Genomic DNA, 57,671 nt, shown 5'->3' with positions numbered 1-57,671 from the left:
AAGATGAGGCTGTTCCGGAACAGGGATGTTCCGGGGCAGCTTTTTTTTTATCTCCCGGAAAAAATATTTCATAAGTAAACAAACATTTACTTACTTTGCAGTAATAGATTACCACATGAGACCTAAAAACCTGGAGAAAGAGGAAGCCATCCGCACCATTGCATTGCAGATCATTGCCGAAGAGGGACTGGAAAACCTCACCATGCAGAAGCTGGCGAAGGCAGCCAACATATCGCCCAGAACGATTTATATAAAGTACAAAGACAAAGAAGATCTCCTGATAAAATTATTTATTGAAGAAGTACTGGGCCCCTATGAAACAGCCGTGCTGGAAAACTTTCATGCCAACATGGACTTTGCAACAGGCGTTAAAAAGCTGTGGCAAAACAGCTTCCGTTACCTCACCCGTAACAGGACGCATTTTGCATTGCTTCAGAACGGGAAAACTTCTCCCCTGCTTAACAAAGCATATCAACAGGCAAACATTGAACAGGGGCAATATTTTAAACCCATCCACCAGTTCTTTAAACAACAGGTAAAACAAGGCGTAGTCCGCAACTTCCACCAGGATGTATACCGGGCCTTATTATTCGCTCCCCTGCTGGAACTGGTCAATGAATATTTTGATTATACAGAAAGACCTAAACAAATCATCACAGAGAAAGTGATACTCGACTGCTGCGAAGCAGTGATCAAAGGAATGCTGAAATAAAACAAACATCAACATGAGCATCATTCAACACAAAAAAATAGCCATCGTAGGCGGAGGCCCCGGTGGATTAACACTGGCCAGGATCCTGCAGATGAACAACGCAGCCGTAACAGTATACGAAAGGGACATTAACCGGGAAGCACGCGTACAGGGCGCCACACTGGACCTTCACGAAGAATCAGGATTAAAAGCACTGGAGGAAGCCGGACTGATGGACGCATTCAGGGCCAGCTACCGCCCGGGCGCCGACCGGCTGCGCATCGTTGATAAACACGCGGCCATTATTCTCGATGACCATGAAAACGGCGGAGAAGACAGGTCGCGCCCGGAAATAGACCGCGGCCCCCTCAAAGAAATACTGCTGGATTCACTGGAGCCCGACACCGTTGTATGGGACAGCCAGTTTGTATCTATGTTGCCACACCAGCACGGCTGGCAACTTACCTTTAAAAACGGCAGCACTGCCATTGCGGACATCGTGATTGCAGCAGATGGCGCCAATTCAAAGATCCGTCCGTATATCACGCCTATCCGGCCTTTTTATGCAGGCGTTACCGTTGTGGAAGGCGCGGTGTATGATGCATCAACGATGTGCCCAAACATAAACGCACTCGTGAAAGGTGGGAAAGTATTTGCACTCGGTGATGCGCAATCATTAATCGTAAGTTCCAAAGGAGACGGCAGCCTGGCGTTTTATACCGGCGTAAATACTGATGAAAACTGGTATAAAACCAGTAACATCAACTTCTCAGATAAAACACAGGTATTAGCCTGGTTTAAAGCAACCTTTACCGGTTGGGATAACATCTGGCTGGAACTGTTTGAAAATGCCAACGCCAGTTTCATACCACGCCCGCAATACTGCATGCCTTTTGATCAAACATGGAATGCACTGCCCAATCTTACTATGCTCGGCGACGCCGCCCACCTGATGCCTCCTTACGCCGGCGAAGGCGTGAATATGGCCATGCTGGATGCCCTTGAATTAGGACGCTGCCTTACCGGGGAAAATTTCCCGGATGTTCATTCTGCTATTGCTGCGTATGAAAAACAAATGCGCGCAAGAGCTGGTGAAACAGCGAGAATAACGATGGAGTCGACGGCAGCATTGCATTCGGAGGATGCGGTTGATTTTATGATGAGGATAGTGGGGTAGGCTAAGCGATTGAACCTATCGTTGAACTGCTTGATAACTTACCCGAACAATCGTTATCAGCATACAAGCAACGCAAACCGGTAAACCTGACTAACAAAATTTTTGACAGACAAAACGCTCAAAGACTTTACCAACTGACCAAAAAACTAATTAAAAGAACATAAAATTACCTGCCTTTAACAACGGCTTTGCATTAGGCGGGGACCTGGCTTCGTATGACAGTTTTTTTGTAAATTTGAAGTTTACGGCTTCGTAAGGAAGTTTCGTGGTAAAAGCCCGCCCGAACGCAAAGCTGCCAACCGTTACCGGTTATTATAACGAGCCACATCGTAACGACAAACAGACAACAGAAAATAATTAACAAATAATGATAGATAAAACAGAAAATTTAAAACAAAAAAACTTTCCTGAAGTAGCGTTAAATCATTTAATAATATTAGCCAAAGAGAAACAGAAAACAGCTGATTTTATTACCAATCTTTTAGATTTACCAGATGCGATTCCCGCTGATGGGCCAATCCCAAATTTCTTTCTTTGTATTCAATTTTCAAATGATGTTATGATGCTTATTGTCGAAGCTAAAGAACACCCTATCGGACACTACGCTTTTAAAGTTACAAACGACCATTTTGAAAGAATTAAGAATAAACTAAAAAATGAGAAAAAGGATTTTTGGGCTGACCCAAGAATGCAAAGACCATTTGAATGTTATGAAGAAAAAAGCAACAAAGGACTTTATGTAATTGCCCCCTCTGGACACGGGTTGGAAGTCTTAACCCAACTTTAAGAAACAAGTTTTGCTAACAGAATCCCTGCTTTGCGCCAGCTTGTTCAGGCTGTCTTTTTCGTGGTACTCCTTCACCCGCCTGTTCCATGTTTCTTTTTGTTTTCGTAGTCGCCACTCTTTAGAAAAGCAGGATGCAAATAACAAGGTAACTATAAAAAACCCTCCTGTTTTTATAAGTATCTTTATCATGTCTTTAATATACATTAATGCTATGAAAAACTACCTGTTACTCCTCCTCGCCCTCTTCCCGCTGGCTGCCTTTCAGCCAACTCCTCCTGTTAAAGCCATCCTGTTAAAGGATGTAACCCTCATCGATGGCAACGGCGGCGCCCCTGCGGAGCATACAGATATTCTCATCAAAGATGGCAAAATTGCCGCAACCGGCAGGAATATACCAGCCGGCGGCGCTACGGTGATTGATGGCAAAGGCAAAACCGTTATGCCCGCTATCACCAGCAGCCACGTGCATATTGGCATGATGAAAGGCAACGATAACAACAGCGATCCATACACACGCGAAAACATATTATCACAACTGAAAAAATACGCGGACTATGGCATCACTAACATACTGGTGATGGGATCGGATCAGCCGATGCTTTTCACTTCCGGATTACGCGACTCTTCTGTAAATGGTTTATTACCGGGCGCACGGCTGTTTTCCGCCGGTTATGGATTTGCGGCAGCGCAGGGTGGTCCGCCAATGAAGTACGTGTATCATCCTGCTACGGTGACACAGGCTACTGCACAACTGGATAGCGTATCGCTGGTAAAGCCAACGGTAATAAAAATGTGGGTAGATGATTTTGGCGGATCAACTCCCAAAATGGACCCTGCTATTTACAAGGCGCTTATCACCCGGGCGCATTCACATCATATCCCGGTGGCGTCACATCTTTACTACCTCGCAGATGCGAAGAATCTCGTTGCCAGCGGACTGGACATCATTGCACACAGCATCCGCGACCAGGAAATTGACGCGGCGCTACTACAACAGATGAAAGCCAAAGGCATCATTTACATCCCCACCCTTTCACTGGATGAATATGCGTATATCTATGCCCGTAAGCCAGAGTGGATCAATGATCCTTTCTTCAAAGCATCGCTGGAACCCGGCGTGTATGAAATGATTACTTCGCCCGCCTACCAGGATAAGTTGAAGAACTCGCCCGCCTACCAACGGAACCTGCATGCGTTTGAAACAGCGATGAAAAATGTAAAGAGAATAGCAGATGCCGGCATCATTGTAGCACTGGGCACCGACTCCGGCGCGCAACCGGTACGTACACAGGGATTCTCCGAACATCTTGAAATGGAGCTGCTCGTACAGGCCGGACTCACTCCCTTACAGGCTATTACCATTGCCACTAAAAATGCAGCTGCTGCCCTGAAAATAGATCGCCACTATGGCACCATCGAAAAAGGTAAAACCGCAGACCTGATTATCCTGGATGCCAACCCCGCACAGGATATTAAGAACACGCGGAAAATAGCAGCAGTATACAAAGCAGGCGAAGAAGTAAGTAAAGGTCCGCTGCAACCATAGTGTAGTACGCCTGCGTACACCGGGTGTTCATTTTTGATACAAGTATTTTTATTTTTGAATACATAAGAAGATAACAATGAATGCTGTGCCAAATGGCACTCTCTTAGGATAGGATGTTTTCAAAAAACAACCATGAAACAATTTATCCCGGCATTCCTTTTATGCTTATCAACACTTCTTACGCAGGCGCAGGTAACAACTGATAATCTTCATAAAACAAAAGTGGACAGCCTGGTACAATCTGCGCTCTCCGTGTTTATGCAGAACAATGCCCGCGTGAGTGCGGAAGTAGGAGTATATACCGGCGGACAAACCTATATCTACCGTTACAGTAAAACAACACTCCCCGCTCCTAACACACCGTATGAAATTGGTTCTGTTTCCAAAACATTTACCGGCTATTTACTGGCAAAAGCGGTAACAGCTAAAAAAGTAAAACTGGATGATGACATCCGTTTTTACCTGAACGGAGACTATCCCAACCTGCAATACAAAGGACGTGCAATCCAGCTGAAACACCTGATCGCACATGTTTCCGGCCTGCCCTTCATGCTGCCCGACCGTCGTGATCTTTTCCAGCGCCCCGATGATTCCATTCCGGGCGTTATCGATAGTTTGCAGCACGATTATTCTATGGGGGCATTTCTTAATGATCTTCACCAGGTACAACTGGACACTGTTCCCGGTTATCATTTCAAATATTCCAACGCAGGCGCGCAGCTACTTGGATTCATACTGGAACGCATATACGGCATGTCGTACGCAGAACTGGTGAGAAAATATATTACCCGCCCGCAGCACATGAAATACACTACGGCGTCGCTTCCGGATGATGCCGCAAAAGGCTATAATCAACAGGGCCGTATCATGCCCTACAATCCGCCGATGTTGCTGGCTGCCGGTGGTATTTATTCTTCCGTGGCCGACATGCTGCAATACATCCGTTTACAAACTGATGAAAGTAACCCGGTAGTGAAATTAACACATCAACCCGCCTGGGGCGACATCAACAGCTATGCCATGGGTTTAAGCTGGCAGATGAACAAAACCGGCAACGGTATAAGAAGGATCTGGCAAAGCGGTGGTACGTTTGGATTTTCCAGTTACTGCGTGGTATATCCTGAAAAGAATACCGGTATTGTGATATTAACGAACGAAGCGGACCGCACTGCACAAGATGCGTTGAGCGTAGCCGCAGGAAAGATATTTGAAGGATTGGAGTAAAAGTAAAAGATCCTTATAAAGAAGTAAACGGTCTTCTTTATAGGGATCTCTATTTTGTCCGTACCCCTGTTACCGTTATTTTTCCCGATTGCATAAACCAAATTCCGGATTCGATTCCTGTGCCCCGCCCCTGCCTGCTACCTTTGCTACACTATGTTCGTCTATTGTAGCATTTCCCCTATCTCCTAAATATTAAAAACTGACCATGAGAGTTATTGCATTGGCAATGGCATGCCTGTTCTCAGCCCTGTTGAACACGGCTGTTAAGGCGCAGAATCCGGCGCACGGCGCCATCAAAGGCCGCGTTACGGTGGAAGACGGCACACCGGTTCCCGGTGTGGGCCTTCGCCTGAAAGATTCCCGTAAACAAACTACCAGCAACGAAAGCGGAACGTATACACTCCGCAATATTACTCCCGGAACTTATGTTGTGGAAGCCTTTATAACCGGTCGTGATGTGATCAGCCGGCCGGTGACCGTAACAGCAGGACAAACGGCGGAAGTGGATTTCCAGCTCAGTACTTCCAGGCAAAACCTGCAGGAAGTAATCGTGGCTAGCGGGCGTAATAAATTTGCAAAGAAAGAAACGGATTACGTAGCGCGCATGCCATTGAAGAACCTGGAAAATCCGCAGGTATACAGCATCATAGGATCCGAACTAATGCAGGAGCAGGTGATCGTGGATTATAAAGATGCCATCAAAAACGTTGCCGGTGTGAATTCTACTGAAACAGTGGGCAACGGCCGTACCTCCACTATTATCCGCGGTTTCCGTACGCAGAACTTCATACGCAATGGCATGACGGCCAACCAGCTGGTAACGGTAGACGTATCCAACCTGGAAAGGATTGAAGTGATCAAAGGCCCTTCCGGCACTCTGTTTGGCACCGGCGCGGTATCATACGGCGGACTGGTGAACCGCGTGACCAAGAAACCTTTCGACACCTTTAAAACAGACGTTAGCCTGACCGCGGGAAGTTATAACCTGAATCGCATCACTGTCGACCTGAACGCCCCGCTGAACAAGGAAAAAACAGCCCTGCTGCGGGTGAACTTCGGCAGGCATGCCCAGGAAAGCTTCCAGGAAGCAGGCTTCAAAAGAAATTACTTCCTGTCGGCCGCCTTCTCTTACCAGGCCAATGACCGGTTGAGCTTCCTGGTAGACCTTGAAACGTTTCGCAACCGCGGAACCCCATCGATCGCTTACCTCAATCCCGCTGCCGGCGTTACCGATTACAAGGAAGCGATGGGCAAGTATTACAAACGCACCTATTACACGAACGACCTTATATCTACTTTCCCCGGCTATAACGTGTTCGCACAAATGAATTATAAAATCAACAACAACTGGAACACTACCACTGTATTCTCCACCGGTGGCGTGAATGCCCGCGAACAATACCAGTTCACCGGCAACTGGCGGCCCGGCACAGACAGCATTACCCGTCAGCTTCAGAAGTATAGCCACAACTACAATACCATCCAGCTCCAGCAAAACCTGAATGGTACTTTCCATACCGGTTCAATCAAACACCGCGTACTGGTAGGACTGGATTACCTGGCCGATATCACCCAGCCAACCTATACTTCCCGCTTCATCCTTGATACCGTGAGTGCTGCTGCACCCACCAGCTTCCTGATGATGGAAAAAATTTATCCGCTGTTCCCTGCTCCCACTGCACAGGCGAATAACTTCTATAAAAGTCATCTTGACCGCTACGGTGTATACGCTTCAGATGTGATCAATTTTACGGATCGGCTGCTGCTTATGCTAAGTCTTCGCTGGGATAAAGTGGATAACCAGGGTACCACCAACCTGCTGAACGGCAATGTAACCGGCCGTTACAGCAAATCATCTTTCTCTCCCAAGTTCGGTGCGGTATACCAATTGATCAAAGACCAGCTCTCTGTTTTCGCCAACTACCAGAACGGCTTTACTTACAGCGCCCAAACGGATAAACAAGGCAACCTCTTCAAACCGGAGCAGGCCAATCAATGGGAAGGCGGTGTGAAAGCAGAACTGTTGCAGAGCAAATTAAACGTTACCCTCAGCGCTTACGACATCAGCGTAACCGATAAGCTGCGCTCAAATCCTGAAGACCCTGCCTTCTCTATTCAGGATGGAACGCAGAAAAGCAAGGGCTTTGAAGCCGAAGTGATCGCCAATCCATTCCCTGGCCTGAACATTACAGCCGGTTACGGCTTCAATGAAAGCGAGATCACCAAAGCCAGTGCCAACGTAGGCAAACGGCCTGCACGCTCCGGCGGTAAACACATGGCCAACACCTGGATCAGCTACCGCCTGGTGAAAGGGAAACTACAGGGCCTGGGCATCGGCGGCGGCGTGTTTTACAACAGCGAAACTCCTTTTGATGACGCCAATACATTATTCTTCCCTGCCTATGCGCTGGTAAACAGCACCGTGTTCTACGACCGGCCCGGTTACCGCATCGGCATAAAGCTGGATAACGTTTCAAATACCCTGTATTGGGGCCCGTGGGGCGAGCCGCAACCGCCACGCAATTACGCGGTAAACCTCGTGATCAAATTATAGGACTTCCAACCATTCATACATCCATGAAAGCACGGTTCGCTGTGCTTTCATTTTATATTTTAATACATGCGCATCAAAAAAATATTCGGTTGGCTGCATCTTTGGCTGGGACTCATTTCCGGGATCATTGTATTCATCATTTCCATTACCGGCGCCATCTACTCCTGGGAACCGGAATTGTCTGCATACACAGCGCCCTATCACCATGTAACCCCGCAGAACCGCCCGTTCCAGCCAGTAACCGCCATCCGCGCAGCGGGAGAAGCCAGTATGGGCGGAGAAAAGGCGTTCCGCATCCTGTACCAGGGGAAAGACAAAGCCGCCGTAGTCCAGTTCTTCCAAAAGAAACCGTATCACTACTACAACGTATACGTAAACCCCTATACGGCCCAGGTGCAGAAAGTACTCAACCGCGACGATGAATTCTTTCATTTTATCCTGAACGGCCACATGTACCTGTGGCTGCCTCACGACATCGGCGGTGCGATAGTCGGATACAGTACACTGGTTTTCTTTCTGATGCTCGTAACCGGCATTGTGCTGTGGTGGCCGCGCAACAAAGGACGCCGGAAAGTCAGCTTCCGCATCAAGCTGGATGCTTCGCCAAAACGGCTGAACTATGACCTCCATAATGTGCTGGGTTTTTACGCCAGCTGGATCATTGTTTTCGCCGCATTAACGGGATTGGTATGGAGCTTCACCTGGATGGCGCAGGCAGAGTTCTGGGTATTCAGCGGTGGGCAGAAAAGACCAGGCGCAGTACCCGCGAAGTCCGATAATCATGCGCCGGTGAAAGACAGCACCGCCATCAACCAGGTGTTTGCCACCTTCATGGCCCGTTACCCGCAGGCCGCAGGCTACAGTATTTCCATGCCCGCCAACGATTCTGCAGTTATCATTACCAGGGCCTATCCCAGCCGCCACCAGTTTTATAACGCAGACTACCTCTATTTCGATCAGCATACCGGCCGGGAAATCACCCCTCCTTATCTTGGTAAGTACAAAGACGCAACCGTGGCAGAAAAAGCTGTGCGCATGAACTACGACATCCATGTGGGCAGCATCGCCGGGCTCCCCGGGCGGCTCCTGATGTTCTTCGCCGCCCTGATAGCCGCTTCTTTGCCCGTTACCGGCTTCCTCATCTGGTGGGGAAGAAAGAAGAAATCAACACCCAGGCGTCCCATAAAAAAAGAAGGCGTCAAAAATTTCCATACTGCACCACGTTGATCCGGGTCGCTCATTTTTCCAGTTTAAAAAGACCAGTAACCCACGTCTTTTTAAACTGGAAAAATGTCCGTTATTGGTGAATCTTTTTAGTCTTATCAAACAGGAAGTTGTAACTTCATTAACGAATAATAAGACGCCTCAGCACTTGTCTGAATAAGACATTGTGATACAAGAAAAGTAGCAACCGTGTAAATTCCCACTTAACTGATACCGTTATGAAAACACTGCTCTTTCTGTTCCTGCTGCTTCCCCTGATCTCATCAGGCTTTGCCGCAGATACCGTTCCCTACTTCTACCTCACTCCCACAGATGCCGCAAAAATACTGGGCCAGAGCGCACTGCTCACCCTGAAGTCGGAAAAACAGGAGCGCGACGCCCTGAAGTACCGCTGTGCTTTTACCGCTGTGGAATCGGACCCTGTTTCCGGGGAAACCGGTCATGTATACTACAACTACGAACAGTACAGGTCTGTAGCTGCCGCGCAAAAAACTTACACCGGTATCCTCGATGATAACCGCCGCAACGGCAACATCCAGCTGCTCAACAACACCGGCGACGAAGGCTTCTTTCAAAGCGACAGCAACAACTTCCAGCTGATCATGGTAAGAAAGAAAGATAAAATTATCAGGATGAAAGTAAATAAGGTGACCAGTACCACTTCTTTAACAGCATTGAAAGAAACCGTTAACAGGATAGCGGCTACTTTGTAACTACCCGGACAAATTATCCATTCGAAATTACGCATCGGTGGAAGTGCATAAAAATAAACATGCCGCTTTTGCCGCTTTTTGCCGGATTATGTCGTAATCCGTACCGGTCGGAACCGGTCATAGTGTATGGGGAGTGTATTGGAAGTGTATCATGAGTGTATGGTGAGTGTATGGGAACAGTATGGGAACAGTATGGGGAGTGTATAGGGACTGTATGGGAACTATATGGGAACTATATAGGGAATACGACACATAGACGAGTCCTAAGTATCCGATAAGTATCGGAGAAGTATACGAGAAGTAAGTAAGCAGTAGTAAACATCCAAAAAAAGGTCAACTACCCCAAACGGAGTAGTTGACCAGAAAAAAATAATGTTGCGTTACAATCCCTTTCCAAACTCCGGCGCTTGTTTATCATACCAGATCCTTTGCGAACTCAGTGTAGGCAAATCCTGCGCATTGGGCGTAAAGCCCTGTTGCTGCATAGCGGTATTCCAGTTGGCCCTGTTTACTTCACCGGGATCTGTAAGCCAGAACCGGCGTGGTATCAGCTCATTAAACGTTTCCCTGCCATAGTAAGCAGAACCCGTTTTTGGATAACCGGTGCGCCTGCAAAATACATAGGCTTCATTAGCTTGCCGGTACATGCTCAGGTAAGCCTGTATGTAAATCCGTTCAAGGTTATTCACCCCGTTGAATTTCACCTGCGCATTATTCAGATAAGCATTGATTTCAGTTAACCCGGTGCCGGTGTAAGCCGTAGTAGAACCGGCTGCAACAGCGATCGCATTCATAGTTTGAATGGAAGAAGTAATGCCTTTCTTATACCAGTCTTCCGCCGTTCCTTTGGTATCCACGCCCCCGGCATATCCCTTCTGTATAAACTCTGCTAAATAAAAACAGGTTTCTGCATAGGTAACCGGTACATCCAGGAAGTTGCCGGTAGCCGAGTTGAGCTTGGGAGAAAAGAACCGGCGGTTAATAGGCGATATCAGGTTGTATTTGGTATACTGACTTACAATAAATCCATTTCCGATATACGCTGCCACAGTGGGATTGGTGGTCCAGTCGGCCGGACCGCCCTGGTACATGATCAGCGGATCATTTGGATTAATGAAAGCCGGCAAGGTAACGTTGTATTTGGCCAGCGAATCTTTATAGCTGCCCACCAGGTCATTCTTTTCAAAATACACCGGTAAACGCGGGTCCTCGCTCTTTTTCAGGAACGCCATAATGGAAGTGGTGGCATAACGGCGGCTGCGGTAGTCGATATCTCCACCGTTGCCAAAGGGCGTATACGTGCTGTTAAGATACTTCACCTGTGAATCGTCGCCATCAATAGGCCCGATAGGATCTTTTAATACCTGCTGGAATACGGCCTGGCATTTTGCTTTATCGGCATTCTCTAACCTGGCGGCTATACGAAGTTTGAGCGTGTTGGCCAGCTTCACCCATTTGATCCAGTCGCTCTGATAAAAAATATCCGACTGACCGTAGCTTACCTGTGTGGGAAGCGCACTGTTCGACAGCACTGCAATGGCAGCATCCAGTTGTGAAAGCCAGTTGTTGAACAGGGCCGGCTGCTCATCATATACAGGCCCGTATTGCGATTGGTAGCGGCCTTCAATTGCCTGTGAATAAGGAATGGAACCGTTCATGTCTGTTACTTTCAGCCCGTGAAGCACCTGTAATACGTAGGTTACCATAGCAATCTTCTGGTACTCGTCTTTATTCGGCATGGCATCTACCTGCTTTCTTATTTCAAAGAGATTAGGTAAAATCTGCAGGTAATAGTTATTATACCGGGTGTTTACATTGTTGGTGATTTCGTACGGACTGGAGGTAACATGCTGCGTAAAACGCATCAGTTGTTCCATGCTTTCCCATACCCATTCTGTACCCTGGTAGGTAATGATTTTATCCTGCGAGTAACTCAACAGGAATTTTACATCCGGCTTGGCAACAAGACTTGGATTGGTATTGATATCCCCGAAATTTTTAGAACACGAACTAACGCCCAGCAGTGCCAGTAACAAACCGGTTTTTATATATTGAAATGTATTTTTCATGATCTTGATTTTTTGTTTGTACAATTTATTTTTCCTTAGAACCCAACCCTGATGGTACCTGCAATGGAACGTACCATCGGCAGAAATCCTTCTTCACCGGAGAAGGCCGTGTTATTGGAATTGTTGGAAGCAGGATTGTAATTAAAAGGCAATGAATTGTACAGGTATAACAGGTCGCGGCCTACAATCGCCACGCTAAGATTATTCAGCATCAGCTTCTTACAGAGTGCCGGTGAAAACTGGTATGCTAAAGACACCTGTCTCAAAGAAATCCAGGAATTCTTTTTGATCCAGTAATCGGAAACACCGGTAGAGGAAGAACCATAGCGATAATAAAACTGCGGCGCGTGGGTAGGTTCTACAAATCCTTTTTCGTAAGCCTGCTGATAGGTCAGGCCGCCTACGTTTACCTGTGAGCCATCGGGCATGGTTACCATCTGGCCTTTGGCAAATACGCCATCGGGAATAAGACCGTCGTCGTAGGTTTGCTGATCATATTTGCTGGTCCAGGTAATGCCGCCATGTTCGGCATCCCTGCCCTGGAGGGTGTTGGGCAAAACGCCGGTATGTGTGCCATAGCGATAGGTAAGCAATACGAAGTCGCCGCCAAATTTGCCATCCAGTAATACATTCAGCGAAATGTTTTTAAACCGGAAAGTATTGCTCCATCCGGCACGGAACTTTGCATTGATATCACCTACATCCTGTAAGGTGTTGCTGCGGGCGGGGAATCCGGCGCGCGCATCGGAGCGCCAGGCCAGTTCCGGTTTCCCGTTATTGGGATCGTCTATCGGGTTGCCGTTGGCATCTGTAGCCTGGTATGTTCTTGAATGAATGGTGGTACGGAGGGTACCGTAAGATTTACCTACAATAGCCCAGGTACTGATTTCTCCTACATTGGCTTTCAGGTCGTACTCTGTTCTGCCGGGATACAGGGATTTAATGAGGTTCCTGTTAAGGGAGTAGTTTACGCTGGTGTTCCATTCAAAGCTGTTGGATTTCACCGGTGTTCCGTCTATCATAATTTCCAATCCCCTGTTCTGGATATTTCCGGCGTTGATGATAATGCCTTCCAGTCCGGATTCCGGCGGAGTACCAATATCGAGGATCTGGTTTTTGGTATTATCCTGGTAAACAGATACATCAAAGCCAACCCTGTTTTTGAGGAAACGCATTTCCATACCCAGCTCTTTGGCCACTTTTCTTTCGGGTTTCAGATCAGGTACCAGTGCAATAAACTTACCGGTAAGCGGATCGGGATAGCGGCTGTAGGTAGAGATGGGCAGATCCAGTCCACCGGAAGAGGTGTAACCGTTAAACGCAAATCCGGGATTGACCGTAAAAGGATCGGTATCATTACCCAGTCCGGCGATGTTACCTCTTAACTTACCATAGGAGATCCATGCAGGCAGTTTAAAGGTTTCAGAGAACAGCCAGGAAACGCTGACAGCCGGATACTGATAAAAATAATTACCGCTGCCATTGGTATAAGTAAGCGCGGAAGACCAGTCGCCGCGGAAAGTACCCTGCACAAACAACTGGTTCTTCCAGGCCAGGTCCACACTGGCATAAATAGAGTTAAAGGCTTTCTTACTTTTTAGTCCGCCTTCTGCTTTTGGTTTCTCTACGGAGTTTGCCAGGAAGTAGTTGCCGGGATAACTGAGCCCGCCTACTGTTTCGCTGTAGTTATAGGTAGTTTGGAAACGTTGGGTTTCACCGCCTATGTAACCGCTGAGGTCAAGATCTTTGGTGAGGGTTTTATTAATGGTACCCATCCATTTAAAGAAATAGCTTTCTTTACTTGTATGACCAAGACCGTATAAGCCGCCGGTGAAATTCTGTCCCTGTCCCAGTTCCTTGTTTTCGTTTTTGGTGTACAGGTTATTCACGTTGCCTTCCAGCACGAGGTTGGCCCAGGGGGTGAGCTTAGCGGTAATGGCTACACGACCGCGGATGGTTTGCTCATTCTGGAAATAATCGTTTTCAAATAAATTAAACCAGAAGCGGGACTCCGGCGACTTGTTGGTTTCGTTGGGATCTGCCGGGTTTGGTGCGCCGCCAAGTGTGCTGGTGTAATGTTCTTTTTGCATCCAGTACTTTGTATCATAGTTACGTGGTAAGATCCAGGTAAACAACTTACCAAAGTTATAGGATGCAAAGGCATCGAGACCACCCAACCGTGGCGGGTTTCTTCCGGTGAAGTAGGTGTAGTTGGCACTCACATCAGCACTGAGGAATTTATTGATGATGTGGGTAACACGCGCTTCCACGCTGTTTTTAAGCAGGGTGTTTTTGGCAACGATACCTTCGCTCTGATCACGGGTATAGGACACGCGGAAAGTGGATCGGTCGTTACCGCCATCGAGCGATACGTTGGTAGCCGATCCATGACCGGTTTGGAACGCGTCGAGGAAATTATTGGGCTGTGCCACATATTTGGTGGGGGTGCCGTCGTAGTTGATCACATCCTGGCCGGCGAAGCGGGGACCCCAGTTTTCCAGCTCCCGTCCAATTTGCCGGTCGATATACGGTTTACCTGAACTGGGATCGGTGGGAAACACTTTTGTTCTCCATTGTTCGTTTGGTTTATAATTGGGATCGCGGTTATCGGTGAAGAATCCGCCTACGGTGCCACCGCCAAACTCGTTCTGGAAGTCGGGCCCGGAATAAGGTTTGAATACATTAAACGTCTGACTAACGTTAATGCCTAAACCTTTTCTTTCATGTCCTTTTTTAGTGGTGATGAGAATTACCCCGTTGATAGCGCGGGAGCCATACAACGCGGCAGCGGATGATCCTTTGAGTACGGTAACGGATTCAAAGTCTTCCATGTTCAGGTTTTTCAGATCATTACCAAAGTCGCGCCCGGTGCCGTTGAACGTACCATTATCTACGATCACGCCATCGATCACAAAAATGGGTTGGTTGTTATTGCGGAGGGTGGAGTTACCGCGGATCACTATTTTGGTACTTCCAAAAAGTCCGCCTGCGCCCTGGTCTATCTGCACGCCGGCTACTTTTCCCTGCAGGGCATTTACCGGGTTCACTTCATTGGTGATGGCGAGGTCGGCGCCTTTAATTTCGGTGGCCGAAAAGCCGAGGCTCTTCTTGGCTTTGGTAATACCCAAAGCCGTAACCACTACTTCTCCCAGCTGTTTGTTGTCTTCCACTACGGTAACGTTGATAGTGGTTTGGTTGTTAATGGGAATTTCCTGCCGCAGGTAGCCGATAGCATTAAAGATCAGTACGCCATTAGCCGGTGCGTTGATAGAATAGTTGCCGGCTGCATCGGAAACGCTGCCTGTTTTAGTACCTTTCAGTAATACAGAAACACCGGGTATTACTTCTTTTTTTGTGGAAGTAATTGTTCCGGTGACTTTAATGTTTTGGGCAAAGGCTGCAGCAGTACAGCAGAGGATCAGGTATAAAGAAAATGCTCCGCGTTTGCAGGAACGTAAACATGTCCACATACATGTGAGTTTTAAGGTTGATAATACTTATGCTATTGACTGATTTGAATTGCGCGATTTGTTCACTTGCTTATGATGGTTGATTACAGTAACTGTTAATGACTTGCTTATAACTATAACGGCTGAACTAGTCAATTGTTTAATGCCGTAAATGTGTTTCTGCTATTTTTTCGGAGGTCGTCCGGTACATTGATATTTTTGTAAAATAATCTAAAACCAGCTATCAGCCAACAAGTTTTATCTATTCACTTTTAAATACAATATGTCATGTTTACAACCATTTCCCGTCCGGAACTTTATTGTCCTTATCCTCAGCGTTTGCACCCGCAGGTATATGAAGCGGATGCGCATACGACCGACTGGGTTCATGCTTTTCATCTTGCCACAGACGAAAGCTCCTGGAATGCTTATCACGATCAGAAGTTCACCTGGATGGTGGCCAGGATGTTCCCGGATGCGCCGTTCTTTTCTTTATGTATTGCGAGCGATTTTAACACGCTTCTTTTTTTGTGGGATGATCATCTCGATGCGCTGGCGCCCAATGAATTTAATACCGGCTTTGAGCGTATGGCCCACCACATGATGCAGATCCTGCAAGCCGGCCGTACATTCACACTGGAAAGCGGCGGTCCCCTGCTGGCAGCCATGAGCGATATCTGGCAGCGGATGTGCCGGATCAGCAACCGGGCCTGGCAGGCACGTTTTGCCCGCAGCCTGAAGGATGCCTTTACTGCCAACCTTTGGCGTATGCAACATGTAGATCATGCCCGCAACATTTCCCTGAAAGATTACATGCGCTTCCGCCCCCAGATCGGTGGCGCTAACTTTTTCCTGGAATTGGCCACCCTCATGGGCGCCATCCATTTGCCCGCCGACCTGCGCGCAAACACGCAGGTGAAAAACATGGGACTGTATTGCAGTCGTACCATTTGCTGGGCCAACGACCTCTACTCCTTCTCCAAGGAATCAGAACTCGGCGATGAACTGAACCTGGTAATGCTGTTAAAGCATCACCAACAGCTTACTCTGGACCAGGCTGTAGAACAGGCCGTGAAGATCCACAACTCTGAAGTTGCATTGTTCAACAATACCGCCGATGTGCTCACCGCTGTGTGCGCAGCTGGCGTACGACCGGTACTGGAACGGTATATTTTAACATTGGGACAAATGATGAAAGGCAACATCGACTGGAGTGGTAAGGATACTACCCGCTATCAGTATGTATATGCGTAACTATTGGAACAATACTTTATTTACCGTATTGTTCAACAGTTTAAGATCAATAGGTTTGGAAATATATTCCCTGGCGCCCGCGCCCAGCATATCATCGATCGACTCCTGGAATGCATCGCCTGATACGGCGATCACCGGAATATTTTTTAAAGCAGGTATATCACCGAGCTTCTGAAGGGTATCTTTCCCGCTAAGTCCCGGCATATAACTATCTATGAAAATAAGATCCGGTTTTTCATCCATTGCTTTGTTAATACCTTCTGCCCCGCTGCCGGCCACCATGGTGGTGAAGCCAAGCCTGCGCAGAAAGTTGGACAATACCACCTGGCTCATTTCATTATCATCAATTACCAGGCTTTTCAGCCCTTTGTGCAAGGTTAATTCCATCCAGCCACCCTGGGCAGGCGACGGCGCCTCGCTCACTGTCAGCGGTAACCGCACAATAAATGTAGCCCCTTCTTCAGGGATACTGGTAACCGTGATCTTGCCACCCATCATCTCCACATATTTCTTTGTAATCGGCAACCCAAGACCGGTACCTTCAAAATCGCTTTTACCCGATTTAAACGGCGTAAACAGCGTAACCAGGTCGGCGTCAGGAATACCTTGTCCCTGGTCCTTTACCAGGAACTGCCATTGGCTTCCCTCGTGCGACACGCCTACTGAAATAAGGCTGTTGGTACGGGTAAATTTGATAGCGTTAAACAGCAGGTTATTCAGTACCTGCGCCAGTTTGTTTTTATCTGCCAGTATATAGCAGGGCATCTCTTCTGCAATATCTGCCCTGATCTTTATTCCCCGCAGATCAGCGATGTATTGGTATACGATGATTTTATCGGAAATCAGTTCGCGGATATTAAATGATTCGGGATGAATGGCATGCGCCGCGCCGTCTTCTATTTTAGAAATGGCCAGCACATTATTGATGATCTGTAAAACGTTGTGGGTAGCGGAATACAGGTGTTCTATTTCCGGGCGTATATCATTGTAGCGTTCTTCTTTATGCACTTTCATCATCAGGTCCTGGCTGATACCGTAAATGGCATTCAGCGGGTTCCGGATTTCGTGACTGGTTTCCCTCACAAAAATCGTTTTCTCATCGGTGGCTTTTGTCAGCTTTGTATTGAGCGTTTTTAGTTTTCTTACATACAGGAAGATAGTAGCTACATCCAGCAGGAGGATAGCGGGTAGCGTTATCCAGCGGATGAGAAATTGCTGGTCATGCCCCATTTCCATAGGGGTGATCAGTGCATAATAATAATTGATTTCGCAGGCCGTTACCGATACCACGGCTACCACAATACTGGCTGCCACCAGCGCACGGGTCCTGAAAATCATGAGCGACGCTCCGAGCAGGAACAGGAATAACAGGTGTACTTCCGTTAACATGCCCATTACGGCACTGAAATAAACAATGGCTACATTGTTGATAGCAACGAAAGCGATACTGGCTAAAACAGGTTTATTTGCGGCATTGAGGAGCAATACGCCCAGGAAAAGTCCGGCTTCGATATAGGCGGGGATCAGCAAATCCAGCTTGCCGGTACCCAGGTAAATAAAGGCGCCGAATAAGAGGCAAAGAGCGGTGGTAATAACAGAAAAAGTATTGACCATCCTGGTCACCTTTGCCAGTGATTCCTCCTGGCGGGAGGTTCCGGTATTCACAACACGGTGAAAAAGTTGACCGATGTTCATATGGCTATATTTTGAGAGGGCATCCGCGGGATAGCTGACAAAGTAAAACAGTTGTAAAAATCAGTTATATCACATGCATAAATCTACTGCAATTTAATGATTAATGAGATTATTTATTTCCCGGAACCCTTTACTTTTAACAGGCTGGCATTAATAGCCACCACCACCGTGCTTACCGTCATCAAAACCGCGCCGGCAGCGGGGCTCAGCAAAACCCCCTGCTTATAAAGCACACCGGCGGCCAGTGGAAGCGCCACAATATTATAACCCGTTGCCCAGGCGAGGTTCTGGATCATTTTCCGGTAGGTAGCCTTCCCAAATAAGATCAGGTTTACCACGTCCTGCGGGTTGCTGTTCACCAGTACGATGCCGGCTGTTTCCGCCGCCACATCGCTCCCGCTGCCGATGGCAATACCCACATTAGCCTGCGCCAGCGCGGGTGCGTCGTTAATGCCGTCGCCTGTCATAGCCACAAATTCGCCCTGTTGCTGCAGTTCTTTTATCTTATCCAGTTTCTGGTGGGGCAACACTTCCGCGATGTAGCTGTCCATATCAAGCGTTTTACTTACACTTTCTGCCACCACTTTATTATCGCCCGTAAGCAGCACTGTTTTGATCCGGTTTTCCTTCAGCGTGGCAATAGCGCCTGCCGATTCCGGCCGGATCTGGTCCGCCAGCGCAATAAAGCCCGCCACCGTGTTGTCCGTTACAACATATACCAGCGTTTCCCCCGGCTGAATGGTAGCGGTAGCAGCATCCTTGAAATGCTCCCCGACATAACCCGGGCTCACCACCTGTACCGTTTTCCCGGCAATATTACCGGTGACGCCTTTCCCGGTGATAGCGGTTACATTTTCCGCCGCCGGCAGGGTGAGCTGCATTTCTTTCGCCTTACCGGTAATACCCGTGGCAATGGGATGCTCGGAACTACCCTCCAGCGCGGCCGCCATTTTCAGGATCTCTTCTTTGGAAATACCCTGCTGCAATGATTCAAACCGCACCACCTCGAAACGGCCTACCGTGAGGGTACCTGTCTTATCAAAAACAATGGTGGTGATCTTCCTCGAATTCTCAAAATCAGTCCGGTTCTTGATCAGCAGTCCATGCCGTGCTGATAAAGCGGTGGATTTTGCAATCACCAGCGGCACCGCCAGTCCCAGCGCATGCGGGCAACAGATCACGATCACCGTTACCATGCGTTCTATGGCAAACGACAACTCCCGGCCACTCAGCCACCAGTATAAAAAAGTAGCGATACCGGCCAAAATGGCGATCACTGTGAGCCAACGCGCAGCTTTGTCGGCCAGCAACTGCGTTTTCGACCTGGACTGCTGCGCATCCTGCACCAGCTTTACTACCTGCGACAAATAGGAATCCGCGGCGCCATGCGTAACGGTTATTTTGATGGCGCCGTTGCCATTGATGGACCCGGCAATTACTTTATCATTCGCCTGCTTTTCTACCGGCCTGGATTCACCGGTGAGCATACTTTCATTCAGCGACGTGCTGCCTTCCAGGATAACGCCATCCGCGGCAACTTTCTCCCCGGGCTTTACCAGGATGATATCCCCGGCTTTCAGCTCCGCTGTTTTTACCTCCATCACATGATCGCCATGCACCAGGTGCGCTTCATCGGGCATCAGCTGCACTAATAATTCCAGTTCCCGCGAGGCGCCCGCCACCGATTTCATTTCAATCCAGTGTCCCAGCAGCATGATGAGGATCAGGGTGGTAAGCTCCCAGAAAAAGTCCATGCCCTGCAATCCGAATACAGTAGCTACACTGTACACGTAGGCTACCGTAATGGCAAAGCCTATCAGCGTCATCATGCCCGGCTCCCGGCTTTTCATTTCGTCCCACCATCCTTTCAGGAAAGGCCATCCGCCGTATATAAACACTACAGAAGATAATATCAGCAAAACATAGGCATCTCCGGAAAATGTAAAAGAAATACCCAGCCAGTGCTGGATCATCTTTGACAACAACATTACTGGTACCGTCAGCACCAGCACTACATAAAAACGTTTCCTGAAATCGGCGATCATCATGGCATGATGATCGTGATGCGCCCCGTGGTTCATGTTGGCATGTTCATGCTCCATTTTCATGGTGTTGTGCTGATGCTGATGTTCCATTGCTGTAAGTTTTAATAGCTTAATGTAATGCCCGCGCCAAGTCCCATATCACTGTCGTAGTGCGTGGAAAATGCAAAGTTCCTTGTTACAATGTACCGGAACCCTGCCATATATTCTTTATCGGTGTTCACCATAAAACCAAAGCGTAACCGTCTTGTAATGGGTACATCTTCCCTTGTTAACTGTACCCGTAGCCTGCCATCTGTATCTACAGACGCATCGGCCACAATCAGCATGGGTAAGGTATATTCCAGGCCCACGTGAAATACCTGCCTGAAGTCTTTTGTATTTTGCTGGCCGAAGAGATTCTTCTCGGGTTCATCCATTTTGCGGTAACGCACGTCCCAGCCAATGTAAGGGAACAGCCACTGGTTTTTACCGAGGTATCTTCCAAAATGACTTTCACTTTCATAACCATCGCGGTCATTTAATCCTACGCGCCATTCGGTGGACAAACGGTAACGGCTATTCGCCACTACAATTTCTCCGTCGCTGCCGGTGCTTTCCAGTCCTACGCGTGCCATCGGGTATAACATGCGGTCGTCTTTCTTCAGCATGCGGTATGCTTTTGCAGGGTCCGGCACTTCAGGATTAGGCGGTGAATTTTCGTAGCTGAACACGCGTCCCATTCCACTCATCATGTGATACAGAATGTGACAGTGGAAGAACCAGTCGCCGCTTTCTGTAGCTGCAAACTCAATCGTATCCACTTCCATCGGCATGATGTCCAGTACGGTTTTCAGCGGTGAATATTCGCCCTGCCCGTTCAGTACCCGGAAGAAATGCCCGTGCAGGTGCATGGGATGCCGCATCATGGTGTTGTTGTACAACACGATCCGTACAATTTCCCCTTTCTTTATTAAGATCTTATCTGTTTCAGATACTACTTTGTTGTTGATGCTCCATACATAACGGTTCATGTTCCCCGTTAGTTCAAAATGCAGGAGTTTAACGGGGCCGTCCGGCAGCGTTGTTTTTTCCGGCGCCCGCAGCATGCCGTAGTTCAGGGTTACGATATCCCCGGCAGCGCTATCCATTGGCATGTTGTGCATATCATGACCTGCGTGGTTCATGGGTTTATCATCGCCGGTGATTTCAGGATACATCACGGTGTTCATATCCATTACCTGGTTGCTCATCTGCATACCACTGCTGGTATCGAGGTTACCATCCATCTTCATCATATCATTCATCATCTTCATACCCTCAAAATATTTCAGGCGGGGTAATGGCTTCGCCGGCATTTTCATGCCCTGGCCCAGCCACAGGGAGGTGGACCGGGTACGGTCTTCTGCAGTGGCGAGGAATTCGTACTGCATATTATCGGGGATAGTTACTATTACATCGTAAGTTTCAGATACGCCCACCAGGAGCCGGTCTACTTCCACGGGTTCCACATCGGCGCCATCATTGGCCACCACGGTGAGTTTACCGCCGGCATAGTTCAGCCAGAAATAAGTGGAGGAGCTACCATTTACAATACGTAATCTTACTTTATCACCGGCTTTAAACTGCGGTTGCGTATCTGCTTCTTTACCATTGGACAGGAAGCGTTCGTAATATACGTCGCTCACATCCATGGCGTTCATGCGTTTCCATTCATTGGTCACTTTTGTTTTGAAATGCTTGTGCTGTATGGCTTCGGCGTAGCTCTGCACCGATCCTTTTTTAATAGCAAACCAGTCGTTGGCATTATGCAGGTACCTGTTTACCGTATGCGGGTGCATATCGGTCCAGTCGCTCAGCAACAACGTATATTCTTTACCGGTAGTTTCTTTCCGTTCATGCAAAACAATGGCGCCATACATACCGCTTTGCTCCTGGAACATGGTGTGGCTGTGATACCAGTAGGTACCGTGTTGTACAATGGGGAAGCGATAGAGATGTGTTTCACCGGCTTTCACGGGCCGTGTGGTAAGATAGGAAACGCCGTCGTATTGATTGGGTAATATCAGGCCGTGCCAGTGAATAGACGTTTCTTCGTTTAATGTGTTGTGTACGTAGATTTCTGCGGTATCTCCTTCCGTGAAGTGCAGGGTTGGTCCGGGAATAGTGCCGTTGATAGTAAGGGCGTGGCTCATTTTACCGGAGTAGTGTACCATGCTGTCGCCCACATACAAATCGTAGCGGACTACCTTTGGCGTGGTGTTTAAAGAAGCCTGTGCAGTAACAATACTACACAGGCTCATCAATGTTATATACAGGAATACTGCTTTCATACGGATAATTAAATAACTATTTAATGGTATCGCTTACTTTACCACAGGTGAGCATCTGGCTGCCGTAGTAAGGATTTTTAACAGCGTTGCTGCTGCTTAACCAGTAAGCTTTTTTCATGGGGCAGTATTCCTGGTACACCGGCTGCGCAGAAAGCGGTACTGCTTTGGCGAGCTGGTAGAAATTATCAGAGAATGTTTTGAAATATTCGCGTTGTTTGCTGATGTCTTTTGCTTCAGCGATGGCTTTGGCATCTGCCGACAGCTTTGCAGCCAGTGGCATATAAGCGTTGTGAACAGCGGGCGGCATGGATGACATATCAACCTGGGCAGCGGCTTTTACAAACTCATCTGCTTTGGCAGCGGCCGCTCCCGCATTGCTGCTCACCAGTGCATCTTTAATATTGTAGTATAAAGAGAGTAAGGGAGATAACTGTGTGGAAACAGTTTTATCCTGTGCCATACCCTGTTGCATAAATGCAGCTATCAATACGATGCCTGTCATTAATATCTTTTTCATATCTGTTAGTTTTTACTTGTTGATAATATCTTCCATGCTGCTGTTGTTACGCTAATGCGTCTGCCTTGTAACCGGCTTTCTCTATCGCCACCCTGACTTCGCTTTTATCCAGGTTTTCTTTTGTAATGGTAAGTATTTTATCCGGGCTGGCCAGGTCTACTTCCCAGTTATCGGCGCCTACCAGTTTATTTAGTACAGGCGTTACCGTTGCAATACATCCGGAGCATTTGATATTCGTTTTGAATTGTGTTGCGTTCATGTTGATTCTTTTTATCTGTTGATGAATAATTAATCTGATGATGTAAAATTACGATGCAACGGGACGGGAGCTGTTATACAATTCATGCTATCTTTTACATAATTCTTATGCGGATGTTTCTACGCCTTTCAGGGGATACGGGTGATATTATATCATTTTCGCCAATCCGCCCTGAAAAATTATAAAATAATGCCTGTCTTCCTTACATTTATACGCACATGATTCAACAGGGGTTTTCCCCACAATACAGACAATACCACAATTATGAAAAAAAACGTTTTATTACTGGCGGCAACCATGATAAGTTCCTTCAGTTTTGCCGACGTACGTTTACCCAACGTTTTCGGCGACAACATGGTGTTACAGCGCGACAAGCCGATCCCGGTATGGGGTTGGGCCGATAAAAATGAAAAGGTAACCATCCGGTTCAACCAGCAGGAAAAAACCGTAAAGGCAGATAAGAACGGTAAATGGAAGGTATTCCTGCAGCCGGAAAAAGCAGGCGGTCCCTATACCCTGTCCGTGAAGGGCAAAAATGATATCAGTCTCCACGATATCCTGATGGGCGACGTATGGATCTGCAGCGGGCAATCGAATATGGAATTCCATGTGAACGGGGTAACCAACGCCAATAAAGAAATTGCCCAATCCGCCAACCCGGCCATCCGGCACTTTTACCTGCCCAAAGCAATGTCAGTAGTTCCGCTGGAAGATGTGAAGCAAAGCGCCTGGCTGCCTGCATCCCCGGAAAACACCGGCGATTTTACAGCAGTAGGCTACTTCTTTGCCAAAGCGCTGAACGAACAAACACAGGTGCCTATCGGCTTAATACATACTTCCTGGGGTGGTACCATCGTGGAAACCTGGATCAGCCGCGACGGACTGGCCAACGCCGGCGACTTCAGCGACATGATGCAGCACCTGCCCTCACTGAACCTGGACTCCGCTGCTATCGTAGCCAAAAACAGGCAACAGGAGCTGATCCGGAATTTACAGGGGAACCTGCCAGATGCAGGTACACTTGCCACCTGGTCCACTCCCGGCGCGGACGACCAGTCGTGGAAAAAAATGAAGGTACCCGGCCTGTGGGAAGAACAACTGCTGCCCAACTTCGACGGGATCGTATGGTTCCGGAAAAACTTCCAGGTGGCCGCAGCCGATGCCGGCAAACCAGCAGAGCTTAGCCTGGGCACTATAGACGACAACGACGTTACTTACATTAACGGTACACAGGTAGGCAGTACCAAAGGTTACGACGCCGCCCGTACCTATAAAATCCCTGCCGGGGTGTTAAAAGCCGGCAATAATGTGATTGCAGTAAGTATAGAAGATAATACCGGCGGCGGCGGTTTTTACGGCGATGCAGAAAGTGTTTTTCTGCAAACAGCCAGCCAGAAACTATCCCTCGCAGGCGATTGGGCGTTCCGCATCCAGAAGGCCATCAACCCCGGCACCAGCGTGGGTCCCAACAGTTACCCTTCTTTGCTGTTTAACGCCATGATCAATCCCGTACTGCCTTTTGCCATCAAAGGCGCCATCTGGTACCAGGGCGAAAGCAATGCCGACCGCGCCTACCAGTACCGCAAAGCCTTCCCGCTGCTGATCAGCGACTGGCGCCGGTTGTGGAACCAGGGCGAGTTTCCGTTTTACTTTGTACAGCTGGCCAGCTTTAACTCCGCCAATGGCAACAGCCAGAAAGGCAGCAAGTGGGCTGAACTGAGAGAAGCGCAAACCCTTACCCTGCAGGTGCCCCATACCGGCATGGCCGTTATCACCGATATTGGCGAATCCAAAGACATCCACCCGAAAAACAAACAGGACGTAGGTAAGCGACTGGCCGCCGTAGCCTTACATGACACCTACGGGCAAAACAATGTTTTCAGCGGCCCGGTATACCAGTCCATGCAGGTAAACGGCAACAAGGTAACCGTTAGCTTTACCAGCACCGGCAGCGGCCTGGAAGTAAAGGATAAATATGGTTATATCCGCGGATTTGAAGTAGCCGGCGCCGATAAGCAATTCCATTATGCCAAAGCATTTGTTGATGGCGATAAAGTAGTGGTATATGCCGATGAAGTAAGTACCCCGGTAGCCGTGCGTTATGGCTGGTCAGATGATAACCTGGAAGATAATCTTTTTAACAAAGACGGCTTCCCGGCAGCGCCTTTCCGCACCGATACGTGGAAAGGGGTTACAGAAGAAGTGAAGTATAGCGTGAGATAAGTGTAACGTGCATCGCCTTCGGCGATGGAAATTGTCTTGGAGCAGGATTACGCTGATTATACTGATTTTTTGGATTTGATCACGTTTGATTTTTAATGATTAAGGGAGATATAAGCGAATATCCGCTTCTATCTCCCTTAATCATTTATAAAAACCCAAAAAATAAAATCAAAGGAATCAGTAAAATCAGCGTAATCCTGCTCCAAGACAATTTCCAATCGCCGAAGGCGATTAGAACAAGGACGGCGCCGGCAGCAGGGTGGTTTCTTTTTCCCGTACCACCGCGGCCAGTGTATCTATCAGTTTTCGTACCTGCGTTTCCGTGTCCGCATCCGTAATCACACCTTCGCCGTTTACTTTTGTTCTTACCGAGGAAATCACCAGCTGTGCGTCTTCAGCGATCTTTGACTCAATGATCAGCAGTGTGCCCAGCAGCGACTGGTGCGCTTTATGGCCTGAAGTACCGGCTGTAATCAGCGCTACCGGCTTTTGTGAGAAGTGCATGGAAGATACGGTCCAGTCGATCGCATTTTTTAGTGTCCCCGGCACACCAATGGCGTATTCCGGCGTACATATCAGCACGGCATCTGCCGCCGCCAGTTGTGCGCGGAAATGTTGCACCGCCTCCGGTGCGCTGCCGGCATCCATGTCCAGGTCCGGGTTAAAATGCGGGATGGCCGTAAGGCTATCCAGCAGCTGCACGGTAAACTTACCGGCGCCCAGCTCCGTGATCGCTTTTATCAGGTGATGATTGGAAGAGGATTGCCGGGTGCTTCCACAGATAGCCAGTAGCTTTATCGGTTGTGTCATATGCGTATCGTTCATTGCCCCGCAAATTAAGCGGATTCCCCCACTCTGCCAGCAACGGCACATCGATTTTATTGATGGCGCCATAGTCTTTCCCATCTCTCCCGAGATTTAAAAAAATATTCTCCGGAAAAAAAATATATTTGTCAGACCACGTTCCGGATATCAACTAAGAGAAGAATTCCATGTATAATGAAACTGAGTTACTGACCAAAATCGCGGCAGGAGATGAAGCTGCCTTTAAACAACTTTTCGAACATCATAGAAAGAAGCTCTATCAATATGTGCTGGCCGTTACCAAATCGAGAGAGGTGGCGGAAGAAATTGTGATTGACGTATTCCTGAAGTTGTGGACGGGCAGGGAGTTGATCACGCACATCCAGCATATGGATGCCTTCCTGTTCAAGGTGGCCTACAATAAAGCGATGGACTTCTTCAAGCTGGCGGCTAAAAACGCAAAGTTGCAGAAGCTGGTGCGTGAACAAATGGCCGCCCACCAGGAACAAAGCGCCGACTACAGCCTGTTGAACAACGAATGCCGGGAAATCCTGAACAATGCCTATAAACAGTTGTCGCCCCAGCGCCGCCTCATGATTACCCTGAGCCGGGAAAAGGGCATGACGCATGAAGAAATAGCCACGGAACTGAATTTATCCCGCAACACCGTTAAAAACACTATCACCGACAGCCTGAAGATCATTAAGCAATACCTGCTCAATAACCATATTACCCCTGTTGTGTATATCCTGCTGCTGTCAGATTTATTTTCTGACTGATTAGTACTACCCCCTCCTTTTTGTCGTCATAGCAGTTATATAACTGGTATATGTCGTCTAATCCGTTAAGATTAAAACTATTACTGCAAAAATACCTGTCCGGCGACTGTAGTCCGCAGGAGCTGGAAGAGTTCTGGGCATTGATGGCGGAGCTGTCGGAAAACGACCTTGTTTCGCAGGAGCTGGCAGCGCTCTGGGAGCATACGCCGCGGCCCGCACAGGAGCCTATGTGGGAGCAATTGTATACAAAGCTGCAGGGAAAGATCCAGGAGGGAGAGATTGATATGCTCAAAGTGATGACCGTAAAACGCAACCCGCTGTACAAAAGAATAGCCGTTGCCGCCGCCGTGATACTGGTAATGCTCAGCGCCTGGTGGCTGCTGCCGGTGACTAAGCCCGCTCCTACCCTTACTGCGGCGCTTCCTGAAACACAGCATTCCTCCAATAAAATAATTACCCTCCCCGATGGCAGTGTGGTAACACTCAATGAAAACAGCCAGCTGGACTATCCCGCCGCCTTCAACGGGCATAGCAGGGAAGTATACCTGAGAGGAGAAGCCTTTTTTGAAGTGGCACCCGATAAAAACAAACCATTCCTGGTACATACCGGCGCTATTGTGACCCGTGTGCTGGGAACCTCTTTTAACATCAGGGCCGCGGGGGATGACTCTCCTATAGCCGTAACCGTTACCACCGGCAAAGTACAGGTACAAAAAGATAATAAAGCCATCGTGGCGGAACTGCTGCCCGGTGATCAGCTGATACTCGACAAAGCCGCTATTGCCCCACTGGTTACCAAAGCCAATATGAAAGAGGTGCTGGTCTGGAAAAAAGACGAGCCGGTATTTGAAGATGTTTCCTTTGAAGCGGCGATTCCACTTATCAACAAATATTATGGTATTGATATCCGGTTCAGGGATGAATCCCTGCGCGTTAAAAAATTCACCGGCAATTTTATCAACGATCCCATGAAACAGGCGCTGGATGTGATCTGCGAACTAACGCATGCGCAATGGGAAAAAGGACAGGACAGTATTATCTGGCTGGATAAACGATTTTAAAAAAGGCTATACTAAGGACTAGTTAGTATAGCCGGTTGTCTTAAACATTTCGGTAAACATTTAAAAACTACCCAAAGGTATGAAATTTCTTATCAGGGGAAGGCTACGCCTTTTCCCAAAGCGAACGTTTGCGTATTATATGAAACTAAGTTGCTTACTCGCCTCTGCTTTTCTTTTCGGCATCAATATGCTGATTGCTGCTCCCGGCAAAGCGCAGCGATTGGAAGAAGTAGAAGTCACCGTAAACCTGAAACGGCAATCCCTGAAGGAAGGTATTAAGCAAATCCAGCAGCAAAGCGCTTTTAAATTTGCTTATGTAGCCGCACAGCTTTCTCCCTATGATGATATTACTTTGCCCGCAGAACGGAGATCCGTACTGCAAACGCTCAACCTGCTGCTGCAAAACACCGCCCTTACCTGGTCGCTGAACGCCAATACCATTGTGATTACCGAGAAGCGGGCGGCAGATCCCGCACTATCCGCGCGTGTGATCACCGTTAGCGGAAAGGTGACCGATGAAAAAGGTAACGGGCTTCCCAATGTAACCATCACCATCAAAAACGGAGGTGGCGGGGCTATTACAGATGTTAACGGTCATTTTACCATCCGGGTGCCCGATGAAAAGACCATCGTTATTTTTAGTATGATCGGGTATACATCCGTGGAAATAGCCGCAGGCAGCGCTACCCCGCTGAATATTATTTTGAAAGAAGAAACCCGCTCGCTCAACAACGTGATTGTAGTGGGATACGGCACCCAGAAGAAACGGAATGTTACCGCCGCCATCGCCTCCGTGCCAATGGCCGAAATGCGCGACATGCCCATCTCCAACGTGGCCACGGGTATGCAGGGAAAAATCCCCGGTGTAATTGTACAGCAAACAGGCGGCGCCCCCGGCGCTACCCCCGCTATAAAAGTACGCGGCTTTGGTTCCATCAGCGCAGGCACCAATCCCCTGATTGTAGTAGATGGGAATATTGTGGACGCCAGTGTTTTCAGCAATTTCAGCAGCAACGATATACAAAGCATTGATGTACTGAAAGATGCTTCCTCCACCGCTATCTATGGGTCCAAAGGCTCCAACGGAGTGCTGATAGTAACCACCAAACGCGGAAAATCCGGCAAAACAAGGTTTAACGCCGACGTATATACGGGGTTCCAGGATGTTTCTAAAAAAATAGATGTACTCAACTCGCAGCAGTTTGCAGTATTCTCCAAAGAAGCCTCCAATAACGCTTACCTCGATAACGTACCCGGCGCCAATATATCCGATCCTAACTCCGCCCGGCCAAATTCGTACCTGCGATACCGTTATCCCCGCGGCGATCTGTTTGAATGGTTCAATTTCGACGATCCGCAGAAAGTAGCCGCCATGCCTACATACGATTACCAGGATATGATTTTCCGCAAAGGGATGATCAACAACTACCAGGTAACCGCCAGTGGCGGCAACGATAACGCACAGTACCTGGTAACCGGTGGCTACCTGAAACAGGATGGCATCATTGAAAAATCGGCCCTCGACCGGTACTCCATCCGCGCGAATGTAGACATCAACGTGACCGACCGTTTCAAGCTGGGCGCCAATATCAACCCGGTATATAAAATCCAGAACGATGTAAACAGTGATGGTCACTGGGCCGGCAACGGTATCATCAATGCCGCCTTATCCGCCGTACCCATGACGCCTGTATGGAACGCGGACCACAGTGCTTATACCTCGCAAGCCGCGCTGGCTACGCCTTATGGCTGGCCTGGCATCACCAACCCTGTAGCCAACATCACCGAAAATCCGAATGAACTGATCACCACCAACCTGCTTACCAACGTGTACGCATCGTACCAGTTCCTGAAAGATTTCAGTTACCGCGCAACCGGTAATTTCAACGTAGGCTCCACCAGGAGGAATGCCTACAAAACTTCCCGCATGCCGCTGAACCAGATACTACCGCCTACACAGGCCGTGGGTGAAGCTTCTTCTGACCAAACCACCAGCTGGCTGTTTAACCAGACCCTTAACTATACCAAAGCTGCCGGACCACATAACATCGATGTATTGTTAGGTATGGAGGCGTATAAATATCAATACCAGAGGAGTCAGGCCATTGGTACTTCTTATGCCAACGACGTAGTGCCTACGTTGAACGCTGCCGGTTTACCAAGTACAGTCAGTTCTTTCAGAACCGCCAATACTTCTACCTCCTACTTTGGCCGCGCTACCTATAACTACAAAGAAAAGTACATCGCCAATGTATCCCTCCGTGCAGACGGATCTTCTATCTTCGGCAGCAAAAACAGGTGGGGTGTATTCCCCGCAGGTTCTGTGGGATGGGTGCTGACAGAAGAACCATTTATGAAAAATATCCCGGTGATCTCCAACGCCAAACTGCGCGTGAGTTACGGGCTGGCGGGTAATAACCAGTACACCGACAACTATCCTTACCTCGCCACGCTGGAAGCAGATAACTACAGCTTCAACAACTCGCTGGTAAATGGTTTGGGCGCAGCCTCGCTTGGCAATGATGAACTGGGCTGGGAAAAAAGCAAACAGTTCGACGCCGGTATTGATATCGGATTCTTCCACGAAAGAATTGGCATTGGCATCGATTACTATAAAAGAAATACCAACGACCTGCTGCTGGCCGTAAACGTGCCTACCATCACCGGTTTCAGCACCGCCGTTAAAAACATTGGCGCCATAGAAAATAAGGGCTGGGAATTTTCCCTCGCTACCCGCAATCTTACCGGCGCCTTTACCTGGAATACCAATGCAACGCTTTCCTTTAACCGCAATACCGTGGTGGCACTGGGTCCTACGGGAGATCCCATCCGCAGTAATTCCGGCGTAAATGAAACCAATATCACGATGATCGGCAAACCGATCGGTAACATCTATGGATACAAACAGATAGGTATCTTCCAGAACCAGGCCGACCTGGATAAATTTCCGCACGACCTCACTTCCAGACCTGGTGATGTGAAGTATGAAGATGTAAATAAAGATGGAAAGATCACGGCAGATGACCGTACAATAATAGGTAACAGTCAGCCTGATTTTATTTACGGCCTCACCAACACCTTCCGCTATAAGAACTTCGACCTGATGGTAGCCATACAGGGCCAGCAGGGCGGACAGATACTGAACCTCAGCCGCCGTTTCTTTGAGAACGTAGAAGGCAGCGCCAACCAGCTGACCACGGTGTTAAACCGCTGGCAGTCGGAAGACAAACCAGGCAACGGTATCATTCCCCGTGCCAACCAGCGCACCACCGGCAACAACAACGCCATCTCCAGCCGCTGGGTGGAAGATGCCACCTACCTGCGTATTCAGAACGTAAGTATCGGCTACCAGTTACCGGAAAAAATATTGCAGCACATCCGGCTGCAACAGGCCAGGATCTACCTGTCGGCTCAAAACCTGTACACCTTCACCGACTACCTGAACTATAACCCGGAAGTAAGTAATTACGAAGGCGCTTTAACCAGTGGCGTTGACTATGGCCGTTATCCGCTGGCCAGAACATTTGTAGTTGGTGTAAATATCGGATTCTGATCTTCCTAAAAAATTAAAGAACATGCGCACAAATTATCTATACATATTCCTCGCAGCAGCTGTTTCATTTACGGCCTGCAAAAAGAGCTTCCTGGAACAGCTCCCGCCTTCCACGGCCACTACGGAAAACTTCTACAAAACAGCCGACGATTTTAAAAATGCACTCAATGCCAACTATGGCTCGTTGCAGTCCGGCGGCGTATTTGGCAATGCTTACATCTATGGCGATATTCCATCCGATAATAACTTCCCGGTACCTTCCGGCTCTGTAACAGACCAGGATGAATTTGACCGGTTCTATATTAAAACCACCAATCCCTTTGTCGCCAATCGCTGGAACGACAGCTACAAAGCCATTTCCCGCAGCAACACCATCCTGTCGAGGATTGCGCCGATAGCCATGAGTGATTCACTGAAGAAACGCTTCACCGCTGAAGCACAGTTTCTCCGGGCGCTGGTATACTTTAACCTGGTGCGTTCCTTTGGTGATGTGCCACTGGTGGTAACGGAAATCACCAATGCCAACCAGGCATATGAATATACCCGTGATCCGGCAGCGAGCGTATACGCACAAATTGAAGCCGACCTGAAGGCCGCCGAAGCCGCATTGCCGGTAAGTTACACCGGCGGCGATATAGGCAGGGCCACCAGAGGTGCCGCCAAAGCCTTGCTGGGAAAGGTATTGCTCACGCAACATAAATATCCCGATGCTGCCGCAAAGCTGAAAGAAGTAATCAGCTCCGGTACCTACGCCATACTGGATAAATATGCCGACGTTTTTGATGTAAGCAAGAAAAATAACAAGGAGTCTGTTTTTGATGTACAATATAAATCCGGTGGCGTAAAGGAGGGCAACCCACTACCTAACTCCTTCGCGCCCGAAAACTCCGGCGATGCGGTAGTGAAGTTTGGCGGCGATGGCAACAACCAGCCTACCCCCGATATGGAAAACGCCTATGAAGCCGGCGACACCAGGAAGAGCTTTTCGATGGCTACTTCTTATGTAAATGCCAGTGGAGCTACCGTAAATTATTATTTTGTAAAGAAGTACTTTGATGTACCTGCCACCAAAAACGATAATGGCAACAACTTCCCGGTGATCCGTTATGCAGATGTAGTGCTGATGTATGCAGAAGCGCTTAATGAAATAGGCTACCAGGGCGGTGGAGAAGCGTTCACTTACCTGAACATCATCCGCAAAAGAGCAGGGCTTGCAGAAAAAACAGCCGCCAACCTGCCCGACCAGGCATCGTTCCGGCTGGCAATAGAAAATGAAAGACGGGTGGAACTGGCATTTGAGGGACACCGCTGGTACGACCTGGTGCGCACCGGCAGGGCAATCCCGGTGCTCAACAGCAAAAAGGCACAAATCAGGTTAGTAGCCGATCTTACCAGCGACAACCTCGTAATACCAGTACCACAAAGCCAGATAGACATTAACAAGGATAAGATAAAACAAAACAAAGGATATTGATGGTACGTAAAACCGTTTGTACTTTTTTATGGTTAACAGCTGGTATGGCAAGTGCTTGGGCACAAACCAGCCAGCTGTTGGCTTATGTAGACCCGTTCACCGGCACCTCCAAAAGCACTACACTCACCGCACTGGTTCACGGCGCCGGCACTGAGCAGCTGGCCAACACCATCCCCGCAGTGGGCATGCCTTTTGGCATGACGCAGTGGACGCCACAAACCAGGCTCACCGAACAAAAATGTGTAGCGCCGTATTACTATACCGACTCCCTTTTCACCGGCTTCCGCGGTACGCACTGGCTCAGCGGTTCCTGTACACAGGACTACGGCAGTATGACCATTATGCCGGTTTGCGGCGAACTTAAAACCAGTCCTAACGATTACGCATCAACGTTTGTAAACACCAGTGAGATAGCCACGCCTGCTTACTACAGCATCCTGCTGGGTAAAAACAAGATAAAGGCAGAAGTCACTGCCACTGCGCGTTGCAGCATGATGCGTTTCAGCTTCACGCAGGATGATGATTGCTATATAGTGGTCCGGCCCAACAGCGACCGCGGCAAAGGCGCCGTGTATATCGACCGCCAGCGGCAGGAGATCTCCGGTTACAATCCCGCCTTCCGCATTTACCAGGGGCAGGGACAGCCCGCAGGTTTCAGCGGATACTTTGTAGTGCAGTTTGAAGAAGTATTCACAGATGCAAAAGTATTCCGCGGCAACACCGTGTTGTTGGAAGACAGTATCAAAAACGAGGCAGGCATTGGCAGCGCAGTAAAATTCAACGTGCATAAAGGCAGCGTGATAAGAATACGTGTAGGTACCTCTTTCACCAGTATTGATGCGGCACGGGAAAATCTTGCCGCAGAAATCAATCACTGGGATTTTACCGCACAAACAAAAGCAGGCAGCGATGTGTGGAATAAAGCGTTGGGGAAAATTGAAGTAACCGGTTCTTCCGAAAAAGATAAAAAAATCTTTTATACCGCGCTATATCATACCATGCAGCACCCGCGTCTTTTCAATGATGTAAAAGGCACCTACCCTGCCTTTGCACAATCATACCAGGTGAAGCAACTGGCGTCAGGCAATTACTACGACGACTTTTCCATGTGGGATATTTACCGCGCACAACTCCCGCTGTATGAAATACTGGACACCGCGTTGATCAACGACCTGGTACGTTCACTGATCCTGAAAGGTCAACAGGGCGGCTGGTTACCTATTTTCCCCTGCTGGAATAATTACACCGCCGCAATGGTCGGCGATCATGCTATTCCGTTTATTGCATCGGCTTATAATAAAGGTATCCGCAATTATGATGTGGAAGAAGCGTACCGCCTTATGCGGCAAAATGCTTTTGACACCGCTGCCATAGAAGACTATAAAGAAGGTAAGGGCCGCAGGGCATTATCTTCTTACCTGAAATACGGGTATGTACCTTTGGAAGATAACGTGCCATATGCCTTTCATAGCCGCGAACAGGTGTCGCGCACACTTGAATATGCGTTTGATGATTACGCATTATCTACTATTGCGAAAGCATTGCATAAGCAAAAGGATTATGCCCTCTTAAAGAAAAGGGCCGGCAATTATGCCAATGTATTTGATCCGCAGCTGGGAGATGTAAACGGCCGGTATGCCTCCGGCAAATGGTATGAGCAACCGGACCGGGATAAGAAAATGTTTTTTATCACCGAAGGAACCCCGCGGCAGTATGGCTTTTACGTACCTCATGATATTCCCGGGCTTATTAAACTAACCGGTGGAAACAAAAAATTTGAACAGGCGCTGGATAGTCTTTTTCTGAAACAACAATACTGGCATGGCAATGAACCCGGTCACCAGATCCCTTTCCTGTACAACTACGTAAACGCGCAAACGAAAACAATAGCGCATACCCGTGAAATCAGGGCAATGGAATACGGCGTAGGGCCGGGAGGGTTATGCGGCAATGACGATGCCGGGCAGATCAGCGCCTGGTACGTGTTTACCGCGATGGGCTTTTATCCGGTGAACCCCGTAGCGCCGGAATATGCCATTACCATTCCTGCTTTTGAACGCATTGTTATTCATACCGGCGAGCATACCACCACCACTATCCGTGTAGCTCCAAAAGGTGCACCGGTATTTATCGGCACTATCAAAAAGGATGGGAAACCATACAGCACTACGCGCCTGTTGCATACCGACCTGATGAAGGGCGGCGTATTTGACATTTACCCAACGGATGGCGGACAATGAGTGGTTACCCGCAGCGGAAATTACTCCATAGTTCATCCATCTGTTGCCAGATCACCTGCGGACATCTATGGCAGCGGATCTCCCGGCGCGGGATGTTTGGGATCAAATACGGCCATCCCTACCCTGCTGTCGGCACAGCCATAATATAAAATCCATTTCTTCTTAAAATATACCAGTCCTTCTATAAATACGGTACCTGCAGCATATTGTCCGCTTTTTTCAAATGCCTCCATCGGGCGCAGGAAGGGTACATCCAGGCGGGCAATGGCTTTTTCAGGATCCTGTTTATCAAAAAGTACCTGCCCGGCACTATAGGTATTTGCAGTAAAACGCTGATCACCTTTATCGCCCGGCTGGTTCTTGCCGTTATACAGCAATAGAATGCCTTTATCCGTGATAATAGCTGGTGGGCCGCACTCTGTGAGCCCGCTGTCGAAATAGCCTTTCCTGGGCCTTATAAGCGCTTTTAATGCACCGCTGCTGTCGGTAACAGGTTGCCAGTCGACCAGGTTATCAGACGTAGCGGCAAATACGCCGTGTTCTCCCCAATACATCCAGTACTTACCATTCACTTTTGCAATCACCTGTTTCTTTCCTTTCAGTGCTGTAACGATAGAAGCCGATTTATGCGGCTGATCTACGAAACGGTCGCCGGCTTTCCGGAAGATGGGCCCGTGCTTGGTCCAGTTTACCAGGTCCTTGCTGGTAGCCACTCCCAGCCTCGGCACCTGCCGGTTCCACTGTGTATAGAAGATTACATAGGTACCATCAACGGTAACGGCTACACGGGGATCTTCGCAGCCACCCGGCCATTCATAGGTTTGCTGATCATCATTGCGCGGGTATAATACCGGTGTTCTTTTTCTTTTGAAAGAAGTACCGTTTTTACTTTCCGCATAGCCGATCCGGGAAGTGCGCATGCCTATTTGTATACCGGATTTATCTTCTGCGCGGTAAAGCACTACTATCTTCCCGGCCTTAACAATGGCAGCGGGGTTAAAGGTGTCGTTCGACTCCCAGTCGACCTCCCTTTGCAGGAGCGAATCATAAAAATGTGCCGTAGAGTCTGTGCGGATCACGGGGTTCACGCCCGCAGGTCTTACAAAGCCGCCCAGCGCCCAATCGGGTAAACGGTTGGTTTGGGCTTTCAGTGGATGCTGCGTAAGGGCTATAGTTGCAGCCAGGAGAAACAGAATCTTGCTATTCAAGGTAGTTTGTTTAAATTGAGCATGGAAAGGATAAAGATAATCTCCGCATTTGACTCATTCAAACAAAACTACACGTGCCCCTTTAACAAACGCCTATGCAGCATCAAGATCAATTTTTAGCTGGTGGTGGGGAAATGGGCAGGCTGATTCAAAGCATGGATTGGTCAACAACTTCGTTAGGTCCGGTGGAATCATGGCCGCAGAGTTTAAAAACAACGGTCAGTCTTTGTCTTTCTTCCACATTTCCCGCTTTAATCGCCTGGGGCCCCGATACCATACAGATCTATAACGATAGCTACCGTCCTATCTGTGGCGATAAACATCCCGTGTCTATGGGGCAGAGCTTCCGGGTATGCTGGGAAACAGCGCTGCCGGTAGTGGGTGATGCTTTTACCCGCGGACAATCAGGTGAAGGCACCTATATCAAAGACCAGCGGATGTTCCTGGACCGGAACGGCTACCTCGAAGAAGCATTCATGACATTCTCGTTTGCGCCTATACGAAATGAAGCCGGCGAAGTGGGAGGTATTTTTCACACGGTTACCGAAACAACGGATAAAATGCTCGCTGCGCGCCGGACGCAGGTGGTACGTGATTTGTCGGCCCTGATAGGCAAAGCCGAAACTACTGAAAAGATATGCGACGCAATACTGGGAAAAACGATTGACTTCAGCCGGGATATCCCTTTCCTGCTGCTATACCAACTGGACAGTAAGGTGGATAGCCATTGTGTAATAGCTGCTGCCGGAATTAATGCGGACGCTGCGGGAGTTACCTGGCCTTTTGACGAGGTATTACAATCCCTGCAACCCGGAGTGGTAACGGACCTGGGCAACCGCTTTGGCAATATTCCCTTTGGTCCGTACCCCGAAGCGCCACACAGCGCTGTTGTGCTGCCGGTAAATATTGCCGGGCAGCAGCGGCCGTGGGGGTTTGTTGTGGCAGGTGTGAGTGCCAGAAGAACGCTGGATGATGCCTATTTAAACTTTTACGAATTACTGGGCAATGCTTTCAGCATCGCCTTTTCCAATGTGCATGCGTATGAACAGGCACAACAGCGCACCGAAGCATTGGCGGCTATTGATAAAGCTAAAACAGCTTTTTTCAATAATGTAAGCCACGAATTCAGAACGCCGCTTACGCTGATGATAGGCCCGCTGGAAGAATTGCTGCAACAACCCCTGCTGCAGCAGCCTCCATATAAAATTAACCTGGATGCCACTTATCGCAATACGCACCGCCTGTTGAAACTGGTAAACAACCTCCTGGATGTAAGCCGGGTAGAAGCCAACCGGTTAAAGGCGGTATACCAGCCGGTAAACCTGGCAACACTCACCACCGATCTGGCCAGTAGCTTCCAGTCGATCATCGAAAAAGCAGGTATGCAACTGAATATCGATTGTGTGTCCACCCGGCCGGTGTATATAGATGTGGAAATTTGGGAGAAGATCATCCTGAACCTGCTCTCCAATGCGTTTAAATTTACGTTGGAAGGCAGTATCAGCGTGATACTCCGTGAAACTGAAACATCCGCCATTCTCCAGGTAAAAGATACTGGCGTAGGCATACCTGAAAAAGAATTACCACATATGTTTGAGCGGTTTCACCGGGTGGAAAACAGTCCTGGCCGCACACATGAGGGATCTGGTATCGGGTTGTCGCTGGTGAGCGAACTGGTACGGCTACACGCCGGCACCATCAGCGTGGAAAGTTCAGAAGGCACAGGCACAACTTTTACCATACACCTGCCCTTCGGCAATGATCATCTTCCCCGGGAACAAATCTCCGAAACCGGGAAACATACAGATACCCTGCTGTTAAAAGGCGCTTTTCTGAAAGAGGCATACAGCCTGCTGGACAACAGCAGTCCTCCAACACATGAGGGGCATTATATGCCCGAAATGGGGCACTGGGAAGTAACAGAAACCGCCGGCAGCCCCGAACGGGCGCATGTGCTCATTGTGGATAATAACGCAGATATGCGTAACTACCTGGCACGGCTACTCGAAAAATATTTTTATATCACCACTGCCAAAAACGGGTTGGAAGCACTGGCGCAAGTGGAGCGTAACAAACCGGATCTTATCCTCAGCGATATCATGATGCCGGTGATGAATGGAAAAGATCTGCTGGAACGCGTACGTGGCAACCCGGTTACCGCGCAGATACCTGTTATCTTCCTTTCCGCACGTGCAGGTGGCGAAGCCCGTATCGACGGACTGGAAGCCGGTGCAGACGACTACCTGGTGAAACCCTTTTCGGCCGGGGAACTGCTCACAAAAGTAAAAGCGCATATTAAAATTCTGCAACTGCGCAACCATGCGGAGCAGCAACTGAAAAATTTATTTGAACAGGCGCCGGTGGCCATCTGTTTATTGAAAGGACTGTTAATGAATATTGAGGTGGCCAACGAAATACAATTGCAGTACTGGGGCAGAACCGCTGAAGAAGTAATGCAGAAACCATTACTGGAAGCCCTGCCCGAGCTGAAATCACAGGGAATGGAAAGTATGATAGAGAAAGCATACGTCACCGGCAAAAGGTATATTACCGGCGAACTGCCGCTAAAGATCGTACGTTTTGGTAAAGCCGAAGATATTATTGTCAGGATTACATTTGAACCGCTGTATGAAGAAAGTGGCAATGTTTCCGGCATCATGTGTGTTACCAATGACATCACCCATTTTGTAGCCGCACGTGAAGCTGCCAGAAACTATTCAGATAAACTGGAATTTCATGTGGAAGACCGCACCACAGCATTAAAAGTGGCCAATGAAGAATTAAAACGGACCAACAGGGAACTGGAGGACTTTGTATTTATATCGAGCCATGACCTGCAGGAGCCCTTGCGTAAAATTCAAACCTTTGGCAACATTGCCATGAGCGCCGAAGCGGCACAACAGCCGGTAAAGGAATACCTGGAAAAAATGATCGCCTCTGCTTCGCGCATGTCCGGGCTGATCAAAGACCTGCTGAATTATTCAAAACTGAATAAAAGTGACGATCCGTTTATTGAAACAGACCTGAATGTTGTTATGGAACAGGTACTGAGTGATCTTGAACCCGGTTTAAGGAAAAGGAATGCGCATATTGAAATATCACCGCTTCCACACATAAAAGCGGTTCCATTACAGATGAATCAGCTCTTTCATAACCTGCTTGATAATTCCCTGAAGTTTAATGAGCAGGAACCGGTGATCCGCGTAAGCGTGAGCATCATATCACCGGAAAAACAAGCTGCGGTTCCAAGACTGGAAACAGGCAAACAGTATTATGAGCTGGTATTCCGCGACAACGGTATCGGCTTTGAGCAGAAATACGCCGACCAGGTATTCACTATTTTCAAGCGTTTGGTGAAGCCTTCCGAATATCCCGGTTCGGGTATCGGGTTAACCATTTGCCGCAAAGTGGTATTGAATCATGGAGGGTATATTTATCCTGAATCGCAGTTGAATGAGGGCACTACTTTTTATGTATACCTGCCGGTTTTGTAAGGAGGTTATTATATTTTTGTATGTTGATGGTGAAGATGAAATAACTTCTTTTCCGGAGATTTTTAATGATTTTTATCATGTCTTCACAAGAAATTATCGGCTATTTTTGCTAACTTAATAATGGCACCAAAACAAGATCAACATATGCAATACTGTAGCAGAATTTTTTACATGATCTGCTTATTGATGTGTATCAATGTAGCAGCAGACGCGCAAAAGAAGATCACCGGCATTTACCGCAGCATGGATGATTATTTGGCTAATGAGTTGAGTTACACCAGAGATAACGGCAACAAAGCGCCCAGGATCCATCTGCATACGCTTGCGCCTAAAAGTTATGTCACCCTGCAGCATAACGGCAGGAATATTCATATCAACAAAAATGAAATATTTGCTTATCAGCTCGCAAATGGTGATGTATACCGGGTAGAAGGTAATCATAGTTACCAGATCCTGAATAAAAACCCGCAATTATTGCTGTATAAGAGAAAAATACCTGCTTCTCCGAAAGCCGGTCCGGAAGATCAGTACAAAATGTACTTCTCCGCTCCGAACGGTAAAATACAAACGCTGACCGCCTGGAATGTGAAACAGGCTTTCCCCGCGCATGAAACACTGGCGGATCAGATGGACGCCCAGTTTAAGCGTGATGCAGAACTGCTCACCTACGACCGGTTCCGTGGTATGTATAAACTGGAGTGGCTCGTAAAATAAATTACTGACAATTAGCTTCCGGCACAATACCGGAAGCTAACTGTTTTACTTTACCGCTTTTAAGATAAAATCTACAATTGGCGTAGGGTCCGGGAAACTATGCGGATGATGGGCAAATCCCGGTTTATGCATCACCGTTATATCCCCCTTCAGCGCTTTTATTTTCTCTTCAAATGGCAATGTGTTTTCCGCCGGTGGCACATCTGTATCCGCATCTGCCAACACATGCAGCATCGGGTATTTTCCCTTTACAATTTCCTTTGTTTTATAGAGCGGACTTCCTTTAAACAACATAGCAGCACTATCGGAAGTAAAACCATAATCCTTTTTGAAAGCTTCCCATTCGTTACGTTTTGTGAACTGTTTTTTAAACTGGCTGCCCGGCCAGCTGCACAGGTCTATCACCGGGTTATCTACATACACGGCTGCTACTTTATCCGGATTTTCAGCCGCCCAGTTGTACACATAAACTGCTCCCCTGCTCATGCCTTCCATCACTGTTTTACGTGCCAGTCCGGCTTTGCGCAACAATGAGTAATAGCCGTTCCATAATTGTATGGCTTCCTTATTGCCAAACAGTTCCGCCACATCGCAATACACCACATGATAACCTCTTTCCAGCAGGGCAATATCTGTTTGCGGTTCATGGCCCCAGAAACGGGCCCGCCAGATCCACGGATGCCCGGCAGCTGCAAACTTTGGCGCTACCACTTTACAGGCGCGCCCGCTGAATTCAAAATCCGCGCAATGGTATCCATAAAATGAGGTGATCTTTTTATCGCCCGGCAGGTGGCTGATAGCGTTAAAAGCCGTATCCCGCACCGGGTGCAGCACTTCAAAAAGTGTTTTCGCCATCAGCGTGGTACCCGTTAGTTCAGGATGAATACCATCCGGCATAAGTCCGGGTTTACCGATCAACAGCGCATTCAGGTTTACCAGCTCCAGGTTTTCATCATAAGCCACCTGTCTTACCTTTGGTAAAATCTGTGTTGTAATAACCGGGTCCCAGATCTGGGTAGTGTCTTTCACAAAGGAAACGATGGGCTGCAGCAGCAGGATACGCGGATGCGAGGGCAATGTGCGGAATGCACGGATCATGTCGTGGTAATCCGATTCGTATTCATCGAGATGTACGCGGTTAATCAGCTTGCTGTCGTTGCCTCCCAGGTCGATCAGCACAATGTCTGGTTCATTTGCCAGCGCAGCTTTATACTCCGGCGTATTCCAATAGGGATGATCCCCTTTTTTGAGTAAGGTGGTGCTGCTTACGCCATAGTTGGTGACCTCAAAGCCCGGCCCCAGCAGCTTTCCCAGCTGCGCCGGGTAGGATTCCGTTTCGGGATGCTGCAGGCGGGCGCCCGCACAGATGCTTGCACCCAGGCAGGCGATCTTTACCCGTTGTGCCAACAGCGGCACATGATAAAACAAGATCAATAAAAAAATAAGATACCTGGACTTCATGAGTGAAAATTATACGTGGAATAATGGAATGTTAAGATAATATTTACTTTTATCATTCCAATTATTCCCCGCTTCACCAAAAAGTAACCGGTGGCCAGGTAAATACCTGCCACCGGTGGTTTATTTTCAATGTTCGCTGTTGCGGATTATAACCGCTAATTCAATAATATTTCATCTGCAAATGCCCATCCGCGGCCTCCTTTACCGGGATGCCAGCCTGGTATTTTCAGCAAAGGCTCCATTACCAGCTTCACACAGGAAACGGTGGTAAGCGGGAAAGCGGCTGCTATTTCCATTGAAGCCGCAGGATCGTCTTTTTTCCCTGCAGCGGGAATGATCCGTTTCAACAGTTTCAGGTGTTGTGCATCTGCACCACCCCATATTTCTATTTTAGCGGGAGGAAAAATATACCCGTTGATATTTCTTAAGATACCTACCGACACCGACTGCAGGGGCACGGGCTGTTTGAATAGCAGCATAGCTGTCATTGGCTCTTTTACATAGCCCAGCCATTTTCCGTTGCCCTGATCCACGCCGCCTTTCTGCCCGTCGCATAAGGTTTTGGCGCCGTTACCGGCATAGCTGCCATCCGGCTGTGTGAGCAATACCACACTGTCAGGGATATACGAAGATTTGTAAAAACTGAACTGCACCGGGTCGCTGGCATACCAGCCTTTCTTACAGGCAATGGCACGAATGGTCGTATTACTTTGCAGCAACAGGCTGTCTTTAAACAGGGGCGAATTGATGCTGTCCGGTACCGACCCGTCGGTGGTATAGCGGATCTCCACGCCTTTTATCGGGTGCTTCAGCAGCAGCTGCGTGGCACTACGGAAAACGGAAGCGGTGTTCAGCAATAAAGGTTGATTCAGTTTCAGTAGTTGTTTACCATCGTCTGTAAATCCTTTGATGATGGCTACCTGTTTAAATGCGGCAGGAAGCTGGTCCAGTTCAGCGGCGGTGAGTGCGGTGTTCCACAGGTACAGCTCCTTCAATGCAGGCGCCGTTTTCAGCACCTGCAGCTGCTGCAGCGTAACCGGCGTACCTGACAGGGAAAGACTTTCCAGGTGAGGCAGCTTCGCCAGGGCCGACAGCGTTTGTCCCTTTACGTTAGTAAAGCTCAGGTTCAGCACCCGCAGTTCCGGAAACTGTGCAATGATATTCAGATCGGCATCCTGCACCGGCATCTTCTGCAGGTGCATTTCTATGATCTGTTTTTTCAGCGGCAGCAGTTCTTCTATTGATTTACTGTTGAACTGATCCTTATTATAACAGTTTACAACAAGTGGCGCAGCATTCAATGCTATCGGGTAAATAACCCGGTAGTTATTATTCAGCTTTTGCACCAGCTTTTCATCTGCTGCGGCAAAGTTATATACCGGGGCGGTGGAAGCAGCGGGCTGCAACATAGCAGCGGCCAGCAACCGCAGGCTGTCCTTTGCGGGTAATGCAGCTACCTTTGTTTTGAAATCAGCGCCACCCTTGATCCAGTAATACAACAGGTCTGCTTCTTCCGGTGTGAGCTGTGGTTTTCCTGCCGGCGGCATATGCTTTTTGGCATCCAGTGGCAGATGCAGTCTTTCCATTAACAGGCTCATTTCCGGTTTGCCGGCTACAAACAGTTTACCGCTCTTTCCTCCTTTCAGAAGTTGCTGCGGCAGCTCCATTGCCAGCTCTCCCTTTGCCTTACCTGCGTTGTGGCAGTTCATACACTTTTCCTGCAACACCGGTTTCACCAGGTGCTCATATACCAGCGCCTGATCAAAGGGCACCTGTGGTCCTTTGCCCGCGGGGCTTACCGGCGCCAGTACAAAGTTTTCGCCGTGCGTAATGTCGGCTCCGAAGTGACCGGTGATTACCAGCAATGCGGCCGTGATAAGGATACCTCCTTTCTGTAACACCGGGCGGCTTTTCTCTGATTGTCCAAACCAATATAAGAGGGAAGCCAGCCAGCACATGCTCACGCCGCTCCATTTGTGCCACTGTAAAGTGCCGCTGCCGTTGTATCCTTCTTCACCGGATAAAAACAGTCCCATGATAACGGTAACGACTGCACTGAGTGCGCCGGTGAGCAGCAACACCGCCGCCAGCTGTTGTTTCCATGCTTCAGCGGCAGGCTCACGTAAACGGATAAACGTTAAAATGCCCGCCACAAGGATCAGCACAATAGGAAAATGCAGCAACAAGGGATGCATGCGCCCCAGCACCTGCAGCCAGGGAGGTAACACCACCCTGTTGCCAAAGATCACGAGGAAAAGGATAAAAATATTACCGGCAAATAACAGGCTGCTGCCTGCGCTTTGCCATCTGGATGGCTGTTTCACGGTCATTATACCCTCCTGAGTTTATAAGGATACACTTTCCCGGAGGCCCATTGCGCCACGTAGAGGTTCCCGTCGTTGTCCACACATACATCATGCGGATGTACAAATATTTTCTCTGCCTGCTGCATCGGCTCCAGCTTTCCGTTGGTATATACCGGTGCGGTACCTCCAATGTTGGAAACCACCTTATTGTCTTTATCCAGTATCGTTACAAAGCCACTGCCCTCTTTATCCATATTGGGCGAGCGTAATACTGCGGCATACAGGTGATCGCCTTTTATAACTGGGCGGCATACACAGGCGCCTGGCAGGGCAATTACTTCCTGCAATTGTCCGTCAAGACTGAAGCGTTTAAAGCAATTCCGTGTTCTGTCGGTAACAATAAGCGTAGGTGTGTCTTTGCGATGATCTACTACAATACCGTGGGCATTGTCCAGGTGTTCATCTCCCTGCCCCCTTCCTCCAAAATACCCCAGCAGCTTACCGTTGCGGTCATAACGCATTACATATTGTGCGCCATAACCGTCTGCGATATAAAAGTCGCCGTTGTCTGCTACCGTGGTTTCTGTAGGCACAAACTCTTCTTTCTTTTTATACACGCCTGTTTCAGCGGGATAGTCGATGGTCAGCAGGATTTTACCTTCCATCGTGGTTTTATATACCTGGTGTTTTTCAGTATCGGTAATGAACAGGAACTCCGTACCGTTTTCGTTGCTGAGTGTAAGTCCGTGCGCACCAGGAAATTCATGGCCCCAGTTTTCCAATAACTTGCCGGATTTATTATAGATAAGGATATTGTTCTTTGTTTCGTTGGTAAGCAGGATAATGCGGCCTTTTTTGTCCTGCACCATTTCATGGCAATCTTTCACCGGGTAGCGGCTGCTGTCGAGTGTGCCCCATTTGGTGTCCAGTGCGTAGCGCATGTTATTGTGGCCATATACCGGTCCTTTGGGTTTGGCGAAAAGATCACGGGAAATATAAAAGGAGGCGGTTACTAACGCCGACGTCTGTATGAATTTTCTTCTTTCCATTATAACAGTGTTTTTATCAGGCCATCAATCCCGGGATTACCTTGCCAGCCACGTCTGTGAGGCGGTAGCGGCGTCCCTGGTGTTTAAAAGTTAATTTCTCGTGATCCAGTCCCATCAGGTGTAAAATGGTTGCATGGAAATCATGCACGTGTACCGGGTCTTTCACAATATTGTATCCGAATTCATCTGTTTCACCGTATACGATGCCGGGTTTTACGCCACCGCCGGCCATCCAGATGGAGAAGCAGCGCGGATGGTGATCGCGGCCATAATTATCGGCGGTCATTTTACCCTGGCAATAGTTGGTTCTGCCAAATTCGCCACCCCATATCACCAGCGTTTCATCGAGTAAACCCCGTTGTTTCAGATCGGTGATCAATGCTGCGGAGGCGCGGTCTACATCCTTTGCCTGTCCGGCCATTTCATTAGGCAGGTTGCCATGCTGATCCCAGCCCTGGTGGTATAGCTGGATAAAGCGCACGCCGCTTTCAGAGAGCTTCCTGGATAACAGGCAGTTGGCGGCAAAGGTTCCGGGCACCAGGCAATCCGGTCCATACAGCTTAATGATATCATCCGATTCTTTAGAGAGATCAGTGAGTTCGGGAACGGCCGTTTGCATGCGGTAGGCCATTTCGTACTGCTGGATCTTGGTATTGATTTCCGGGTCGCCAAATTCTTTATACGACTGATCATTCAATGCGGCCAGCTGATCCAGCATCTGGCGGCGATTGGCCATATCAATGCCTTCGGGGTTATTCAGGTACAGCACGGGGCTTTCACCGCTGCTGAACTGAACGCCCTGGTGGATGCTGTCTAAAAATCCGTTGGACCACAACTTGGAGTATACGCCTTGCCCGTTTCCTTTGCCTCTCGACAGCAGCACACAAAATGCAGGCAGGTTTTTATTTTCACTGCCGAGGCCATAGCTCATCCAGGAGCCAAAGCTGGCGCGGTTGCCCTGTTGCGCCCCTGTCTGGAAAAAGGTAAGGGCCGGATCATGGTTGATCGCTTCCGTAAACATGGAACGTACAATACAGATGTCGTCCACTATTTTAGCGGTGTGTGGAAACAGGTCGCTGATCCAGGCGCGTGCTTCGCCGTACTGGTGAAAATCGTAGTGCGAGCCTACCAGCGGGAAAGACGACTGCCCGGAGGTCATGCCTGTTAAACGCTGTCCCATACGGATAGAGGCCGGTAGTTCCTGTCCCATCATTTCCCGTAGTTTGGGTTTGTAGTCGAAGCTCTCCAATTGTGAAGGCGCTCCGTTCTGGAACAGGTAGATCACCCTTTTTGCTTTGGGTGCAAAGTGCGGCATGCCGGGAATAAAAGGCGCCTCCTCCCCACTGTTTTTGCCAAAGAGGTCAGGTACCAGCAATGAACCCAGTGCGAGGCTGCCCACGCCAAGACTCAGGCGCGACAGGAACTTGCGGCGGTTCATATTCAGGTGGTGTTCTATGAATTCGTTTTTCATCGTCCTTTATTATGCGTGACTTTACGTTTTTGAAAGCGTTTCCTCCAGGTTATAGATGGTGGTGATCACCTGCATCATGGCTGCCCATGAAGCATTATCGAGGTGTTGCGCCATCGGGTATTCGCCGTGTTGCAGCAGCTTTGCTGCGCTGGCCGGCTGTTGTTTGTACAGCTGCTGTTGCTGCTCATAATACTTCTCCAGCAAGGTTAGTTCCTGTGGTTGCGGTGTGCGGCAAACAATTAAACGGAACGCCTGTTGAATATTCCTGGAGGTATTATTATCTTTTTGCAGTAGCCGGGAAGCCAGTACCCTGGAGGCTTCCAGCACAGTAGGATCATTGAGCATGATGAGCGCCTGCAGCGGCGTATTGGTGCTGGCGCGTTTCACTTCGCACTGATCACGGTTGCTGGCGTCAAAGATCATCATGGATGGCGGCGGTACCGTACGTTTAATGAAGGTGTATAACCCTCTGCGGTACAGGCTTTCGCCATGATCCTGTTTATAGCTGGCCAAAATTCCCCTGCCGGAGGTAGCCATTTCCCATAAGCCTTTAGGTTGATAAGGTTTTACACTGGGGCCGCCGATTACCGGTACCAGCAGGCCGCTGCTTTTCAGCACCAGGTCGCGCACACCTTCTGCGGGAAGGCGGAACCGTGGCCCGCGGGAGAGATAAATATTTTCAGGATCGGCTTTTAGTTTGTCTTTGGAAACAGCGGCCGATTGCCGGTAAGTGGTGGTCATCACCATTTGTTTCATGAGGCGTTTTATATTCCAGCCGTGCTGCATAAAGTCCACCGCGAGCCAGTCGAGCAGTTGCGGGTTGGTAGGCAGGTCTCCCTGCATCCCGAAGTCGCCGGTGCTTTTCACGATACCCCTGCCAAATATTTCCTGCCATTGCTGGTTAACGAAAACCCTTGCGGTGAGCGGGTTCCGCTTATCGAACAGCCAGTTGGCCAGTCCGAGGCGGTTGGCCGGGTATTGTTTCACATCAAACGGCAACACCGCGTGTGGCGTTTCCGGCTGCACTTCCAGCGTAGGGTTGTCATAGTTACCACGGCCGAGGATATACGTTTTCCGGGTAGTATCCCTTTCGCCCATTACGGATACAATCAACCTGTTGCTGTCCTGTTTATTAATAAATTTCAGCACGCCATTGAGATCTTCTTTCGTGATCTCCATGTAAGGCGTTTTGGCGTAGGTTTCCGGACCACCTACTACAGATTGCAGGCCTACTTCCTTTACATTATTAAAGAAGGCAAAGAGTTCATAGTATTCTTTTTGTGAGAACGGATCATACTTGTGATCATGACAGTGGGCGCATTCGATGGTGATGCCGAGCATGCTTTTACCAAATGTGTTGGTGCGGTCGGAAACATATTCTATGCGGTATTCTTCATCTATTACACCGCCTTCTTCCGTGATTTTATGATTGCGGTTAAAGCCGGACGCCAGCAGTTGTTCGCGGGTGGCGCCGGGGATCATGTCTCCGGCGATCTGCCAGGTAATAAAATCTTTGTAAGACAGGTTTTCATTGAATGCGTGGATCACCCAATCACGCCAGGGCCACATGGTGCGGTAGTTATCGTCCTGGTAGCCGTGCGAATCAGCATAACGGGCCACATCCATCCAGTGTACCGCCATCTTTTCGCCATAGGCGCTGTCCTTCAGCAGTTCATCTACCATACGTTCGTAACCCGCGTCGCTGGTGTCTTTGGCAAAGCGTTCCATTCTTTCAGGAGATGGAGGCAGGCCGGTAAGGTCGAGGCAAAGGCGTTTGAGCAGTCTTTCATGATCCGCTGCCGGGTTGGGTTCCAGCCCTTTTTCCTCCATGCGGGCCAATACAAAATGGTCTATTTCGTTACGTGCCCATTTCTCTTTGTTCACTTTGGGCAGTGCGGGTGTTACCGGCGCCACGAAGGCCCAATGCGGTTTATACTTTGCGCCTTGTTTGATCCATTTTTCAATCAGTTTTACTTCGTAGTTGCTGAGCGACATATTGGAGGATGGCGGCGGCATGCGCATCGAAGTATCTGTAGTGCTGATGCGCTGATACAATACAGAAGCCATAGGGTTGCCGGGTACCAGCGCGTGTGCGCCAGGTGTTTCACGCAGCGCTTTATAGGCGCTGTCGGCAATATCGAGGCGCAGACCGGCTTCCCGTTTATTGGCATCCGGACCGTGGCAGGCATAGCACTTATCTGACAAGATAGGGCGGATGTCAAAATTGTAGTCTACAATTTCAGGTAATTTCTCCTGCTGATTACCGGGTGTATCGCCATTGTTACACGCGTATAAAAAGGCAAGAGAGCAGATGGTGAGTCTGACACAACGTTGGAACATAATTTTCTTCAATTAATTGTGCACTGTACTTGTACGACGGGGAGGCCCGTCAATCATTACTATAGCTATCTGGTTGTTAATAATGGTAAATATCGGGTATAATAACACGCCATTTTGATAGTATTTTGCTACATGATGGTAGTTTATTAGCATTATGTATATACATACCTACAAATTAATCATGATGAGGGTGGGAACATGATTTTAAACCGGTTTTTACCGGGGTAGTTAACCCGGTTTTGCTTTTTTACAGCAATGAAACGTCCGATGTTATTTTTAAGTCAGGTAGGTTAAAGGGGGTATTTGCCGAAGTCTTTCAGTTTTACAATGCCACAGTATTTTCCATGATGGCTCACAGAAACCGGCATACTCCTGCCATCCTCACGGTGAAGGATATACGGTATTCCATTATCATCTTTATAAAATAATTCCTGTGAAGAAAGTACTTCCTCCATAAAATCCGCATAGTTTTCACCAGCAGCCTGTTTTGTAAATACGGCCGCGTGTTGCATCAGCCGGGGGTTTTCGGCCGCATAGGTATGGATACAATGATCCGTAATAAAACTCTGATAACAATAGGTATGTTGATCATATAACACGGCGCCGGTATAGCACCCGGTTGAAGTAACCTCCTGTTCTACCTGGCAGGAAAATCTTTGCGGCGCATACCGCCTTTCGCGGGTATTACGATGCACTATTTTATACACCGCTTCCTTGCAACTCCACAGCAACCAGGTGAATACCGCCGGGGTGGCGGCCTCCCGGATCATCCTGATTTCCTCCGGCAGGAACAATTTCTCCAGGAAGCCTTTGCGATCAATACGGCTTTCGGTGGCAGCAGCCCGGAGATCTATAATGTCGTTGCCGATCATTTTTCATTCAGCTTTGCTTCCACGATATCGAGGGCAGCCTGCACGTTGAGCATACGTTCCATTTCTTCGTTCTGGATTACGATATCGTATTTCTCTTCTACATCCAGTACCACATCTACCAGGTTGGCAGAATTAATTTTGAGGTCATTGATAAAATCGGTGGAAGTATTGATGGTTGCCAGCGCTTCCTGATTCTTAGCGTAGGGCCTTACTATTTCTCTCAACTGCTCAATGAATGTTTCTTTGTCCATATTATTTTGTTTAAGGTTGCAGGTATTTTTGCAGAATAATACAAGCGTTTACATCTCCAAAACCAAAGCTCGCTTTCGCTGCTAAATTTATGTCTTTATACAATAGCTGTTCCGGAATTCTTTCCCGGTCTACCAGTGCCTGAATATCAGGGTGAAGATCTTCGCAATTGATATTGGGAGATACAAATCCTTCCTTCAGCTGCAATGCCACCGCTACCAGTTCAATACTTCCGGAGGCGCTGAGACAATGCCCCACCATCGATTTCAGCGCATTGATATAAGGAAAGTTTTTCCCGTTGCGCTGAAGGGCGGTACACCAGTTGGCTATTTCCTCTGCATCTTTTCCGGTGGCGGTAAGGTGACCGTTGATCAGGTCAATATCGGTGGCCTGCACACCAGCCTGTTGAAGGGCCGCTGTAATGCAACGCTGCACCGCAACGGGGTTGGGGGCCGTCATACTGCCACCGTTCCGTTGCCCGCCGGAATTAATATTGCCGCCCAATACCTCTGCATAGATAGTAGCACCGCGTTCCAGCGCGCTATCCAGCGATTCCAGTACCAACGCTCCTGCCCCGCTTCCGGGAACAATACCGCTTGCGGTAGCGCTCATGGGCCGGGAAGCTGCTTCCGGGCGTTCATTAAATTTGAAGGTGCTTACTTTCATGGCATCGAAGCCTCCCCAGATGTAAGGACCACTATCGCTGGTACTCCCGGCCAGGATACGTTTAGCATGACCGTATTTAATCCGCTCATAAGCCATCAGTACACTTTCTGCGCCGGTGGTACAGGCAGAGGAATTGGTGGTTACCTGGTTGCCGAGCCCCAGTTTGCCACCGAGGAAAGCGCTGATGCCGCTGGTCATGGTTTGCGTAACTGCGGTGCTGCCTAAACGACGCACCTGTAGTTCATCTACCTTATAAACGGATTCGCGGAATTTATCCACGCCGGAAGTGCCTGCACCGAAAATGGTGCCGCTGTCCCAGTCGGGGGTTTCCGGTGCAATGGCTAAACCAGCATCTGCCCATGCCTGCATGCCGGCTATTACGCCGTAAATGATACCGGAACTACTCAGCTGCTTTAGTTCCAGCTCTTCAAAATACTGCTGCTGCAAACTTTCCGGCACATCCGGCTTACCTGCAATCTGGCAGGAAAACTTCAATGCGGCCAGTTGTTCATCATAACGGATACCGGATATTCCTTTTTTGATCGCTTCGCTGAAAGCGGCGATGCCGGTGCCGTTTGGCGCTACTACTCCTAAACCTGTTATGACAACCCTGTTATTCATTTTTACTATTGATGATCATGCCGGCCATCGTTCCATCACAGACTAATGCACCGGCAGTATTATATAACGCCACGCGGCATTTTAACTTGTTAAAGCGGAAATATATTTTCGTGGCCTGCGCCTTCACCGTTTCACCGGGCGCCACAGGCAAGTAAAAGTCGATGTGGGCAGAGGTCATGGCTACCGTGGGCAACTGCTCCTGTATCTCATCTCTCAAAAGATAAATACCCAGGCAGGCCAGCCCTGTTTGCGCCATTACCTCCGTAAGCAATACACCCGGCGTAACAGGAAGCCCTTTAAAGTGGCCCTTATAGCAAGGCATATCTGCGTGAAAGGTATATATACCCGTTACCTTTTCTTCATCGATATATTCCAGTTCATCCACAAACAGGAAAGGCGGTGCATATGGTAAATGCTGCAGGATCTCTTCTTTTGTCATACGCTAATGAATATGTGTTCCTCCGTCTACCGGTATAATGGCGCCATTGATCCAGGCGGCTTCATCTTTGCACAGCAGGTATACTACATTCGCAACGTCTTCCGGGGTGGTAAGCTGCCGGAAAGGGTTCCTTTCCCTGCTGTATTCCAGCAATACTTCGCTGCCCGGAATTTTCCGCAACGAGGCGGTGTCGGTAACCCCGGCGCGGATGCAGTTGGCCCGGATGCCGTGCGGTGCAAATTCCAGCGCTATGCTCCGGGTAATGGATTCCAGCGCCGCCTTCGCAGCAGATACTGCTGCATAGTGCGCCATTGCTTTATAACTACCATCGCTTGTAAAAGAAAGGATACGTGCATCTGTGGCAAACAGTTGCCTGTGCAGTATATCGGCCGACCATTCGTATAAGCTCACCGCCATATGGCCGATGGTGGTATTGAAATCGTCTGCCTCCAGATCCGGTAACGCTTTGAGGTTTCCCCTTGCAATACTGTGCAGCAGGCAGCGGATACGGCCCATGCCCATCGCTTCCTGTAACTGCTGCAAAATGTCTGCACGTTTTTCCGTGTTAAGTACATCGGTGTTAAAGGTCAGCAACTGCACGCCCTGTGACCTGATCTCCTCAAACTGCTGTTGGATCTCTGCCAGTTCCACGCGGGTATTGCGGTGCACAATGCAGATGTTCATGCCATGCGCAGCCAGCTTACGTGCCGATGCCAGTCCAAGCCCGCTGCTGCCTCCCAATATTAATGCCCAGTAAGGTGCAAACTCTGTTACCATTGTAATAATATTCTTTGTGCGGAAAAGCCCGGGCCAAAACTCAGCATCAGCCCTTTATCGCCTTTGGGCAACGACTGCTCCATAAACCTTTCCAATACATATAACACCGTAGCGCTGGACATGTTGCCATACGACCGCAGAATTTCTTTGGTATCGTCCAGTTTCTTTCCCATAGTGCGGAACAGTTCTTCCACGAGGGTAATGATCTTTTTTCCGCCGGGATGAAAAATGAGATGGTCGATATCTTCGATAGTAAGATTATTCTTTGCCAGGAAAGGATGTACGATATCGCCGAAATGCGCTTCTATTTTTTCGGGTACCTCTATATCCAGCACCATTTTTAAACCGGTGTTGGAGAGATGGAACCCCATCAGGTATTCCGCATCATAGAAGTGATACATTTCTTCCGCGATAATTTCCGGACCGGGATCCTGTTCGTGTGAAGAGAGGATTGCGCAAGCGGCGCCGTCGCCGAAGATGGCTGCGCTGACGATATTGGCCATCGAAAAATCGTCGAGCTGGAATGTAGCGGTAGGCGACTCCACTGCTATTACCGCTGCTCGTTTACCGGGGTTAGCTTCCAGCATTTTTTTAGCGTAGATGATCCCCGAAACTCCCGCGGCACACCCCATCTCCGTAACAGGCAGGCGTACAATATCCTGGCGCAGCTGTAATTCATTGATCAGGTATGCATCCAGGGAAGGGATCATGATGCCGGTGCAGCTCACGGTGATGATATAGTCGAGATCTGTTCCTTTCAAACCGGCTTTACCCAGCGCGCTTTGCAGGCAGGTGCGGCCCAGGGCAATCATCTCCCGCTGGTAGATATTATTTTTATCTTCAAAAGAAGTACTGGTAAATACTTCCTCTGGTCCCATAATAGAATAGCGTTTATCCACGCCGGCGTTTTCAAAAATCTTGATCACCTTGCGGATAAATCTTTCTTCCTGGCCCTGGAGCCATAAGGATAAGTAAGGGATAATTTCAGCGGTGGTTCTTGAATAAGGCGGTAGTGCTTTTGTGACAGTCTGAATTTTAACGCTCATAGTTTATTGATTATCCATTGATACCGGAACGCCCATTTCCATTTGAGAGAATACTGATCAATATTAAGTTCAGCCGATAAATGTTGTAATTCTTTCTTTTTAAATCCCCGGAGAATGGATACCAGTCCATCTTCCCTGACCATATTATTTAAATTAAACACAAAGCATACCAGTTGAAACAGGCGGTATGCCAATGCGCTGCGGTGCAGGTCATTAACGACTACTCCTTTCCCGGCCTGCCGGTAAAAGACTTTCATCAGTTCCCGGATTTCTGCTTCTTTAAAGTGATGCAGCGTAAGCGTGCATAAAATAATATCATAGCGTTGCTCCCGGAAGGCCGGCTGCGTAATATCCTGGCAATGATACTCAATGTGCGGATAATCTTTTGATAAATTCCGTGCATGCGTTACCGTAGCCTGGTTGGCATCAATGCCGGTAAGTTTTATTTTTCTTTGGGAAGAAAAAGTATCCGACAGTTGCCGCAGCATATCACCGTTGCCGCAGCCGATATCCACGATGGTAATTTCCTGGCTGGCGGGAATATTTTTGATGAGGGCCGCTACCCCTTTACGGGTGATGCGGTTGCCTCCCAGTAAGAAATTGATTTGTGCTATTTTATCCAGCGTAGCCTTCAGCAGATCGCCGTCCATACTGAAATCGTCCATGATTTCGGTAGCGTGGCTCCGGTGCCGGGTTTTTACACGCATTCCGGTACGGCATTTAACGGTTTCCCATGCGTGCGCCTGATGATTCCCGGCAGCAGGCCGGGGAAGAGGATCAGTCCTTTCATCATGGTAGCGGAAAGTTTTTCATTGCGGAACAACCGGGATAATACGCGTCCGGTGCGCATACGGCCACTGAACATTTTGTTCCAGGCTTTCGTATAATTCTGCTCCATCAATAAACGGTTACGCGTGGCGGCTGAAAAATATTCCAGCACCTTGTCGGAGGCTATCTGCGCGCTTTGTATGGCCATCGCCATACCATTGCCGCAAAGCGGGTGAATAAGCCCCGCGGTATCACCAATCATCAGGATGTGATTCAGTACCTTTTCTTTATCTGTAAAAGACACCTGGCTGATGGTTAAAGGTTTATCGAACAAGGCGGTGCTGTTTTCAAAGATATCCTTCAGATGCTGATTACGATACAACACCTGCTCGCGGTGTGATTCTATCTGCTTAAAATTCTTAAAACTCTCATAGCTCACCAGGTAGCAGATATTCAGGATATCATCTTCTACTTTTGATACGCCGCAATATCCACCGTCGAAATTATGAAGCCCAACAGTATCGGCCGGGAAGTTGCCACGGTAGTGCGATTTCACGGCCAGCCAGGGCGATTTTTCATTAAAGAACGGACGGGCAAGTTTTCCATCAAGCGCAGCTCTTTTGCCATAGGCGCCCAACACCACCGGCGCTGAAAAAACGCCATAGCTGTTGGTATCAATGAAAAAACGGTCGTTTTCAAATACCACGTTGGTAACGGTATCTTCAATTAACTCCACCCCGTTTTCGATCATTGTTTGCATCAGGAACTGGTCGAACGTATACCGGCTTACACCAAACCCTCCCAATGGAAGCGGTGTTTCCAGCGTTTTGCCATAATGATCTGAAATAATTAACCGGTTGATCCGGGAAGGATGCAATACCGAAGGATCTGCCCCGAGCGACTGCAGATAAGGTAATACTTCATTGGAAACATACTCCCCGCATACCTTGTGCGAAGGGTACTTACTTTTTTCGATCACGGTTACCTGTAATCCTGCTTTCGATAAATGAATAGCACTGGTGAGGCCCGACAGGCCCCCACCGATAATAATAACATCTCTTGAACCCATACCCCTATGGTTAAAACAATAACAAGCTCCGACACAAGGAAGGTAGCCTACCCCAATATAATGAATTTATAGTTGATTTTACTTTCGCTAAGATCAGAATATTCTTTATAAATCATGACCTTATAAAACTTAACATTGCCAATATTATTTAATTGTTAATTTTGAATATAATATATTTTGTAAATAAATAATGCTCCATGACTGATTCGAGTAAACCAACCGGCAAGCATCTTAAAAAAGAAGCTGGTGTAAAAGTAGCCGAAGTATTAACCGCATTAAGCGATTTAAAAGAGAAGCTGGGAGAGAAGAAATTTCTCCGGAATGTAAAAAAGGCCACTAAAGCGATGATAGCAGGACTAACAGATAAACCAAAAGGACCTGCCAAGCCGAAGAAGAAAGTTGCAGCAGAGAAAGCCGCTGCGCCCAAAGCCAAAGCCAACACTCCCAAAGCCGCCGACAAAAAAGTGACGCCTAAGAAAGCTGCTCCCAAGAAAACTGCCGCTAAAAAAGCTTAATCCTGCATCTGTAATTCCTGTGAGTGTCTTTATTGTTCCTCGTTGCAGGAACCAGGATTGTTGTGTCCTCAACCGGACAATAGAGATACTTACAGGTGCGGCGTTTTATCCCTTACATACCGGTTAACGTCGTATCCTTTGTCGTCCCATATCATGCCTTTCACCACCAGCGCTTCATGATGGAACCCCGTTTTAATCAGCACCCTTTCAGAGGCTTCGTTGCCGGGTAATACATCTGCAACGATCTTTTTCAGATCCAGTGCGGAGAAACAATACTGCACCACCGCCTCAATGGCTTCGGCCATGTAGCCTTTACCCCAGTATTCCTGTACCAGCGCAAATACCAGCGGCACCGTATCTGCTGTTTCATAATTATTGAAACCGATAAAACCGATCAGCGCTGTTTTTTCTTCCAGGGCAATACCCCAGCGGATTCCCTGTTTATCAGCAAAACGTTTTTTAAAAAGATCGATGACCGGTCGGACATTGGCCACTTCACTCAGCGGTATTACATGATAGTAGCGGGTTACCCGTTTATCTGTCAGCAGGTAAAACAAATCCGGCTGATGCGAATGCTCAATTTCAATCAGGTGAAGACGCGGCGTAGACAGGACGGGAAATATATCCGGCAGTAAACTCATATGCTGGTTGGGTCGTTTTAATAAACCCAATATAAAAACAATTGCGCCACACAACCAAAAATGTTATTCCTGCCAGTCAAAAAAAAGTATCTTGTTTTCAAAATTTATTCCACGACATGTTAGCATTCACTCAGCGTCCGGCGGCAGCATTGCTGGCTGCAGGCATTAGTTTGTGGGCAATGACCGCCCGCTCCCAATCACCCTCCTTCAACGAAAAAGGCATTACCCGGCCTGCGTTGGAACATTACCTGGATCATGCGGTTACCATGACCGAATTTCTTTCGGTAGATCCTTACGCCTCCGATGCGCCTTATCCCC

The 57,671-nt window shown here is 48.5% G+C and carries 42 protein-coding genes (1 of these 42 running past the window's edge); 19 read left to right on the top strand and 23 right to left on the bottom strand.

The features are described 5' to 3' along the window. Positions 1-115: 115 nt before the first annotated feature. The 8 genes from PV783_RS15620 to PV783_RS15585 all read left to right on the top strand — a co-directional run bounded on the left by PV783_RS15620 (position 116) and on the right by PV783_RS15585 (position 9,916). Entirely contained in the window at positions 116-712 is a 597-nt protein-coding gene (locus PV783_RS15620; RefSeq protein WP_363435328.1) for a TetR/AcrR family transcriptional regulator, read from the top strand. Between the two features lie 13 nt (positions 713-725). Beyond that, complete coding sequence (locus PV783_RS15615) at positions 726-1,868, top strand: FAD-dependent oxidoreductase (RefSeq protein WP_420988652.1); 1,143 nt, start codon at positions 726-728, stop codon at positions 1,866-1,868. A gap of 367 nt (positions 1,869-2,235) precedes the next feature. Beyond that, a complete protein-coding gene (locus PV783_RS15610; RefSeq protein WP_420988651.1) occupies positions 2,236-2,655 on the top strand; it encodes a hypothetical protein in 420 nt (139 codons plus the stop codon). A 211-nt stretch (positions 2,656-2,866) separates the two neighbouring features. After that, the gene (locus PV783_RS15605; protein ID WP_420988650.1) at positions 2,867-4,201 is read left to right on the top strand and encodes an amidohydrolase family protein; all 1,335 of its coding nucleotides are present in this window, start codon (positions 2,867-2,869) and stop codon (positions 4,199-4,201) included. A gap of 132 nt (positions 4,202-4,333) precedes the next feature. Next, positions 4,334-5,425 (top strand): serine hydrolase domain-containing protein, encoded by a 1,092-nt coding sequence (locus PV783_RS15600; RefSeq protein WP_420988649.1) that lies wholly within the window; start codon positions 4,334-4,336, stop codon positions 5,423-5,425. Positions 5,426-5,630: 205 nt separating this feature from the next. After that, complete coding sequence (locus tag PV783_RS15595) at positions 5,631-7,979, top strand: TonB-dependent siderophore receptor (protein ID WP_420988648.1); 2,349 nt, start codon at positions 5,631-5,633, stop codon at positions 7,977-7,979. A gap of 66 nt (positions 7,980-8,045) precedes the next feature. Then, positions 8,046-9,206: a PepSY-associated TM helix domain-containing protein gene (locus PV783_RS15590; RefSeq protein ID WP_420988647.1), complete on the top strand. Its 1,161-nt coding sequence runs from the start codon at positions 8,046-8,048 to the stop codon at positions 9,204-9,206. A gap of 215 nt (positions 9,207-9,421) precedes the next feature. Beyond that, a complete protein-coding gene (locus PV783_RS15585) occupies positions 9,422-9,916 on the top strand; it encodes a hypothetical protein (RefSeq protein WP_079467987.1) in 495 nt (164 codons plus the stop codon). Between the two features lie 380 nt (positions 9,917-10,296). Here the strand turns inward: PV783_RS15585 and PV783_RS15580 are convergent, their stop codons facing one another. Together PV783_RS15580 and PV783_RS15575 are read right to left on the bottom strand one after the other, a co-directional pair. Next, positions 10,297-11,985: a SusD/RagB family nutrient-binding outer membrane lipoprotein gene (locus tag PV783_RS15580; RefSeq protein ID WP_420988646.1), complete on the bottom strand. Its 1,689-nt coding sequence runs from the start codon at positions 11,983-11,985 to the stop codon at positions 10,297-10,299. A gap of 35 nt (positions 11,986-12,020) precedes the next feature. Continuing rightward, the gene (locus PV783_RS15575; protein ID WP_079467994.1) at positions 12,021-15,455 is read right to left on the bottom strand and encodes a SusC/RagA family TonB-linked outer membrane protein; all 3,435 of its coding nucleotides are present in this window, start codon (positions 15,453-15,455) and stop codon (positions 12,021-12,023) included. Positions 15,456-15,722: 267 nt separating this feature from the next. On the opposite strand from PV783_RS15575, the gene PV783_RS15570 reads away from it, so the two are divergent. Next, complete coding sequence (locus tag PV783_RS15570; protein ID WP_079467995.1) at positions 15,723-16,688, top strand: terpene synthase family protein; 966 nt, start codon at positions 15,723-15,725, stop codon at positions 16,686-16,688. Here the strand turns inward: PV783_RS15570 and PV783_RS15565 are convergent, their stop codons facing one another. The 5 genes from PV783_RS15565 to PV783_RS15545 all read right to left on the bottom strand — a co-directional run bounded on the left by PV783_RS15565 (position 16,689) and on the right by PV783_RS15545 (position 23,513). Then, positions 16,689-18,383, bottom strand: coding sequence for a hybrid sensor histidine kinase/response regulator (locus PV783_RS15565; protein ID WP_420988645.1), 1,695 nt, complete (start codon positions 18,381-18,383; stop codon positions 16,689-16,691). 113 nt (positions 18,384-18,496) lie between these two features. Further along, complete coding sequence (locus PV783_RS15560) at positions 18,497-20,518, bottom strand: copper-translocating P-type ATPase (RefSeq protein WP_420988644.1); 2,022 nt, start codon at positions 20,516-20,518, stop codon at positions 18,497-18,499. Between the two features lie 11 nt (positions 20,519-20,529). After that, positions 20,530-22,737: a multicopper oxidase domain-containing protein gene (locus PV783_RS15555; protein ID WP_420988643.1), complete on the bottom strand. Its 2,208-nt coding sequence runs from the start codon at positions 22,735-22,737 to the stop codon at positions 20,530-20,532. Between the two features lie 16 nt (positions 22,738-22,753). Further along, a complete protein-coding gene (locus PV783_RS15550; RefSeq protein WP_420988642.1) occupies positions 22,754-23,254 on the bottom strand; it encodes a DUF3347 domain-containing protein in 501 nt (166 codons plus the stop codon). A 46-nt stretch (positions 23,255-23,300) separates the two neighbouring features. Then, positions 23,301-23,513 carry a heavy-metal-associated domain-containing protein gene (locus PV783_RS15545; protein WP_079467999.1) on the bottom strand — a complete coding sequence of 71 codons (213 nt, stop codon included), beginning with the start codon at positions 23,511-23,513 and terminating at the stop codon, positions 23,301-23,303. 264 nt (positions 23,514-23,777) lie between these two features. Between PV783_RS15545 and PV783_RS15540 the strand changes: the two genes are divergently transcribed. Further along, positions 23,778-25,736, top strand: a complete 1,959-nt coding sequence (locus tag PV783_RS15540; protein ID WP_420988641.1) for a sialate O-acetylesterase — start codon at positions 23,778-23,780, stop codon at positions 25,734-25,736. A 231-nt stretch (positions 25,737-25,967) separates the two neighbouring features. Here PV783_RS15540 and PV783_RS15535 read toward each other — a convergent pair whose 3' ends face one another. After that, on the bottom strand, positions 25,968-26,561 hold the full coding sequence (locus tag PV783_RS15535; protein WP_420988640.1) for an NADPH-dependent FMN reductase: 594 nt from the start codon (positions 26,559-26,561) through the stop codon (positions 25,968-25,970). A gap of 167 nt (positions 26,562-26,728) precedes the next feature. Here PV783_RS15535 and PV783_RS15530 point away from each other — a divergent pair, with 167 nt between their 5' ends. The 5 genes from PV783_RS15530 to PV783_RS15510 all read left to right on the top strand — a co-directional run bounded on the left by PV783_RS15530 (position 26,729) and on the right by PV783_RS15510 (position 35,647). After that, entirely contained in the window at positions 26,729-27,319 is a 591-nt protein-coding gene (locus tag PV783_RS15530; RefSeq protein ID WP_111578709.1) for an RNA polymerase sigma factor, read from the top strand. Positions 27,320-27,369: 50 nt separating this feature from the next. Continuing rightward, positions 27,370-28,380, top strand: a complete 1,011-nt coding sequence (locus tag PV783_RS15525) for a FecR family protein (protein ID WP_420988639.1) — start codon at positions 27,370-27,372, stop codon at positions 28,378-28,380. A 139-nt stretch (positions 28,381-28,519) separates the two neighbouring features. Further along, positions 28,520-31,933, top strand: coding sequence for a SusC/RagA family TonB-linked outer membrane protein (locus tag PV783_RS15520; protein WP_420988638.1), 3,414 nt, complete (start codon positions 28,520-28,522; stop codon positions 31,931-31,933). Positions 31,934-31,955: 22 nt separating this feature from the next. Further along, positions 31,956-33,407 (top strand): RagB/SusD family nutrient uptake outer membrane protein, encoded by a 1,452-nt coding sequence (locus PV783_RS15515; RefSeq protein WP_420988637.1) that lies wholly within the window; start codon positions 31,956-31,958, stop codon positions 33,405-33,407. Continuing rightward, positions 33,407-35,647: a GH92 family glycosyl hydrolase gene (locus PV783_RS15510; protein ID WP_420988636.1), complete on the top strand. Its 2,241-nt coding sequence runs from the start codon at positions 33,407-33,409 to the stop codon at positions 35,645-35,647. The genes PV783_RS15515 and PV783_RS15510 overlap by 1 nt, the downstream gene beginning before the upstream one ends. 65 nt (positions 35,648-35,712) lie before the next feature. On the opposite strand, the gene PV783_RS15505 is transcribed toward PV783_RS15510, so the two are convergent. Next, positions 35,713-36,855, bottom strand: a complete 1,143-nt coding sequence (locus tag PV783_RS15505) for a glycoside hydrolase family 130 protein (protein ID WP_420988635.1) — start codon at positions 36,853-36,855, stop codon at positions 35,713-35,715. 95 nt (positions 36,856-36,950) lie between these two features. On the opposite strand from PV783_RS15505, the gene PV783_RS15500 reads away from it, so the two are divergent. Then, positions 36,951-40,349, top strand: coding sequence for an ATP-binding protein (locus PV783_RS15500; RefSeq protein ID WP_420988634.1), 3,399 nt, complete (start codon positions 36,951-36,953; stop codon positions 40,347-40,349). 171 nt (positions 40,350-40,520) lie between these two features. Continuing rightward, complete coding sequence (locus PV783_RS15495; protein WP_420988633.1) at positions 40,521-41,063, top strand: hypothetical protein; 543 nt, start codon at positions 40,521-40,523, stop codon at positions 41,061-41,063. Between the two features lie 45 nt (positions 41,064-41,108). Here the strand turns inward: PV783_RS15495 and PV783_RS15490 are convergent, their stop codons facing one another. The 13 genes from PV783_RS15490 to PV783_RS15430 form a co-directional block, all read right to left on the bottom strand. After that, entirely contained in the window at positions 41,109-42,524 is a 1,416-nt protein-coding gene (locus PV783_RS15490) for a GDSL-type esterase/lipase family protein (RefSeq protein ID WP_420988632.1), read from the bottom strand. A gap of 155 nt (positions 42,525-42,679) precedes the next feature. After that, on the bottom strand, positions 42,680-44,854 hold the full coding sequence (locus PV783_RS15485; RefSeq protein WP_420988631.1) for an FN3 associated domain-containing protein: 2,175 nt from the start codon (positions 44,852-44,854) through the stop codon (positions 42,680-42,682). Further along, entirely contained in the window at positions 44,854-45,879 is a 1,026-nt protein-coding gene (locus tag PV783_RS15480; protein ID WP_420988630.1) for a 6-bladed beta-propeller, read from the bottom strand. The genes PV783_RS15485 and PV783_RS15480 overlap by 1 nt, the downstream gene beginning before the upstream one ends. A gap of 16 nt (positions 45,880-45,895) precedes the next feature. Further along, on the bottom strand, positions 45,896-47,350 hold the full coding sequence (locus PV783_RS15475; RefSeq protein WP_079468011.1) for a DUF1501 domain-containing protein: 1,455 nt from the start codon (positions 47,348-47,350) through the stop codon (positions 45,896-45,898). Between the two features lie 21 nt (positions 47,351-47,371). Beyond that, positions 47,372-49,690 carry a PSD1 and planctomycete cytochrome C domain-containing protein gene (locus PV783_RS15470; protein WP_420988629.1) on the bottom strand — a complete coding sequence of 773 codons (2,319 nt, stop codon included), beginning with the start codon at positions 49,688-49,690 and terminating at the stop codon, positions 47,372-47,374. Between the two features lie 290 nt (positions 49,691-49,980). Continuing rightward, positions 49,981-50,562 carry a 4'-phosphopantetheinyl transferase superfamily protein gene (locus tag PV783_RS15465; RefSeq protein WP_420988628.1) on the bottom strand — a complete coding sequence of 194 codons (582 nt, stop codon included), beginning with the start codon at positions 50,560-50,562 and terminating at the stop codon, positions 49,981-49,983. Then, the gene (locus tag PV783_RS15460) at positions 50,559-50,813 is read right to left on the bottom strand and encodes an acyl carrier protein (RefSeq protein ID WP_079468014.1); all 255 of its coding nucleotides are present in this window, start codon (positions 50,811-50,813) and stop codon (positions 50,559-50,561) included. Before PV783_RS15460 ends, PV783_RS15465 begins: the two co-directional genes overlap by 4 nt. A gap of 10 nt (positions 50,814-50,823) precedes the next feature. Further along, positions 50,824-52,098 (bottom strand): beta-ketoacyl-[acyl-carrier-protein] synthase family protein, encoded by a 1,275-nt coding sequence (locus tag PV783_RS15455; protein WP_420988627.1) that lies wholly within the window; start codon positions 52,096-52,098, stop codon positions 50,824-50,826. Beyond that, a complete protein-coding gene (locus PV783_RS15450; protein ID WP_079468016.1) occupies positions 52,091-52,537 on the bottom strand; it encodes a 3-hydroxyacyl-ACP dehydratase FabZ family protein in 447 nt (148 codons plus the stop codon). The genes PV783_RS15455 and PV783_RS15450 overlap by 8 nt, the downstream gene beginning before the upstream one ends. Positions 52,538-52,540: 3 nt before the next feature. After that, complete coding sequence (locus tag PV783_RS15445; RefSeq protein WP_420988626.1) at positions 52,541-53,314, bottom strand: SDR family oxidoreductase; 774 nt, start codon at positions 53,312-53,314, stop codon at positions 52,541-52,543. Next, the gene (locus tag PV783_RS15440) at positions 53,308-54,360 is read right to left on the bottom strand and encodes a type III polyketide synthase (protein WP_420988625.1); all 1,053 of its coding nucleotides are present in this window, start codon (positions 54,358-54,360) and stop codon (positions 53,308-53,310) included. The genes PV783_RS15445 and PV783_RS15440 overlap by 7 nt, the downstream gene beginning before the upstream one ends. Beyond that, positions 54,357-55,067, bottom strand: a complete 711-nt coding sequence (locus PV783_RS15435; RefSeq protein WP_420988624.1) for a methyltransferase domain-containing protein — start codon at positions 55,065-55,067, stop codon at positions 54,357-54,359. The genes PV783_RS15440 and PV783_RS15435 overlap by 4 nt, the downstream gene beginning before the upstream one ends. Next, complete coding sequence (locus PV783_RS15430) at positions 55,058-56,197, bottom strand: NAD(P)/FAD-dependent oxidoreductase (protein WP_079468020.1); 1,140 nt, start codon at positions 56,195-56,197, stop codon at positions 55,058-55,060. Before PV783_RS15430 ends, PV783_RS15435 begins: the two co-directional genes overlap by 10 nt. Before the next feature lie 197 nt (positions 56,198-56,394). On the opposite strand from PV783_RS15430, the gene PV783_RS15425 reads away from it, so the two are divergent. Beyond that, positions 56,395-56,712 carry a hypothetical protein gene (locus PV783_RS15425; RefSeq protein WP_079468021.1) on the top strand — a complete coding sequence of 106 codons (318 nt, stop codon included), beginning with the start codon at positions 56,395-56,397 and terminating at the stop codon, positions 56,710-56,712. 89 nt (positions 56,713-56,801) lie between these two features. Here PV783_RS15425 and PV783_RS15420 read toward each other — a convergent pair whose 3' ends face one another. Beyond that, positions 56,802-57,353 carry a GNAT family N-acetyltransferase gene (locus PV783_RS15420; RefSeq protein WP_420988623.1) on the bottom strand — a complete coding sequence of 184 codons (552 nt, stop codon included), beginning with the start codon at positions 57,351-57,353 and terminating at the stop codon, positions 56,802-56,804. 116 nt (positions 57,354-57,469) lie between these two features. On the opposite strand from PV783_RS15420, the gene PV783_RS15415 reads away from it, so the two are divergent. Next, positions 57,470-57,671, top strand: partial view of a hypothetical protein gene (locus PV783_RS15415; RefSeq protein WP_420988622.1) — the beginning only. The gene runs 1,064 nt beyond the window's last position; the window shows 202 of its 1,266 coding nt (coding positions 1-202); its start codon is at positions 57,470-57,472; its stop codon lies beyond the right edge, outside the window.

The sequence above is a fragment of the Chitinophaga sp. CC14 genome (assembly GCF_048957795.1).
Lineage (GTDB): Bacteria > Bacteroidota > Bacteroidia > Chitinophagales > Chitinophagaceae > Chitinophaga > Chitinophaga ginsengisegetis.
The sequence above is the reverse complement of the archived record's forward strand: the minus strand, read 5'-3'. Positions and strand labels throughout refer to the sequence as shown.

Bases quoted from the DNA above. Each gene is read 5' to 3' on its own strand.
- PV783_RS15545 (WP_079467999.1), bottom strand. From the start codon at position 23,513: ATGAACGCAACACAATTCAAAACGAATATCAAATGCTCCGGATGTATT.
- PV783_RS15560 (WP_420988644.1), bottom strand. From the start codon at position 20,518: ATGGAACATCAGCATCAGCACAACACCATGAAAATGGAGCATGAACAT.
- PV783_RS15485 (WP_420988631.1), bottom strand. From the start codon at position 44,854: ATGACCGTGAAACAGCCATCCAGATGGCAAAGCGCAGGCAGCAGCCTG.
- PV783_RS15515 (WP_420988637.1), top strand. From the start codon at position 31,956: ATGCGCACAAATTATCTATACATATTCCTCGCAGCAGCTGTTTCATTT.
- PV783_RS15430 (WP_079468020.1), bottom strand. From the start codon at position 56,197: ATGGGTTCAAGAGATGTTATTATTATCGGTGGGGGCCTGTCGGGCCTC.
- PV783_RS15550 (WP_420988642.1), bottom strand. From the start codon at position 23,254: ATGAAAAAGATATTAATGACAGGCATCGTATTGATAGCTGCATTTATG.
- PV783_RS15445 (WP_420988626.1), bottom strand. From the start codon at position 53,314: ATGGTAACAGAGTTTGCACCTTACTGGGCATTAATATTGGGAGGCAGC.
- PV783_RS15615 (WP_420988652.1), top strand. From the start codon at position 726: ATGAGCATCATTCAACACAAAAAAATAGCCATCGTAGGCGGAGGCCCC.
- PV783_RS15420 (WP_420988623.1), bottom strand. From the start codon at position 57,353: ATGAGTTTACTGCCGGATATATTTCCCGTCCTGTCTACGCCGCGTCTT.
- PV783_RS15530 (WP_111578709.1), top strand. From the start codon at position 26,729: ATGTATAATGAAACTGAGTTACTGACCAAAATCGCGGCAGGAGATGAA.
- PV783_RS15605 (WP_420988650.1), top strand. From the start codon at position 2,867: ATGAAAAACTACCTGTTACTCCTCCTCGCCCTCTTCCCGCTGGCTGCC.
- PV783_RS15450 (WP_079468016.1), bottom strand. From the start codon at position 52,537: ATGACAAAAGAAGAGATCCTGCAGCATTTACCATATGCACCGCCTTTC.
- PV783_RS15540 (WP_420988641.1), top strand. From the start codon at position 23,778: ATGAAAAAAAACGTTTTATTACTGGCGGCAACCATGATAAGTTCCTTC.
- PV783_RS15480 (WP_420988630.1), bottom strand. From the start codon at position 45,879: ATGGAAAGAAGAAAATTCATACAGACGTCGGCGTTAGTAACCGCCTCC.
- PV783_RS15570 (WP_079467995.1), top strand. From the start codon at position 15,723: ATGTTTACAACCATTTCCCGTCCGGAACTTTATTGTCCTTATCCTCAG.
- PV783_RS15595 (WP_420988648.1), top strand. From the start codon at position 5,631: ATGAGAGTTATTGCATTGGCAATGGCATGCCTGTTCTCAGCCCTGTTG.
- PV783_RS15490 (WP_420988632.1), bottom strand. From the start codon at position 42,524: ATGAAGTCCAGGTATCTTATTTTTTTATTGATCTTGTTTTATCATGTG.
- PV783_RS15520 (WP_420988638.1), top strand. From the start codon at position 28,520: ATGAAACTAAGTTGCTTACTCGCCTCTGCTTTTCTTTTCGGCATCAAT.
- PV783_RS15475 (WP_079468011.1), bottom strand. From the start codon at position 47,350: ATGAAAAACGAATTCATAGAACACCACCTGAATATGAACCGCCGCAAG.
- PV783_RS15620 (WP_363435328.1), top strand. From the start codon at position 116: ATGAGACCTAAAAACCTGGAGAAAGAGGAAGCCATCCGCACCATTGCA.
- PV783_RS15535 (WP_420988640.1), bottom strand. From the start codon at position 26,561: ATGAACGATACGCATATGACACAACCGATAAAGCTACTGGCTATCTGT.
- PV783_RS15590 (WP_420988647.1), top strand. From the start codon at position 8,046: ATGCGCATCAAAAAAATATTCGGTTGGCTGCATCTTTGGCTGGGACTC.
- PV783_RS15575 (WP_079467994.1), bottom strand. From the start codon at position 15,455: ATGTGGACATGTTTACGTTCCTGCAAACGCGGAGCATTTTCTTTATAC.
- PV783_RS15470 (WP_420988629.1), bottom strand. From the start codon at position 49,690: ATGTTCCAACGTTGTGTCAGACTCACCATCTGCTCTCTTGCCTTTTTA.
- PV783_RS15500 (WP_420988634.1), top strand. From the start codon at position 36,951: ATGCAGCATCAAGATCAATTTTTAGCTGGTGGTGGGGAAATGGGCAGG.
- PV783_RS15510 (WP_420988636.1), top strand. From the start codon at position 33,407: ATGGTACGTAAAACCGTTTGTACTTTTTTATGGTTAACAGCTGGTATG.
- PV783_RS15435 (WP_420988624.1), bottom strand. From the start codon at position 55,067: ATGCGTGTAAAAACCCGGCACCGGAGCCACGCTACCGAAATCATGGAC.
- PV783_RS15610 (WP_420988651.1), top strand. From the start codon at position 2,236: ATGATAGATAAAACAGAAAATTTAAAACAAAAAAACTTTCCTGAAGTA.
- PV783_RS15440 (WP_420988625.1), bottom strand. From the start codon at position 54,360: ATGAGCGTTAAAATTCAGACTGTCACAAAAGCACTACCGCCTTATTCA.
- PV783_RS15565 (WP_420988645.1), bottom strand. From the start codon at position 18,383: ATGAACATCGGTCAACTTTTTCACCGTGTTGTGAATACCGGAACCTCC.
- PV783_RS15555 (WP_420988643.1), bottom strand. From the start codon at position 22,737: ATGAAAGCAGTATTCCTGTATATAACATTGATGAGCCTGTGTAGTATT.
- PV783_RS15425 (WP_079468021.1), top strand. From the start codon at position 56,395: ATGACTGATTCGAGTAAACCAACCGGCAAGCATCTTAAAAAAGAAGCT.
- PV783_RS15455 (WP_420988627.1), bottom strand. From the start codon at position 52,098: ATGAATAACAGGGTTGTCATAACAGGTTTAGGAGTAGTAGCGCCAAAC.
- PV783_RS15460 (WP_079468014.1), bottom strand. From the start codon at position 50,813: ATGGACAAAGAAACATTCATTGAGCAGTTGAGAGAAATAGTAAGGCCC.
- PV783_RS15580 (WP_420988646.1), bottom strand. From the start codon at position 11,985: ATGAAAAATACATTTCAATATATAAAAACCGGTTTGTTACTGGCACTG.
- PV783_RS15465 (WP_420988628.1), bottom strand. From the start codon at position 50,562: ATGATCGGCAACGACATTATAGATCTCCGGGCTGCTGCCACCGAAAGC.
- PV783_RS15585 (WP_079467987.1), top strand. From the start codon at position 9,422: ATGAAAACACTGCTCTTTCTGTTCCTGCTGCTTCCCCTGATCTCATCA.
- PV783_RS15525 (WP_420988639.1), top strand. From the start codon at position 27,370: ATGTCGTCTAATCCGTTAAGATTAAAACTATTACTGCAAAAATACCTG.
- PV783_RS15600 (WP_420988649.1), top strand. From the start codon at position 4,334: ATGAAACAATTTATCCCGGCATTCCTTTTATGCTTATCAACACTTCTT.
- PV783_RS15495 (WP_420988633.1), top strand. From the start codon at position 40,521: ATGATCTGCTTATTGATGTGTATCAATGTAGCAGCAGACGCGCAAAAG.